Here is a 57,671-nt window from a genome sequence, read left to right on the forward strand (position 1 = left end):
ATGAATAATTATATTAAAATTTGGGATGTAATTTTAAATGAACTATCAAAAATTTACAGTGATGAAGTTTTTAAAGAAACATTTTCAAATATTAAAAAAATAAAACAAATTGAAGAAAAAATTATAATTTCAGTAGAAACTGAATTTATTAAAAATAAAATATATAAAATGTATTTTGAAAAAATTAAAGAAATAAATAAATTAAAGTTTGAAGAAAAAATTATAATAGAATTCGTTTCAGAAAATAATAAAAAAAATTGTAATTTTGATAATGAAAAAAAACATTTTGAAAATATTAAAAAAGAATTAAAAAATGAAACTGAAATTTTTTTTTGCAAAATTGAAAATAATGATGAATTTAAAAATAATAAACATTTTAGAAAAAATGAAATAAAACAAATTGAAAATGGATATAATGATAACATAAATGTTGAAATTGAAAATCGAAAAATAAGTTTTAACAAATACAATTATGGAAATACTAATCCAAAATATAGTTTTGATAATTTTGTTGTGGGAAAAAGTAATAATTTTGCCTTTAAAATTTCCAAAAAAATTGCTGAAGAAAAAAAGGTAACCACAAATCCACTCTACATTTTTGGAAAATCAGGAATTGGAAAAACTCATCTAATTCAGGCAATAGGAAATCATATTTTGAAAAACACACATTCATCCAAAAAAGTTCTATATGTAAAAGCTGACGGTTTTATTGAAGAGTTTACAAATCAATTAAGAAAAGCCAAAATGGAAGATTTTAACGAAAAATACCGTGATATTGATCTTTTATTAGTTGATGATATTCAAATTATGGCAGGCGCTACAAGAACTCAAATGGAGTTTTTTAAATTATTTGATTATCTTTATTTAAATCAAAAACAAATTGTAATAACAAGTGATAAACAAGCCTCAGAACTAAAAAATATTATGAGTAGATTAACTTCGCGTTTTGAAGCTGGTCTTATGGTCGATATTCAAAGTCCTGATTTTAATCATCGCCTCAATATTTTGAAAAAGAAAATATTAGAATTTGAACCACAAAATACTTTGAAAATAAAAAAAGATGTACTTGATTTGATTGCTTCTTCTTTTGTTAATAATGTTCGCGAAATGGAAGGAGCTTTATTAAGATTATTGAATTATGCCCAAACTTTTGGCTATGATATTGATATTAATATTGCCAATGAAGCCTTAGAACTTTTGATTAAAAGCAAAAAAAGTGTTTCTTATGATGAAGATGTTTTGGAAAAAATTAAATTAGTTGTTAGTAATTTTTTCAATATTTCAGTTCGTGATTTAATGAGTAAAAAAAGACAACAAAAATATACTTTTCCACGTCATATTGCTATTTATTTAATCAAAGAATTAAAAGATATTCCTTATAATATTGTTGGTAGTTTTTTCAAAAGAAACCATTCTGCAGTTTTTAAAGCTTATCAAAAAATTAAAAAAAATTCTCAAAGTGATTATGAATTAAAAAAATCATTAGAACTTATTTTGAAAAAAATTAATTCTTAATAAAATATCTATATTTTTAAAAAAGCATCTTTTAAATATTTGAAGATTTTTAACTTATTTTATTCTGTTTTTTAAAATATTAATAATAAAAAAATAAAAGTTAAATGCAAAATATTAAAATAAATATATAAAACAAATAATAACAAACAATTTAAAAAATTATTACAACAAAAAGATAAATGAGGTTTAATAAATGTATTTAGAAATTAATAAAGATATTTTTTTGGAACAACTTTTAAAAATACAAAAAATTTTACCCCAAAAAACTTTTTTTCCTATTTTTAATGCTCTCAAAATCCAAACACAAGAAAATAAATTAATTTTAGAAGCTAATAATGGTAATATTGCAATTAAAATAGAAATTAAAGATAAAAGTTTAAAAATTAAAAAACAAGGTAAAATTGCTTGTTTAGGAAGATATTTTATTGAAATAATTAAAAAAATTAATGATTCTTTAATTAAAATTACTGTAATGGAAAATAATTTTTTAGTAATTAAAACTATTTTTTGTGAATATAAATTAAAATTAATGGATGTTTGTAATTTTTTAGAACTTGATTTTTCTTTCCAAAAATTAGATTTTTTTCAAATCGAAACTCATTTTTTTAAAAATATAATTAAAGAAGTAAATATTTCTACTTCTAAAAATGAAAAAAGACCTATTTTAATGGGACTTAACTTGATTTATCAAAACAATCTTTTAAAAGCTTGTGCTACTGATTTTTTTCGAATGAGTCAAAAAAAAATTAATCTAGATATTAAATATCACAATTTTAATATTGTCATTCCTAATAAAAGTTTAGAAGAATTAAGCAAAATATTAGAACATTGCCAAAGTAAACATTTAAAAATTTATTCTGATGCTCAAAAAATCTTTTTAGAAATTGATAATTTATGGTTTCAAACTTCACTTTTAGAAGGGAATTATCCCCAAATTCAAGAAATTAAACTTACAAATTTTCCTTTTTCCATTCATTTAAATAAAGATGATTTAATGAAAGCCTTAGAAAGAGTTTCATTGTTGTTTTACAAAGAACAAATAAATACCAATGTTATTAAATTTATTTTAACTGAACGAAATTCAATTGAAATTTCGTCTTCTAGTGAAAGTTTGGGAACTGCTTTGGAAAAAATTATTCCTTTAAAAGTTAGTGCAAATAGTTTTCAAATTGCTTTTAATGCTAAATATTTAGAAGATGTTTTAAAAGTTTTATCAGTTAAAGAAGTAGTTTTTTATTTTGATAATCCCTTAAAACCATTTATTATTACTACTTTAGAAAAAGATAGTTCTATTCATTTGATTTTGCCTATTCCTTTGGAGAATGATTGATATTTTTTATATTTTATATTTTTTTTACATTGCACCTAATTAAGGTTTTAACTTTTCATTATCATTTTTTTATAAGCACAAACATTATTGCAAAATAAATTTAAAGGTAAATAACTAAAAACTTTTTTAAAAAAACATTTCTTGCTTTTCTGTTTGTATTTGTATCTAAATTATTTTTTAGAAAAATAATATTTTGATTAATTTAGAATATTTTTTTACTTTCATTTTTTGTTTTATGTTAGAATTTTTTTTATCGAAACAAATAAATCACAATTAATAAATATCAATAAATTTTTATTTCTTGATAAAAAAATAATATCTTTAACTAAAAAAACCTATAAATATTACAGTTTTGTCATCTAATTAACTAAAAAAAATATTTTTTTGTTATAATATTAATGTCTTATAAATTAGAAAATAAAATGCTTATTCCTTGTCTTTACAATTTAGAGATAAAGACCGCGTAGGCCATAAGGAGAGAAAAAATGAAAAAATACGAAATAATGTATATTTTACGCCCCAATTTAGACAACAAATACGTTAAAAAAATTAATGATACTTTGCAAAATGTTTTTTTACAAGCCCCAAACCAAATTTTGGAACAAAAAGAAATAGGATTAAAAGACCTAACTTATTTTATTGATAATCATAAAAAAGGATATTACAATTGGTTAATGGTAAAAGCAGATAATGATGCTGTTTTAGAATTTAATCGTATTGTCAAAATTACTGAAGAAATTATTAGATTCATCGTTATTAAAGATAAAGAATAAGAAATTTAATTCATATGATTAATAAAGTTATTTTGATAGGTCGTATTACCAAAGACCCAGAATTAAAAAAAACTAATAGTGGTACTTATGTTGTTAAATTTACTTTGGCAGTTAATAAAATTGTAAGTTCTTCTAGCGAAAAAAAACTAATTTTATCAATTGTACTGTTTTTGGTAAACAAGCTGAAAATTTGAAAAATATATTTCTAAAGGTGCTTTAATAGGTGTTGAAGGAAGTATTAGAGTATAAACTTGGGAAAAAGACGGTGTAACTAATTGGCAAACTAGTGTTTTTTGTAACAATGTCCAATTCTTAGAATCTAAAAAAAACTTATAACGATTATGAATAATATTCCAATTAAAAATAATTCCTAAATTAACTGATATAAAATAATAAAAACAATAACATAACCAAATCTAAAAACAAAAATAATAAATATTTTCAATTTCAAAAGGAGTTAAAAATGAAATTTAATAACAAAAAAAATACTTTTAAAAAACGTCGCAAAGTTTGTTTTTTTACTGAAAACAAAGTAACTAAAATTGATTTTAAAGACATAGAACTTTTACAAAGATTTATTACTGACCGTGGAAGAATTCTTTCTAGAAGAGTAACAAATACTTCTGCTAGATGGCAACGTCAATTGGCAATTGCTATTAAAAGAGCTCGCCATATGGCTTTAATTCCTTTTATTCAACAATAAAAACAGGGGTTGCATCCTGTTTTTTTTATTAATTACAAATATTTAAAATAAATTTTATCTAATTATTCAAATGCAAATGAGGGCAAAAAAATTATGTTTTCTAAAAATAAACATAACACCAAATTTATTGTAATTGCTTGTGTAATTGTTGTTTTGATTTTAATTCTTTTTTGTTTTGATTTCCAAAATATTCAAGAAATTATTGAAACAATTAATCAATTAACCAACAATCAAAATCCAAGCAAAAATACTGCCAGCGAAATGAGCGGTATGCGTCGTAAAATCATTTTTTTCATTTTTAACTTTTTTGGAAAAATAATTTTAGCATCCTTTATTATCAGTTTTTTGCTTCACATTAAAAAAAACGCCCAAATTAAAAGATTAAAAAACAAACTTTCTTTATGGTCTAAATTATCTTTTCACGTAAGTCAAATTGGAGAAGAAGTGCTCAACGAACTTCCTATTGGTATTGTTTTAATTGATATTTCTAGTCAAGAAATTCAGTGGCTCAATCCTTATGCCAGTTTTATTTTAAAAAATCCTGAAATTAATTCTCCCTTAACTCAAATTAATGAAAATATGGCACAACTAATAAGCACTTCTGATACAATTCCCAAAACCATCATCACTTTAAAAAACCAAAAATTTGAATGTTTTTATAAAAAAGATTTAAGTGTTTTTTATTTGTTTGATGCTACCGAAAAAGAACAAATCAAACATTTATTTTTACAAAAAACCTTAGCTATTGCTATGATTGCTTTTGATAATTTAGCAGAATCCTTAATTCGTTATGATCTTTCAGAACAATCTCAAATACAAGGTGAATATTTAAGTGCTTTATCTGATTATATTGAACCTTATGAAAGTTATTTAAAACAATTGATAGACGACCGTTTTTTGCTTCTTCTTAACCGCCAAAATTTAGATAAAATGTTAGAAAATAAATTTAGCATTTTAGATACTATCCGCAACATTTCTCACAAATATCAATTAAAAGTTACTCTTTCTATGGGAATTGCTTGTTGGAATTTGTCATATGAAAAACTCGCTACCTACAGTCAAAATGCAATTGAATTAGCCCAAAAAAGGGGTGGTGATCAAGTGGTTGTTAATATTGAAAATGAAAAAATTAAATATTTTGGTGCTAAAATTGCTTCTTTAAGCAAACAATCCAAAGTGCATGCCCGTATTAATGCCCAAAATTTGGTCGATATTTTGAAAAAAAATCCTCATTGTTTTATCATGGGACACACCCACACCGATCTTGATGCTTTGGGTTCTGTAATTGCTTTTTACAAAATTGCAGCCACTATCCATCCCGAAAACAACAATTATATTATCCTTGATGAAGAAAAATTAGACAAAAGCCTCATCCCCGTTTATCATCAATTAATTAAAACTGAGTCAAAAAAAACTCTAAATATTATTACAACCCAACAAGCATCCAAAATGATTAAAGACAATTCCTTAATTGCAGTTTTGGATACCCAAACTAAAGATATGTTAAATAGTCCCGAACTTTTATCGCTAACGCCCAATATTGTAGTTGTTGATCACCACCGCGCTACCGAAGAAATTATTCCTTCTATTTTTTCTTATGTCGAATCATCTGCTTCTTCAACTGTTGAATTGCTTGTTGAAGTTATGGGATTTTTGGAAAAAGAAGTCCACATTACTGCTTTTGAAGCAAGCATTATGTATGCAGGTATTTTAATTGATACTAACGCTTTTATTTACCGTACAAGTTCTAGAACTTTTGAAGTAGCTTCTAAATTAAAAGATTTAGGCGCTGATGCAATTGAGGTTAAAAGTTGGTTACGCAAAGACTTTGATAAAGTTTTAGAAATTAATAAACTGATTTCTGAAATGGAAATTTTTATGGATAGATTTGCTATTATTCAAAGTTCTGAAATTTATGAAAATCGTTCTTTTTTAGCTCAAGTGGCAGAAAGTGTTCTAAACATTCAAAACGTTGATGCTGCTTTTATGATAGCGAAAATAGCAGATAATAAAATAGCAATTAGTGCTCGTTCTTACAATGAAATTAATGTTCAAACTATCATGGAACAAATGGAAGGTGGAGGACATCTTAATAGCGCCGCTACTCAATTAGAAGGAACTAATATCAAAACAGTTACAGACACTTTAAAACATTTTTTAAAATTAGAATATGAAAAAGGTGAAAAGAATATGGAAATTATTTTGTTAACTGATATTTCTAACAAAGGAAAAAAACACGAAATTATTAAAGTTAATAATGGTTATGGCAATTTTTTAATCCAAAATAAAAAAGCTCTTTTAGCAGACAAAGCTAATTTAGCTGTAATTAAACAAACCCAAATTTTAGAACAAGAACAAAAACGTAATCACGAACTTTTAATGCAAAAATTAAAACAAGAAATTGATGACAAAAAAATTACTCTAGATATTCAATTAGGACCTAAAGGAAAAATTTATGGAAAAATTACTCTCAAACAAATTTCTGAAGAATTTTTAAAAGTTCATAATATCACTCTTGACCGTAAAAAAATATCTTTAGAAAGTGAAATTATCGCCATTGGTATTTATCCTGTTGATGTTTTTCTAACTGATCAAATTAAGGCTACTTTTTTCCTTAATGTGACTGAAAGAAAAAGCAAATGACAAATTATTCTAAAAATACTCCTTCAAGTCCTGAAGCAGAACGTGCTTTGTTAGGAGTTTTACTTTTAAACCCTGAAAAAATAACTTTTACCTTAGATATGATTGAAGAAACTGACTTTTACAGCCCTCATCACCAACATATTTTTAGAGCAATGAAAACTTTGCATGAAACTAACAAACAAATTGATTATTCTTCAGTAAGTGCTATTTTAGATAATGAAAAATTATTAAAAAAAATAGGAAATATTGATTATTTAAAAGAATTATCTGATTTGATGCCTTCTATTCAACATATAGGAACATACATTGATTTAATTAAGGAAACTGCTTTAAAAAGAGAAATTATCGAAACTGTAACTTCATTAGCACAAAAAGGATACGAAAACATTGATGTTCAAGAATATTTGGATTTGTCGGAAGAAAAAATCTTTAATTTAACTAAAAACAAAAAAACCAACGAATTATTAAAATTAAAAATTTTGTTAAAAGAAATTAAAGAAAAAAATATTCTTGCCAAAAGTCATAAAGATTTAGTAGGTCTTTCAACTGGATATGAAAATCTCAATAACATTACTTTAGGATTTAAACCCGAAGAATTTATTATTTTAGCTGCTCGTCCTTCTATGGGGAAAAGTACTTTTATGCTTAATTTAGCTCTCAGAATTGCTAACCCTAAACACAATTCTCATTCCCCTCATATTGCTATTTTTAGTTTAGAAATGTCAAATGAACAATTAGCTATGCGAATGTTAAGCACCCAATCAAAAATACAACACAAAAAAATTCAATTGGGCAACACCAACAGAGAAGAAAAATTTTTGTTAGAAATATCAATGGAAAAAATGCATGATTTAAATATTTATTTTGATGATTCAGCTACGGTAAATATTTTAGATATTAAAGCTAAATGTCGTAAACTTAAAAGTCAAAACAAACTTGATATTATAATGATAGACTATTTGCAACTTATCCGTAAAACTAACAAACACAACCGCCAAGAAGAAGTAGCAGAAATTTCTCAAAACTTAAAACAAATAGCACGTGAATTAAAAATCCCTGTCATTGCCCTTTCACAACTATCAAGGGATGTAGAAAAAAGAGAAGATAAACGTCCCATTTTGGCTGATCTCAGAGATTCAGGATCAATTGAACAAGACGCTGATATTGTAATGTTTTTGTACCGTGAAGGCTATTATGAAAAAGACAAAAAACCTGATTCTTCTGGGCACACTCAAGTTATTATTGCCAAAAATCGTCAAGGATCAATTGGCATTAGAGAATTTAAGCTTAATTTTGATTATATGTTTTTTTCAGAAATCGAACCTAATAAAAACGAATAAAAAAAGAATTTTGCTTGATTAAAATATTTTTTTACCCCAATTCTTTTTTTTAAAAAAGAGGTAAATATGCTTGACAGATTAAAAAAAATAAAACAAAAATATCAAGATTTACAAAAACTTTTGTTAAATGAACAAAATATAACTCAAAAAATTGACATTTTTAAAAATTTATCAAAATTAGAACCAACAGTAGAACTTTTTAACCGATACTTAAATTTAGAAACCGAATTTATTCAAGTTCAAACTATTTTAGAAACCGAACAAGACCAAGAATTATTACTTTTAGCACGACAAGAAAAAGATACTATTTTATCAAAAAAAAAAATTACCTTAGAAAAATTAAAAATTTTGCTTTTACCCCAAGATCCTTTTGATAAAAAAAATGTTGTCTTAGAAATTAAAGGTGCAGCTGGTGGCAACGAAGCGAATCTTTTTGCAGCTGATTTGTTACGAACCTATGTTAAATACGCCGAAAGCAAAAAATGGAAAGTCGAAATCCTCAATCTAAATCCAAGTATCAAAGGCGGTCTTTCTTCCGTAGAACTTTTAATTTCTGGGAAAAATATTTATTCTTTTTTAAAGTATGAATCAGGTGTTCACCGAGTCCAACGTGTTCCTACTACCGAAGCCCAAGGGCGAATTCATACTTCTACTGCTGTTGTTTTGGTATTTCCTGAAGCAGAAGAATTAGAATTAAAAATTGATTGGCATGACATTCGCACCGACACTTTTAATTCTAGCGGACCTGGCGGACAATCAGTAAACACTACTAAATCAGCTGTTAGACTTACTCATGTACCTTCAGGAATTAGTGTTGCTTGTCAAGAAGGCAAAAGCCAGCACGAAAACAAAGACAAAGCATTTACCCTTTTAAAAACACGCATTTATAACCAAATGTTAAATATTAAACAAGAAGAAGAAAAAACACACAGAAAAAAATTAGTAGGAACTGGCGAAAGAAGCGAAAAAATAAGAACATATAATTACCCCCAAAATCGTATAACAGATCACAGAATTGGACTTACTTTACAAAAATTAGATATCATTATGGAAGGTAAACTCGATTTAGTTATTGAACCTTTGATTCATGAAGCCCAAAAAGAACAACTTGCCCAAAGTTAGTTTTTACGAAATTTATTTTACAAAACCAAAACCTTTCAATTTTAAAACCTGTTTAAGAAAAAAAAGATAAATAAAGGAATCACCGTGAAACCAAAAGATATTATTATTTTTCCAACTGATACAGTTTATGGTATGGGCGCTAAATTATATGATAAAAAAGGACTCAACTACATTTATCAAATTAAAAAAAGACCCTTAAACAAAAGTATTGTTGTTTTGTGTTCATCTTTACAACAAGCAAAAAAATTGGTCCAATTTAGTCCTCAAAACCTTAAATTAGCTCTGCATTTTTGGCCAGGGCCTTTAACTTTTGTTCTGCCTACCACTTCCAAATATTTTTCTAAAACAAAGGAAAAAACTTTAGGAGTAAGAATCCCCAACCATCCTTTAACTTTGGAAATTTTAAAAAAAAATGGTCCTTTAAAAACCACTTCTGTTAACCAAAGCAATCATCCTCCACTAAATGATTACCAAACTATTTTTAATATTTATCACAATAAAGTGGCTTTGATTTATAAAAACTATCATCCAATTTTAAAAATATCTTCCACTATTGTTGATCTAACCACTTTTCAACCAGTTATTTTAAGGCAAGGAACAATTACTCAAGAAGAAATTTCATCACAAATCCTAAAATCTTTATTACCATCAAAAAATTGCAAGTTATGTGCCTAGTTTTAAAATTACAAAAAAACCTTTTGCTTACCCAATAAAAAAATTTCCAAACCAATATCTTTATTTATGGTACCTTCTTTAATTTTATATTCTAATTCTATTAAATCTAAAAACAGTGTATTTAATTTTGTTGTTTCAATCAATTTTGCTTCTTTTATTAAAAAAAATACTTTTCCTTGTGAAACTGCCAAAACTTTTTGCAATTCTTCTGGGTTGTTTTTTTGTTGCAATAATTCTTTTACCAATAACAATTCTTTAATTTTATGAGTTAATCGATTTATAACATTAAAAGCATTGATTTTTTGCATTTTCAAGGTTTTATAAATTTGATAAGCATCAATATAATTTTGTTTTAAAAAAAGATTAATTAATCCAAAAATATTGTCATTTTTCTTAAAAGCATTGATTTTTTGTACCATTTGCCAAGTTATATTTTTATCATTTGTTTGACATAATTTGATTTTTGTTATTTCTTGATGCAAAAAATAAAGATTATAGTTAGTTTTACTCGCTAATTCTTGGATAGTTTTTGTATCAATTTTAAAACCATCTTTTTGAAAAACATCCATGATATATTTAAAAAAATCTTTTTTTTCTAAACTATTTGTTGTTTTACAAATACAATGTTTTTCCCAAATTTTTTGAACTTCAGATGTTTTAGTTGTTTTTTCTGCAAAAAAATATAAATCTAAATTTTTGTAAGGATTTTGTAAATAAGAAATTAAAAAAGCAATTTCTTGAGTTTTTTTTTGAAATAAAATTTCACTGTGATCCACCAAAATTACTTTTTTCCATGTGTTTTCAATTAAAGAAGTGTTTTGCAGTTCTTTTTTAAGTTCTGTTACAATATCTTTTTGCATACAATAATAAACTACATCTAATTTTTTTTGTTTGCAAACATTAATTATTTTTTTTATTTTTTTTTCTAGAAAAAACCTTTGTTTTCCCCAAATTAAATGTATGTTATTTGTTTTTTCCAAATTTAAAACCTCATTTTGCCTTTTTTATTATTAATTAATAATTTGTTTTTTTAATTTTTTTGCAAAATATCAATTCAACATTATTATAAATATCACTATTTTTATTTTATCAAAAAAAAATTATTACAAAACGATATCACAAAATATAAATCAACAAAAATAATAATTTGTTATAATAATATTTGTAAAACACCTTCAAAAATCACCAATCGCAAACAATTATAGGTAAAAGCAAAAAGAAAAGGAAAAACTAAAATGATTAAAAAATCAACTTTTGTGAGTAGTATTGTCAATTTTAAATATATTCCTTTGAAAAAACAACCCGAAATTGTTTTGGTGGGCAGAAGCAACGTTGGCAAAAGTACTTTCATCAATGCTTTAACTCAAAAAAAAAAATTAGCTAAAATTTCTAAAACTCCTGGCAAAACAATCACCCTAAACTACTATGACATTAATGAATCTTTTTATTTGATCGATACTCCTGGCTACGGTTATGCTAAAAAAAGTAAAGAAATTAAAAAGCAGTTATTACCGATGATTATTGCTTTTTTGGAACAAACTTCTAATCTCAAAGCAATCTTTCAGCTAATTGATTTTAAAGTAGGTGCTACTCAAGAAGACGACAGAATCCATCAAGTTCTTTTGCAAGCGGGTTTTGAGGTGGTCTTGTTATTCGTTAAAAAAGATAAAGTTAAAAAAAGTCTTGTACCCAAACAATTAAAAATGCTTGTTAATCACTTTTCCCAAATTAAATATTTCTTTTTGATTTCGTCAAAACAACAAGAAGGGCTGGAAGAATTAAAACTTTTTTTAAGTCAATTAATGGATTCAAATGCCAATGATTAAAAAAAGGATTTCCTTATTTTTTGTACTTTTTTGTTTTTTCAACTTTTTCACTTTGCAAAAAAATAAATTTTTTTACTCCAAACCGCTTAAACATTTTCAAAATTTCCAAAATCCAAAAAACTTTTAAAACTTAAAAACTTCAACCATAAAAAAAGAAAATAGAAAGAAGCTAATTTTATGCAATCTAAATATGATTTTAAAAAAGTAGAACATCAAAGATACCAAAAATGGTTAGAAAAAAAATATTTTTGTTCTAATCTAAACACCACCAAAAAAACTTTTACTGTTGTAATTCCACCTCCTAATGTAACAGGAAAACTTCATTTGGGACACGCTTGGAATAACACTATTCAAGACATTATTATAAGATTTAAAAAAATGCAAGGCTTTGACGTGCTCTTTTTGCCTGGGATGGATCATGCAGGAATTGCCACTCAAAATAAAGTTAAAGAACAATTAAAACAAGAAGGTCTTTTGAACAAAACTTTAAACAAAGAAATTTTTTTAAAATACGCATGGCAGTGGAAAGAAAAACATGCCCAAAATATTAGGCAACAATGGCAAGTTTTAGGTCTTCATCTCGATTATAATTTTGAAAAATTTACTCTTGATCCTGATTTGAGTCAAACAGTTCAAGAAGTTTTTATCAAATTATACCAACAAAAATTAATTTACAGAGATTATAAAATTATTAATTGGGACCCCAAAACTAAAACAGCCCTTTCTAATGTAGAAGTAAATTACCATGAAACCAAAGGAAAATTATATTATATTAAATATTTTTTGGTTGATTTTACAACTAATTCCAATTTGTCTAATGGCTCTTTTGCTTCTTCTTTTTTAGAAATTGCAACCACTCGCCCTGAAACCATGTTTGCCGACCAAGCTTTAATGGTAAATCCTAACGACCCTAGATATCAATCTTTTATTGGCAAAAAAGTCTTTATTCCTGATACTAACATCCAAATTTCTGTTATTAGTGATAATTACGTAGATATTAATTTTGGTACGGGAGTTGTAAAGGTGACACCTGGACACGATATTAATGATTTCGAAGTAGCTAAAAGACACCAATTAAAAGTTTTATTATGTATGAATGAAGATGGCACTATGAACGATCTAGCTTTGCAATATCAAGGATTAGACCGTTTTGTCTGCCGTCAAAAGTTAGTGCAAACTCTTAAAAAAAAAGGATTTTTCACAAAAACCGAAATCCACCTTTATAAAGTAGGATATTCGAGTATTTCTGATTCTATCATTGAACCACGCCTTTCTTTACAATGGTTTTTAAAAACCAAAGCCATCGCCCAAAATGCTTTAAAAACAAATAAAATCAATTTTTTTCCGCTTCGTTTTAAAAATATTTTTAATAATTGGCTCCAAAATATCGAAGACTGGTGTATTTCGCGTCAATTATGGTGGGGTCATCAAATTCCTGCTTGGCACAAAGGAAAAGAAATTAAGGTTCAAATAGAAAGTCCTGGTCCAGAATGGAACCTTGATTGTGATGTTTTGGATACTTGGTTTTCTTCTGCTTTGTGGCCTTTTAGTACTTTGGGATGGCCTAATTGTAACACTCCTTTATTTCAAAACCACTTTCCTACTGATGTTTTGGTAACGGGCTATGACATTTTAACTTTTTGGGTATCAAAAATGGTTTTTCAAAGTATTTTATTAACCCAAAAAGACCCTTTTAAAGATGTTTTATTACATGGTTTAGTAAGAGATAACAAAGGAAAAAAAATGTCTAAATCAAAAGGTAACGGTGTTGATCCTTTAGAAGTTGTTGCCAAATATGGTACTGATGCTCTTAGATGGTTTTTAACTACTAACGCTGCTCCTGGATTTGATTTATTCTATGATGAGACTAAAGTTGCTTCATCTTGGAATTTCATTAATAAATTATGGAATATTAGTCGTTTTATAAAATTAAAAACCAACACCCTAGACACCGATTTTGATATCAATCTTTTGTCTTTACCCCAAAAAGCTCTTTTAACACAATTGCATTTAACAACTCAAAAAGTAACAACTTTATATCAAAAATATGAATTAAAAGAAATTGGAAAAATTTTATATCACTTTGTTTGGGAATATTTTGCTAATTGGCATTTAGAATTTGCCAAACACGATTTAGATCAGAACAACTCCAATTTAACAAACCTGTACAACAGTCAAAAATTTTTAGTTTATATGATAAAATACATTTTGCAACTTTTACATCCTTTTATACCTTTTGTAACTGATGTTCTTTATGAAAATTTTGACAAAAAAACTAACATTACTCAAACTATTTTGCAAAAAACTTCTTATTGTAATTTAGATGCCTTAACTGATTTTGAAAATCTTAAAAACTTAATTATTAAAACACGTCATTTAAGACAAGAATCCAATATCAATTTTAAATTAAATTTAGAATTAGAAATTGTATCTCAATCTTCAACACCCCTCCAAGATTTTGTAAGTTTGCAACAAGCTTTAGAAAAATTTTTCAAAACTTTTCAAATTAAAATTACTAACAAAGTTACTAATTCAAAAAAAACTATTTGGTTAATTGAAAAAAATTTAAGTCTTTATATTGACCGCAAAACTCTCGACAAACTTAATGAAACCAAATTTGAAAGTAATTTTTTACAACAAAAAAATACCCTTCTTAAAGAAATTAAAAGAAGTGAGACCATTTTAAACAATCCATCCTTCTTACAAAAAGCTGCAAGTTCCAAAATTGAAATTGAAAAAAAGAAATACGAAAGTTATTGCAAGCAATATAAAAAATTGTTAGAAAAAACAACAATTAAAAACCGCTAAATCCAAACAAAAAATAAAAAATTTAAATAAAACTATAAATAAATAATTTAAGTTTTGAAATTAAAAAAACATCGCAAACAAAATCCCAAAAAAACTAACCAACTAATATTTTTCAAATTAAAACTACTTATTAAGGGAACTAACCAATGTCAAAAGACGATTCTATTAAAAAAACTGTTACTATAGGGCTGAGCACTACTATTTTTTTTGTTTTAAGTTGTTTTGCCTCTATTCCTGTAGGTTTTAACGTAAGTATTGAGACTTCAGCAGCTTTTTTAGCTTTCATTGCTGTTGCTTTTGGTCCTTCGGTTGGTTTTTATGTGGGACTTATAGGACACATCATTAAAGATTTTTTTTTGTTTGGAAATGTTTCTTGGAATTGGGTTTTATGCTCTGCTCTTATTGGTTTTATTTACGGGTTACCATATAAAATAATTGATCTTAAATATCAAGTGTTTACTAAGAAAAAAATTGTTTATTTTTGGCTTTACCAGGTTGCTTGTAATTTTATAATTTGGGGTTTTTTTGCTCCTCAAAGTGATTTATTGATTTACGGGCAACCACCTAAACTAGTTTATTTACAAAGCTTTTTGATAGTAATTTCTAATATTTTAGCTTATAGTGTGGTGGGAATTAAATTAATGACTATATATTCTTGTCATTACACTAAACAAGCTACTTTAATGAAAATTAATAATTCTTAAACATTTTTTAAACATCATTAATCATATTCCTTTTGCTTCTAAAACCACAACAAAATACTAATTCATTTATTAGATTTTTTCATTTTATAACTTCAAAGAGGAACTTTATGCCAAAACCATTAATCATTTTTAAAGATTTTAGTTTTCAATATTATAGCCAACAAACTCCTACTATAAATCAAATCAATTTAACTATTTATGAAGGACAAAAAGTTTTGATTGTTGGCAAAAATGGTAGCGGTAAATCTACTTTTTTAAAATGTATTAATGGTTTGATTCCTCATAGTTATCAAGGAAAAATTACAGGAACTGCTATTATTAAGGACAAAGTTTTGACACAAACCAATATTTTTGATCTATCTTTGGATGTGGGCACCATTATGCAAGATACAGATAAACAATTTGTAGGTTTAACAGTAGCAGAAGATATAGCTTTTGCCTTGGAAAATGACGCTTTGCCTCAAAGTAAAATATATCAAAAAGTAAATATGTGGGCACAAGATTTAGGATTGCAATCCTTTTTAGATTACAAACCACAAGAACTTTCCGAAGGTCACAAGCAATTAGCGTCGATGGCAGGAGTTTTAATTTATAATCCTTCTATTTTGTTATTTGACGAATCTCTATCCAATCTTGATCCTGTTTCAAGAGCCAAAATGACTGCCTTAATAAAAACTATTCATCAAAAATACCATTCAACTATTTTAGTTATTGAACATTATTTAGAAGATATTTTAGATGATTCTTTTGATAGGATAATAGTATTTGAAGATGGAAAAATTATTTATGACAATTCTCCCCAAAAATTAATTTTAGAAAATGTTTTAATTAAACAAAGTATTCAAGAACCAACTTATATTAGTGCTTTGAAAAAGGTTGGTGTTAATTTGGAACACCTTCCCCATTTATTAAATTTGCCTTATTTGAAATTCTCAGATTTTTCTCAATATTTTTTTCATCAATTAAAAAATTTAAAAAAATGTTCCATTTCTCAAAATTCTCCAACTCAATTATTACCTTCCTTTTACAAACATTTTGCACCTTTTTCCCCAATTTTACAATTACAAAACATTTCTTATCACTATGAACCCAGACAACCCAATATTTTAAATAACATTTCTTTGGATTTATTTCCAGGAGAAATGATTAGTATTTTTGGTAAAAATGGTAGTGGTAAATCTACTTTAGCCAAAGTTATTTGTGGTTTTTGTACTCCTCAAACAGGAACTATTTTATTAAATAATCAAAATATTTCATGTTTATCTTTACAACAAAAATCAGAAAAAATTGGTTTTGTCATGCAAAATCCCCATCATATGATTTCCCAAAAAACTGTTTTTAAAGAAGTAGCATTGGGGTTTTTAAGTAAACAACTTTCATTAACTGAAATCAAAACCAAAGTGCATGCCATTTTGAAAACTTGTAATTTAGAATATTTTGTTAACTGGCCTATTTCTGCTCTTAGTTTCGGACAAAAAAAAAGACTTACTATTGCTTCTATTTTAGTAATGCAACCTCAAATTCTTATTTTGGATGAACCTACCATAGGACAAGATTTAAAACATCGCACACAAATTATGACTTTTTTACAAAAGTTAAATAATAAAGGCATTACCATTGTAATTATTACTCATGATATGTCTTTAATGCTTAATTATACTCAAAGAACTTTGGTTTTAGAACAAGGAGGAATTATTGCAAACACTAATACTTTAAAAATTTTTACAGATATTTCTTTAATGCAAAAAACTTCTCTCAACCCTATTAGTTTGATTGTTCTTTTTAATAAATTGCCATTTACATCAGAAGAAAAAAATGTTTTGTTAACTCAAATGTTGGCTTTTTTAAGGGAGGATTATTGTTATGGAAAATAGTATGTTGCAATATTTACCAGGTAATACTTTCATTTATAAAATCCAAGGAGCAACTAAGTTATTGTTTTTGATTTCGGTTTCAATTGCTTGTATGATGGTCTATCATGTGTGGTTTTTATTGGGGCTTTCCCTTTTGTCTTTGTTTTTTTTTTGGTGTGCTAAAATTAAATGGCAGCAAGTGGTTTTTGTGGTTAAAGGAATTTTCTTTTTTTTGTTTGTAAACAATATTATTATTATTATTATTTTTAGAAATCACGGTACTCAAATATATAACTCCAAAACCCCCATTCCTTTATTTTATAATCTTTTAACCCAAGAACAATTGTTTTATCAATTTAATGTTTTGTTAAAGTATTGTTGTATCATTCCTTTGTTTTTAATCTTTATTATAACTACTAATCCAAGTCAATTAGCTGCTAGTTTAAATAAATTAGGGGTTAGTTATAAAATTAGTTATGCTTTTTCTCTTACTATTCGCTATATTCCTGAAATTCAAAAAGATTTTAAAAATATTTATTTCAATCAACAAATACGAGGTATTAAAGTTGTTAAAAAAACTCATTTTGTAGCTCGCATTATTGCAGATATTAAAAAAATTGCCCTTATTATTCCTCCTTTGATTTTCTTTAATTTAGATAAAATTGATGTAATTACTAATGCTATGCAATTGAGGCGTTTTGGTAAATATAAAACAAGAACTTGGTATTATGAAAAATCTTTTAGTATTCTTGATTTGTTTACTTTTTTATTAGGGTTGGCACTCCTTTTGCTTGGTGTGTGGCTTTTGTGCCGTTATGATAGGTTTTATTATCCTTTTGCCAAAAACCCTTTTTGATAATAGTATTGTAAAAATATCAAAATTAAAGAATTAAATATTTTTTAAAAATATTTTATAATTTATATACAATAATGTATTTATCTTTAAAACTTTTAATATCTATTATTATAAAAACCATAATGCAAATGAAAGTCCATATTAAAAATATTGCTATTTTGGCATTGGTAATGTTTATCATTTTATTTAGTAAAAAATTATTTTTGGGAAATGTAATAAAAGGAAATTGACTCTTGTGTAGGTGATAAATATCTTGTTGAGAGCAAATATTAATTAGATTTCCTTGAGAATCAAAAGCAAACCAATTATTATAATAAAGGTTTTCTTCTGAGTTAAAATAATTTTCTAAAAAAGTACTATCTATTGTAATTGATTGGCTGCTTTGGTTATCTAGTAATGCTAAATGGCTTTGAAAAATATGAGGTGCTAATGCTTTATCAGAAATGTTATTATAATTGCTAATTAAATATATTTTTTCTCCTAACAAAAGTTTTTTATCAGGAGTAAAGGCACAAACAGGATAATTTGTTCTAGATTCAAAAGTTATGTAGCTAAAAGGATTATTTTGGGTGGCTATGTTTTGATATTTTCCTTTTTCATTTTGTAAGCCAAAAGGTGTTTGGATAGTTATTTTAACGTTTTCATTGCAAATATTTTGGAAAGTATCTAAGAGATAAGAAGTATTTAAATTTATTACATTTTTTTCCAAAATGATAGTATATATAAAAGTATTATCGGAATTATTTACAACTTTTTGGTTAATGATAACCCCTAAGTTGATATTTTGGGCATTGTAATAATCTTGGCATAAAACTATAGTTTTTAACATATCTTCTTTAATTATTTGTTCTTTATTATCAAAAAGATTATAAAAAGTATTTGGCTTTATTTGGTTTTTGGAGGTAGTTTTGGTTGATTTGATATTGGTTTCTAAAATCTTTTTTTGTTTTTCTAAAATGCTGTGATAAGAAAAAGTTTGTTTAGTAAATGATAAAAACATTTTATCTATGTCAATTTTAGGTATTTGAATTGTTTCTTCATAACTTTTTTTATTGTTATAATCAAACATTTGAATTTGTAAATAAATACTAAATTGATTAGCACTTGCTAAACTAATTTCTAGTTTCTTGTATTTATGAGTATCAAAATTAACTAATTGTATTGTTTCTAACCCATAAAAATTTATTGTAATCAGATTTTCTTGGTTGTTTTTATTTTGAAAAATTATTTTTTGTTTGGGTTGTTCTTTTATATAAACATAGAGGTCTTCTAAAAAGATTTGTGTTTGGATGTAAGGCTTTTGTTCGTTTAGTTTTTCATTTTCCAATTTGTTAAGTTCGTGTGCAATATGGTTTTTATTAGTTTTAGTTGTTTGGAATGCAATATCATTTGGATTGTGATTTGCTTTGTTTTCTTTTTTGGATTTGAGTAAATTATAAAATTGTTGTTTGATGTAATTAATGTTAATTGATTGAGAAATGCGCAAAATTTTATGGTAACTCCTATTTATGCCTATTAATTTTCCTTCAGCATTAAAAAGAGGTCCTCCGCTATTGCCTGAATCTAGAGTCATATCAGAGTTAATTTCTTTTTCATTAAAAAAAGCAACAACTCCTATTTTAAATAAATTTTGTTTAAATTGAGGTCTTTGATGAGGCATTAAATCAAAATACCACTGTTTCCATTTTATTTTTGTTGGTTTTTGGAATTGTTTAGTTTGTAAGCCTTTTTGGCAACCCAATACCCAAACTTGTTCTCCTTGATGAATAGGTATTTGTATGTCTTTTTCAAAATTAATGTATTTTTCAAGGACTTCATTTAATTTTTGAGTAGTATTTGAGCTGGGAATAGTAAAAGTTATGATAGCTATATCATCGTATTCACGATTGTTATTAATAAAAGCATATAGTTTCGCTTGACTTTTTAAACCTTGATTGTTTTTGATTGTTATTTGTTTTTGGGGATTTGATGTATGATAAAAACTTTCAATTACATGACGATTAGTTAGTGTATAATATGTAGTATTGTTATTTATTTGTTCTTTGTAAACAATTATTCCTGTTCCCAGACTATAACCAGTATCAATAAATAAAGTAATTAAATTGAGGTCTTGGAGTATTTGATTGTTGGGTGGTTCTTTTTCTTTTGTCTTTGTTTCTATATCTACTATATTATTGGGGTTGTTAATTGTGTTGATAAGTTTTATTATTGGGGATTTTTCGTTATTTATTATAGGTTTATTAAAATTTATGGAAGGAATTGCTTTAATATATTTAATTCCTTTTTCTTTTTTCATTTCATTAGGTATTAAAAAACCAATTAAATCACCTTTTTCAGTCCAAAAAATAGTTTGTTGGTTGTTGGAATTGCAACGACTAGAAATAGCAATAAATATTTCATCTAATTCATTGTTAACTTCAACGTCTTCGCTTATATGACTTTGTTGAAAGGTAATTGTTTGTGGTATAGTTGTAGAAAAAGAATGAATTGGTTGTCCTTGGCAATATTTATTGGGTCTTTGTAAAGGAGTAATTTTATATTGTTTGTGTGATTTAAAAGTTATAATATCCAAATCTTTTAATAAAGGAGTAAAAATGCTATATTGAGTTAATAGTTGATTTTGAATAGTGCCCCATTCTTCTCCTTGGGGATTTGATAATTTTATAATGTCGTTTTTTTGTGTGATATTTTTAGGAGTAAGAACAAAATATATTTTTTGTTCTGAATTTTTAATCGATGGTGCTTTTTCATTTTCTTTTTCGTTGTGGTTGTCATTATTGTTTGTGATTTTTAAACTATAAAAAATAATTCCTAAAGCAATTTTATCATCTGTATTTATTTGCCAAATTTGGTCTTTGTTGATTTGTATTTGATTAGTATTTTTAATTTGTTCTTCCTTAATATCTTTTTTAATGTTTTCTTTTAAAATATCTTTTTCTTTTTCTAAAACTTTAATAGTTTGTTTAATAGTTTTAGTTTGGCTATTTTCATTTAGTTTATCAAAAGATAAGGAATTATTCATAAATTGACTAGTATAAGAGTAATTTTGTAATTGAATAAAACTTAACCAAAAAAGAATAGATATGCTAAAAAATAAGATAAATTTACGATAAAAATTAATTCTTTTCATAAAACTCTTTTCTAATTATGAGCGATGTTTAATAAATTATAAATAGAAGTATTTTTTTCTTTTGGGATTTATTTCAAAAATATAAAACGCCCTTCATTATTATTTTACCCTAAAATTTATTTATTAGTTTGTAAAAAAAATAGCACTAATGTATTGACAGTGCCAAAAATTTTTGTTAAAATAAAATTGAGCTTAAAGAATTTAATGTTTTATACATATTATAAAAAATAAAATAAATATAAGAGATTATCAAAAAAAGACAATAAAGATTTATATTTTCATCTAAAGTTGCTTTAAGTTCAAATTAACAAATTATAGAAAATCGTTTTTTTGTTTTTTTAAGTTAGAAAAGAAGAAAAAAGGAGTGATAAAAATGCTATTTAGTTTAATTAATCAAAATCAAGATTTATTAGAAAATTTATTTGAAGATTTTAAAACAAATTCTTTAACTAATAATAATAATATTATGAAAACTGATATTCAAGAACAAGATAATCAATACCTCATTACTATTGAATTGCCAGGTTTCAAAAAAGAAGATGTTAAAGTTGCTTTGGAAGAAGGTTATTTAGTGGTTGAGGCTAAAAATTCTAAAAAAACTCAAATTAAAGAAGCTAATTTTATACGTAAAGAAAGATTTCAAGGATTTTTGAGACGTAGTTTTTATTTAGGTGATGATTTTATTTTAGAAGAAATTAAAGGTTCTTTAGAACAAGGTTTATTAAAATTAAGCGTTCCTAAAAAAGAAGTTAAACCCAAAGAAAAACATTATATACAATTAAATTAAGATATAATAAAAACAAGTTAATTAATTAACTTGTTTTTATTATATATATGATTATTATTTTTATTGGATAATAAAAATGATTAAGTTGTGAATTAATATTTAATGAATGTTAATATTGATTTTAATGGTTGTCCGCAAATAACTTCAAAAGATTTTTATAAATCTTCAATTCTTGTTTTGGCCTCTTCAATTGCGTTTTGAATATTTTTAATATTTGTTTCAATAGTTTTTTTTTAAAAAAGGTTTATTTCTAAATCATAAAGTTACCCTTCGAATTCGTATTGTTTTGAGTTTGTGATTGTGGTTGGGGGTGTTGGTGTAAATTTTGTATAAGATGAGTAAGGATTTGTGTTGCCTTTGATGTTTTTTCTACATTTCCTTTATAAGCTCTTTTTTGGATGTTGATAATTGTTGTGCAGGGGGTTCGTTATTTTCTTTTTATTTGGTATTTTACTTTTTTTTGTAAAAACACTCAATAAAAGTTAAAAAAGTAGTTTTATGAAATTTAAAGAGACTTAATAATTGATATTAACAAAAAAAGACCTCTAAAAAAAAGAGATCTTTATTTTATAAATTATTTAATTGTAAGTTATATTAGTTTATTTTTGATTTTTTTGGTTTAAATGCAAATACTTTTTTCTTCCATATGGTATCAAATAATAACATAATTAAAGGACATAATAATAACCATAAATAATGAGATATATTAATATCCTTAGTATGAAATATATCACTTAAAAAACTAAATTTAGTAATTAATGCAAAGAATAATACTTCAATTATAATACCGTAGTACAATATTTTATTAGGTTTTTTGATAGTTTGCCAAAAGAAAAGTTTGTTAGAGCGACAAGCAAATGCGTTTCCTACTTGAGCAAATATAACAGCTCCAAATGCCATAGTAGAAGCTAGGTAGAAATTGTCTTTTGTGTCAAAATTGTAAACTGCACAAAAAAATGCTAAAGACATTAAGCCTTCAACCATTCCTAAAAAGCCATAACTACGTTTTAATACTTTAGCGTCCATTAGATGATCGTTTTTAGTGCGAGGTTTTTGGACTAATAAACTTGGGTCAGTTTCTTCGGCTCCTAAAGCAATAGCAGGAATTAAGTCAGTTAAAAGATCAATTGCTAAAATTTGTAAAACATATAAGTAAGGTTCTTTAACTCCTAAAAAAGCAATAGCGATGAAAGGAAATATTTGAGGGATATTAGAAGCAAAGACATAAGTCATGAATTTTTTGATGTTTTCATAAATACAACGTCCTTCTAAAACAGCTTTCGAAATAGTTGCAAAATTATCATCTAATAAAATCATATCAGCAGCATTACGAGCAACATCAGTGCCTGCTTTTCCCATAGCAATTCCTATGTGAGCTGCTTTAAGAGCTAAAATGTCGTTAACTCCGTCGCCAGTAACACCCACTATTTCTCCATTTTTTCGGTATGCTTGAACAATTTTTAATTTGTGTTTGGGAGTGGTGCGTGAAAAGACAACTGGATGAGGACTTTTGAGGACTTCTTGTAATTTTTCTAAAGACATTTTGTCAAGGTCACAGCCGTCCAAACCAACGAATTCTTCTTTTACGATACCTACTTTTTTTCCAATGGCAGCAGCAGTAAGACTGTAATCTCCTGTAATGATAGTAATTTTAAGTCCTGCTTGAGTTAATTTTTTAACTGCTTCTTTAACTTCTTCTCTTGGTGGGTCATAATTAACTGCAAACCCTAAAAAAACCATATCTTCTTCTAGGGGAGGATTTTGTTCAATTTTTTTGTAAGCAAGAGCAAGAATGCGGTATCCTTGGCTTGCAAATTGGTCGTTTTGTTTAAGGAATGATTCTTTTTCGTGATGGCTAAAGGGAATTACTTGAGAGCCTTTGTATTGCATTTGACATTGTTCAAGGACAATATTAGGAGCCCCTTTAATAAATAGATATTGTGAATTGGTGTCATATGCAGGTTCTTGGTGGTTTTTAACTAAGACACTCATTTTTTTTCTTTCTGAAGTAAAAGGATTTAATTGGAGTATTTCTAAGTTGTTTTTTACTTCTTCAATGTTATAACCGTATTTTTTAGCAGCAATCAATAAAGCTCCTTCAGTAGGATTGCCGATTAATTCAAATTGGTGGGGTTTAGTTGGCATATGAATTAATTTAGCCTCAGAACATAGAACTGATGCAATTAAGAATTTTTCAATTCCTTTTTTGTAATCAGCATTGTTTGGGTCAACAATAAATTTTTGTTCGTCGTTATAACCAGAACCCTTTAATTTGATAGCGCCATCAGGAGTTACAATTTTTCTTACTGTAAGTTGGTTTTGAGTTAAAGTTCCTGTTTTATCAGTACAAATAACAGTGGTAGAACTTAGGGTTTCTAGGGAAGAGATTTTTTTAACTAAAGCGTTTTGTTTAGCCATTCTTTGAGAACCAATAGCTAAACTTAAATTAACGGTAGGAAGCAAGCCTTCAGGAATGTTTGCAACTAACATACCAACTGCACAAACAATTGCTGTTTTAAAAGCTGTCATATTATATTGTTCTGCTTTAAAAAAACAAATCAGAAAGACAAATAAAGCTGCACAAGAAGCAATGATACTTACTTTTTTAACGATGTGGTGCATTTCTTGGTCTAGAAGGTTTTTGCCTTTTTCAATGCTTTGAGCAATGCTTGAAACTTCTCCAATTTGGGTGTTATTTCCAATAGCATAAACAACCGCAAAACAACTACCTTGAGTAACTGTAGTACCTGCATAAACTAAATTAGGTATTTCAGCAATAGAATTATTGTCTTCGAGGTTTGGCATTTCAGTACGGTTTAAAGGAATAGTTTCGCCTGATAACATTGAATTGTCAACAAAAAAACTATTAGATTGAATAATGCGCGCATCCACTGGAACTTGGGTTCCTGTTTCTAAAAAGATGACATCTCCAATGGTAAGTTCAATAACGTCCATTAATTCTATTTTTTTGTTGCGGTAAACTTGAACTTTTTTAGGAATCATTTTACCTAAAGAAGACAACATTTTATCAGTTTTGTATTCTTGGGAAAAAGAAAATAAGCCGTTTACAATGATAACTAAAATAATAGAAATACCGATGGCTGCTTCTTTGGGATTAATTACAAAAATCATTAATGCTGCTATCCATAACAAAATAGCCATTACCGAGGTAAATTGTTTGATGAATTGTTGCCAAAACGGAAAAGATTCGCCTTTTTTGATAATATTTTTACCGTAGAGAGCTTGTCTTTCTTGGGCTTGTTTATTAGTAAGTCCGTAAGCATCAGTGTTTAGATGTTTGACAACAGCATCTTTATCAAAACGACTGATTTGCAAAATTTCTTCTTTTTTATTCATATAAAGTTTTTTCCTTTGACTAAATTTTATATTTTAGTATTTTGTTAACTGATATATAAAAAATATTTGCAAGGCTATAATGGTGTATAAAATTAAATGGAATAAAGGAATTCAAAATAATAAGGATGCTAATTAAGTAAGATAATTTTTTTTGGTGGGGGAGTTTGGTTAAGTTTTTTTGGTTTATATGTGGTTGGTTAGTCTTGTTTTATACAAATCCATTTGTATGTTTTTTCTTGCCTTCTTGTTTTGTATTTACAAGTTTAATAAATTAGTTATATTGTTTTTATAAATAATAAAAATAAATCAGAAAAGTGCCACAACCAAATTTATAAAGTATTATCTTGGGTCAATTTTACAAAATTAAATTATTTTTTAGTTCGTTTATTCTAGTCATCTTTCTTTTGATGATTAATTATTTTTTTATAAGCCTGACTAAATTATAACAAAACAAAAAATAAAAGCTAATAATAAATTTTAAAAAAATGTATTATTTTCATAATTGGGAACTAAAAACCCTTATTTTGGGAATTATTTGGGTGGAATTGAGTTATAAAATTTCTTGAAAGTAGTTTTTTAAATATATAAATCATTCAAATTTATAATTCTTAAATCTATATTATAAAATATAATAATATATGTATGAAAAATTTTAATATTCGTTTATTTATAAAATATCATTTTAATAACTAATTATCAAGTATAAAAATTTATCATATATTAATAAAGCACATTTTTCATTATCAATTATTTTTTCATGTTAAATTTTTAAGGAAATAAAAACTAAATATGATTTCTAAAACCCCAAAATTATTTTGGATAAATATTGCTATTATTATTTTTATAGTAATTATGATAAAAGAATTTATAAACTTGCCAAAAAAAAAGCCAATTAATTTAAATACCAACAAAACCCATATTATTTATGATGTTGTTCCTGTAGGGGCTTATTTTACAAAACCTTCTATAAATATGTCATTAAAAAAGTACCATTTATCTTCTGCAAGATCTAATTATAATATTTATACTGATGAAAAATACATTCCTTTAATGCCTGAACTTGTGGAAAGTCAGTTAACAAAAGAAGGGAAAAAACACCGCGATAATGAAGTTATGCAAATTGCTAAACAAGCCAAAGAGCACCAAAATAAAAAGTTTAGTTTTTCCATTTTCCAAGAAGAAAAAAATATTTTAAGAGAAATTCAACCAAATGGAATAATTATTGAAGGTTTTTTAGACTCTCGTTTGCTTACGCAAGTAATTTTACCAAGTGGATCTGTTTTTAAATATTATATACCAACACAAGACAACAATATAAAAACTATTAAAGAAATTTTGTGTGCTAACGGACAAATCCTAAAACCTGATTTTTCTTATATTTTGGATTTTTCTATAATGCAAACAACACCACTTACTCCCAGTCAATTAACAGCTTATCACGAAGCGGGACATGCATTAATAGTTTTGCAATTTCCTTTTGCATTATGTTCGGTGACCAAAATTTACATTCAAGAAACAACCACCGATTCGATGTTTTTTTTTGGACAAACAGCTGTTAGGCATCCAAAATTAAATCAAGGTGGTTGGCAAAGATTAGTTTTACAAGCTTTTGGAGGTGTAGCTGCGCAACAGTATTTAGCTAATCAAGGCAAAATTCCAAAAGAAAAAATATTTTTAGGAATTGATGATGATTTTCAATTTATAGAAAAACTTTTAATGGAAAATAATCAATTGCATAAAGTAGATTTAAATAAATTATTTCAACAAGCTTATAATATTGTTGTAAATAATAAAGATTTATTAGATATTATCGCCAAAGAAATAGACCAAAAGAAAATTTTACAACAAATAGATATAGAAAGAATTATCAAAGATAATCATATGTTAGTTACTAAATTAAGAATTTGATAAATATATTTTCATTTATTTTTGTTTTTGTTATCGATTTAGAATTAAAATTATTAAATAATTAAAATATTTTGCCAAAATAAACTTTTTTTTAAAAAAAGACTTTAAAAAAACTCTTTTTTATTTATAAAATTTCAAGAAAAAGCTCAAGATATAAAAATTAGTTAGCAAATTTGATCGTTTTTTTGTGATAAAATGACATTAATAGCAAATATTTTATCTCTATTATAGTTTTTTAAATTAATAATAAATAATTCTTTATTTTTTCTCATAAGTTAAATAATTACAAAATTAAAAAAACCTCTTTTTATTAATTATTGTTGTATGGTGTTGATTGGATTTTTGAAAGTAATTATAAAAACGATGTTTTTAATAACAAAATAAATTATAATTCCCCAAATCTTTAAACCTGCTTTATTGCTTCCAGGACGTTTTTCGCTGTTCTGTTTTTTTAGGCAACTTTTGTCTCTAAAATTGTTCTTTAAAACTAAAAATTAAGTAGATAATTTCATATCTTTTCAAACTAAGAAAATATTTTTTAAATTTCAAAAATTTTCTAAACCTTTTAATAATTCATTAGTTTCAAAAGATATTTTTTTTAAAATATTTTATTCTTACACTCTATAGTTAAGCAAAAAAGTTAAAAACTCGTCTTCAAAATTAAATTATAATTATTTTTTTACGCAATTTTGTTCTTTTGGTGAAAAAATTTGCAAAAAGAAAACCTTTTTCAAGGTTTTAATGAGGTGTTCCAAAAGTTTAGGCTATTAAAAACAAATCTTTTATTTGAAAAAATTGAAATTAGTAAATGTAAAGTTTTTTATAAAGGCACTTTTGATAAAAAAAGATTATGTTAATAAAGTTGTTTCATATGTTAGTAAATATGTCTCTAAAAATGATAAACAAATTGAAACAAATTCTAATAAAGGAATTGATTTTTATAGTCGTCATTTGTTTGGATTTTCTCGTACATGTTTTTCTTGTCCTCAAGAATCTTTTTTGGTATTATTTCCTTATGATATAATTAAATAAATAGAATTAAGTTCATTGCCAATGGTTAATTTTAATTTTTCTAATATATCTGAATGGAATATTAAACAAATAATTAATGGAAGAAATATTAACATTCCACATAATTTAATTTTATTGTTTAAATCTTATATGACTCCAAAACAAGCTCAAAATTCTAATTATTTTAGTTAGTTTAAATTAAATATTTTTAATTAATTTTGCTGTCTAATTATTGGACGGCTTTTGTTTTTGGAAAAAAATAAATAAAATTATTTATAAATTACAAAAACTTAAAAAAACTTTAAATTATTGAAATTATTAATGCTAAAATATAAGTAATAAGAAAAAGTTTTTTTAAAAGAAACAATATTTTGAAAAAACTCAGCAATAAAGGAAATAATCAAAACTTTAGAAAACGACTCTTGCAAATATTTCTAAGAAAACGCCGAATTCCCTTATAAAATAGAAACTCTAAAAAGAAACTTTCAAGCTGAATTAAAAAGAACAATAATCCCTGGTTGGGAATAAAAAATTAAAGGAGATTTTATTAATGTTTAAAGTAAAAAAACAATTTAAAATAATAAGTGTTTATTTGTTTATTTTTTTAGGATTATTATTTATTAATAATAATCATCAAGTAATGGCGATGGAAAAAGCAAATAATCATATTGATAAAAAAGCAATTAATACAAGCATACAGTTATTTGATCTTTTAAGAGATCAAAAACAAATTGTAGAAAAAATACATTATTTTAGGAATAAAGAAAAAAAAAGATTAAATTTCTATGAAGTACAACAAATTATAAAATTAGAACAAAAAAATATTGAATTAAAACAAAAAATATCAGAAATTAAAAAAATATTTCAAAAAAACAATAAAAAAGTAACTTTTAATTTAAAACCATTAATTAAAATTATAGAAGATTAATTTTAATTATTTTTATTAATATAAAAAAATAATATATTTATTAATTCTCATTAAAGACCCTTTTCAGGGCCTTTTTTATTTTAAAAGAAAGGAAACGATAAAACTATGTCCATTAAAAAAATCTTACCATCTTTACCGAGTAACATCATTTTTTTTTAATCATTATTTTTTATCTTATTAATCTCTTTAATTTTTATTAATTATATTTAATCAAATTATATCTTTTTACTTATCCATTAAGCACCCAAAGACTAAAACAGGGAATAGTAGCACAATTTTACCATTATTTAAAGACTACTAAAAAAAATCATCATGTGAAATCTTATTAATACTTGGTTAACGAAGTTAAATAATTGGTTTGCCGATATCAGCAATCATTTCTTTAATCACCAAAACAAGTGACTTAACTTAACCTTATTAACCATTATTTTATTATTCCTACCTCATCTTTTATATTTAATTGATTTTCTTTTTAAATGTCTTTATCATATAATCAAATTTATTTGTTATTTATTCCAATATATTATCTCTTTTTTTAGAAAAGGTAAATAAAAATACGAATCAAATTATCTCAACGCACTAAATTATGGTGCCAACATCGAAAAAAATATATTAACGCTTCAGAAATTGGTAGTATCACAGGTAATGATAAATTTAGAAACTTAGAATAATTAGTCCATGATAAACTCTTTGGCGCCACATTTACTTCCAACAAATACACCGAACACAGGAATAAAACTGAACCTTTGGCCAGAACTTTTTCCGAAAACATAGCTAAACTCACTTATCCTGATACCATTTTTATCGATGATGAAGTCAAAATATTTTCTTCATCACTTGAATATTTTAGGTGATTAAAGAACCATTAAAAAAATACCAACTTTTAAGTTGGTTTCCTTATTTTTTCTAAATACTAAAAAATATTTTTCTTATTAAATAATAAAAAAGGAGATTAAAATGGCGAGAAATTACAAGACGTTCTTATTTCAGTAAAAAATCTTTTAGAAGAAATAAATTAACTTTAGGCAGTTTTTTACATATTGGATTTTACCTACATTAGGCATTATTTTTCCTTTGATTGTTTATTTTGCTTCAAAAGGTTATTTATCAATAGCTAAATAATAAAAAGGAGGATAAAAAATGACTTTAAGACAAATATTAATTTTAATTGCTCTTGGTTGTATTTTTATATTTGCAGCTTATAAACTTGGTTTTATTGTTCCTGATGCAACTAAAATTACATGGATTAAATAATGAGTTTTTTTAAAAAAAACACTCATTAAGGGATAATATATGAATAAATTAAGTTAAAATTAAGGATTTTTTTAAAATGGATAAGCAACAAAAAATAAAAAAAGAATTTTACGAACATTGTCAATGTTGCGGAAGCGATTTGGGAATGAATATAAATGATATTGATTTGAATTTATTTGGTGCAATAATGACTTTAATGATTTTAATTAGTTTTGGATTTTTTTGTATTATTTGGTTTTTTGAGTTTATTTTCATTAGAAATAACTTTATTTATGTTATTAATCATGACAGGATTCAAACCAATCTTTGAATTTTTATCAAACAGCATTATCTTTATCAAAAATATGTTCCTTGGTCTATTTTTCCCTAAAAGAAAAATAAGAAATTTAGAAATTAAATTAACCAAACAAGAACACCAAGAACATTTATTATTTGAAAAATTAGACCAAGTAATAATCGCAAATGAAAAATTATTATCTAAATTAGAACAACAAAAACATAAAGTAGCCATTTGGCAATCCAAAAAAGAAAGAAAAAAGATTGTTAAAATTTCAAAAAAACCACACACCAATCGGAAAGGACTAACTGTTCCAAAACTTTAGACAATTAAATATTTTTAAATAATATAAAGGCCAGCTTTTAAGTTGATCTTTTTTTAAAAGATTTTTCTTGCATTTCTAAAAGGCCATTTGCATTTTTTGCTGCCTCCTAAATTCATGTTACCCGTCATTTATGTTTGGTAGCTAAAATATTTATTCTATAATAGAACGAATTATTTTGACGAATGATTTTTTGTCCAAAATATTTTTTCAAGCTATTTAATGCCACTATATTTTTTTCTTTTGATATAATATTAATATAAAATACATATTATCAGATTAATAATATAATCCACGCAAATTTAATTTATTATTTTAAATGCGTAATATATTTGACAGCAAGCTAACTTATTTCAAATAATTTCAATTTTTTGATGTATTAAAATTATTAAAACGTAAATATTAGTTAAATTAAACTATAAAAAATCAAAAAAGCCAAAGAAGCAAAAGGAGTTTTAATGCCAGCCTTATTTCCCAAAAAAATTAAAGTTATTTATGATGGTCTCTTGCAAGGTCAAGTTTATGAAATGGCTCAAAGTTTAGGTTTTTCCTTTCAACACATCCAAGATGTCCCTTCCAAATTAACCGACGAAAACGTTTTTTTACTTACTCGCAGTGTGAAATTTGGACAAGTATCTGATGATGCAAAAACTTTTTTAGAAAAAAACGCTACCAAAGTAATAGGTGTTGCTGTGTCTGGCAACAAAAATTGGGGCAAAAACTATGGTAAAGCAGGCGATACTATCGCTTCTAATTATAATGTGCCTTTGGTTCTTAAATTCGAAGGTTCAGGAATGCCAGAAGAAAGAGTTTTTTTAAAAAAATGGCTTGCTTGCTATTGTAACAACCAAAAATTGCCTTCTTATCAATTCAAAACCCAACCACAAATGCCCACCTCCAAAAAAACCGTCTTGCCACCTTGGATTATACTCAACAATCAAATTATTGATGAACAAGGAAAAATCAAAGACCTAAATAAAGACAAAGAAGCTTTACAAAGTTTTTTGCAAGAAGGAGTTGCCCCCAAACTAAAACGCTTTGCCACTTTACAAGACAAATTAACTTTTTTACAAGAAAACGAATATTATGAAAGCACTTTTTTGCAAAAATACAACTATTCGCAAATCAAAGAAATCTACCAAATTGCTTACCAAAAAAACTTAACTTTCCCAACTTTTATGGGAGCTTTCAAATTTTACCACGATTATGCTCTTAAAACTCGCGACAAACAACACTATTTAGAAACCTACGAAGACCGATTGTCAATAAACGCACTTTATCATGCCAAAGGTGATTTTGCAATTGCCAAACGCCTCATTGTATCTTTAATAAACCAAGACTTTACTCCTGCAACTCCCACTTTGCTCAACACAGGCAAAAAACATCGTGGCGAATTTGTCTCTTGTTTTTTGTTAGAAGCTGGCGACTCTTTAAACGATATTGCCCGTATTAATGAATTTTCGATGCAACTTTCTAAAATTGGCGGTGGGGTTTCGATTAACATCACTAATTTGCGTGCTAAAGGTGAATCTATCAAAGGCATTAAAGGTGTGTGCAAAGGTGTTGTAGGTGTGTGCAAATTATTAGACCACAGTTTCCGTTATGCCGATCAAATGGGACAACGTACAGGCGCTGGTGCTGTTTATTTGAACGTTTTTCACGCCGATATCATTGATTTTTTAAGTACGAAAAAATTAAGTGCTGATGAAGATGTTCGCGTCAAAACTTTATCTTTGGGCGTTGTAGTACCTAACAAAATGATTGAACTTGCCCGCAAAAATGAAGTTATGTATACCTTTTTCCCGCACACTGTTTTCCTAGAATACGGTAAAAATTTTGCTGATATTGCAGTTGATATGAGCTATTGGTACGACATTTTAATTGTCAATCCCAAAGTGCAAAAAAAAGCCATCAATCCGCGCCAACTCTTAGAACTTATTGCCCAAATGCAAGGCGAATCAGGCTATCCTTATTTAATGTTTTGCGATAACACCAATCAAGCAAATACTTCAGATCTGAAAGTCAAGTTTTCTAATTTATGCACTGAAATCCTTCAACCCACCATCACTTCACATTACAAAGATTACCATCAAACCCAACAAGACGAAATTGGTATGGACGTTTCATGCAATCTAGCATCAGGACATATGGGGAACATGATTACTAACAATACCATTCAAGAAACTGTTTTTATGGCAATGGAAGTAATGAACTGTGTTTCTGAAAATACAAACATTAGTTATGTTCCAGCTGTTGCAAAAGCCAATTTTCTTAACCGCAGTGTAGGTTTTGGAATCATGGGTCATCACGGCTTTTTAGCTCAAAACTACATTGCTTTTGGAAGTGAAGAAAACAAAGATTTAATTGATGTTTTTTTTAACGCTATTAATTTTTACAGCCTCCTTCATTCTTGCAATAAAGCAAAAACCACAGGCAAAAAGTTTTATCGTTTTAAAAAATCCAAATACGCTGATGGTAGTTATTTTAACAATCGTGGTGAAATTTTACCTAAAACTAACAAAATCAAAAAAATGTTCCAAAATATCACCCTTCCCACCCAAAGCGATTGGAACCAACTCAAACAAGATGTCATGAAATTTGGACTCTACAATTCTCATCGTCTTGCAATAGCTCCAAACGGATCAATTGGATATATTATGGGAGCAACTCCTTCCTTGACTCCTGTAAAACAATTAGTAGAGGAACGCACCTATGGTAACTCTAAAACTTACTGTCCAATGCCTGCATTAAAGCAAGCTTCCTTTATGTACACCACTGCTTATAAAATAAACAAATACGATCTCATTGATGTTATTGCTATTGCCCAAAAGCACGTTGATCAAGGTATTTCTTTTGAACTTGGTATTACATCTGATATTACTACGCGTGAATTACAAAAATACTATCTTTACGCTCATCACAAAAAGATAAAAACCCTTTATTACACACGAACCCAAAAGCTAAAAATTGATGAATGTGAGGCTTGTGGTGTTTAAAAACACCTTATAAAGCTGAATAAAAAATAATTAATGGAATAAAACTTTGATTAATAAATTATATTTATAATTCTCAGTCAAGTTTGACTGCTTCTCGTACTTAGTTTTTTGTGATTTTGTTTTTTTGTTAAAATAAGGCTATCACATGGATAGTCTTTTTTTATTCTTAAAAATAATTATTTTTCTCTTAACTCCTTTTATATTAAAATAAATATTCCTATTATTTTCCCAAAATACAAATCTTACCCAAATAAATTGTTCATTATTTTTCAAATTATAATCCCACAAAATAACCCTTTCAATCTTATCCCAATTAATTTATACTAAAAAAACAAAATCCCAAAAAGAAAAAGGAGTAAATCAATGAAAACCAAAAACCCCCAACCCCAAACAAATTCCAAAATCCATTTTCAAGGAGCTAACTGGAATGTATTAGAAGACAAATATACCCATTTTTTTTATGAACAAAATTTAAGTCAATTTTGGCGTCCTGAAGATATTAGTTTGCAAGGCGATCTTGCTGCTTGGAGCGAACTTACCATAGAAGAAAAAACTGCTTATTCACGCAATCTTTTAGTTCTTACTTTTTTAGATACTTATCAAGGTGATTTGGGTATGCCCATTATTGCTCGTTCTTTAGAAGAACATGAACACCAAAAAAAAGCTACCCTTAATTTTATGGGAGCTATGGAAAATGCAGTACATGCTAAAAGTTATTCTAATATTTTTATGAGCTATTTAACTAACAAAGAAATTAATCAACTTTTTTTGTGGGGTAACCAACAAAAAAGTCTTCAAACCATGATGCAAGTAATTGTAAAAGTTTATGAGGCTTTGGAAGACCAGATTTATTTAAAAAAACAAACTTCCTTGCAATTTATTGAATTGGAATTTAAAAAAACTCAGTGGAAAGCTATGGCAGTATCAGTTTTTTTAGAAACTTGGCTGTTTTACAGTGGTTTTTACTATCCTTTATATTTTTATGGTCAAGGGAAATTGATGCAATCAGGAGAAATTATTAATTTAATTATTCGTGATGAAAGTATTCATGGTGTTTATGTGGGGCGTCTTGCAACTGAACTTTATCAACTGTTTGATAAACCCACCAAACAAACTTTAAAAACATGGTTAGATGATTTGATGCAACAACTCTATCAAACAAAAACATCCTTAGTCAATGCCATTTATCATAAATTAAATTTAGAAGATGATGTTAATAAATTTGTGCGTTATAATGCCAATAAAGCTTTAATGAATTTGGGTTTTGATGCTTTTTTTCCATCCGAAAATGTAAACCCTGTTATCATTAATGGACTTAATACTGAGACTAAAACTATGGATAACTTTTCTATGAAAGGAAATGGTTATCAAAAAATGCGCTCTGAGGCGTTGCAAGATGAAGATTTTTATTTTTAAAGCCATAATCAATAATCAATAATATTTAGTTTTATAATAATTCCTTTATTTTTTATGCTAAAATAAGTATTTTTGTTTTGCAAACTAGATAATTATTTAATTAATTTATATATTTTTATAATTTTAAATCAAATGAAAAATTGTTTTGTTAATCATTTATAAGAATTAAATAATTTAGATGGGGCGTAAATACAATATGAATATATATATATATATATATATATATATAACTATTGAAATTATGATATAATTTTTATTATTTAATTATTATTTGTATTCCTTTTTTTATTAGAAAAGAAAATTGATAATTTAAAAATTACTTACCCCAATAATTTAAAATATAAAATCATTATAAAAATTTTAGAATTTATATTAATGTTTTCTTTTTTATTTATTTTTAAGATATTTAAAAATATTAAATACTCCGATTAATTTGATTTTTTTAGTATTATGCTTTTTTTAGCTTTCATCCAAGAAAAAAAGAAAAAACATTAATTTAAATTCAAATTTTTGAATGTTCTAGATTATTTGGTAGTATTTTTTATTTGTTTTACTCTCTTTTTATTTTTTTATGGTGGTTTTAAGTAATTAGGAATTGAGTTTAGAATATTTAATATTGTGTGTTTGATTCTTTTATTAATTGATTATAGATGTTTTAATATTTTTTCTAATATGTTATTTAAATTTATTTATAATAAATAAAAAGAACAAAAGAAAAAAATTATAAGGTACATAAAAAATGATTTTTTTTAGATTTTATATTTGATAATCCTGATTATTTTAATAAATTTTTAAGAAAAAATCATAATCATAAAAATCAAAAAACTAATAAATTAATTGAAAAACATATTTTTGTTAAAACTAAAAAAACTATTTTCTTATCATTTTTTTCCTTAATTTATTTCATTTTCTGTTGGGATTATTTTTATTGATTTTTAAATAAATATCATAGCGAATTATATTCCTTTTTACAAACTAAAATTACAAATTACCAAGGAATTAATTTTATTTATAGTAGGGCTTAAATTAATCATTATTTTGATATGTTGTTTTTATAAACTAAGTCTTTATTTTTGGCATCAATTCTTACCAATATCCCTTTATTTGATTACTTTATTAGTTATATTTTTATGCTATTTTATTTTTCTCCTTTCATTAATACATTTAATCCTATTATTGCCTTTAATATCTTTGCTAATTAATATTTTGATTTTAGTTTTTATTATTAGTTTTATTAGTAAAATTATTTTTTTTATATTATTATTATTTCTTAAATATCTTTTTTCTCATTAGTAATTTTTATTATACGAATACTAAGATGAATTTATGTTTTATATCAATTAGATAATTTTTTAAAAAATAAAGTTATTACCAAAGAATGCTAATAGATTTTATTTAATTTTTTATGGCTTTATAGTGTGGAAGTGTTTTGTAGTATTTTTTAACTTTTTATATATGTTGTTATTTATTTAGGTAATTTAAAAAAATGATAAAAAATGAAATTGAATATTTACATTAAAATAAAATTAAAAGAAGTTTTTATATGGGCTTTTTTGGATCTTTAATTAAACCTTCCAAAAGATTTAAACTTTTAATAAATCAACACAATAAAAAAATAACTTATCTTTATTTGCTAATATATTTTTAGGATTTTTGTATTATGGTATAAATTTGAATTTTATAAGAATTGTTTTATCTTTAATATTTAGTAATTTTTACCTTAATTATGGGCACTTTAATGTGGGTTATAACTTTGGAAAATTTAGATCTTTTTTTATTAAAGAGAGGATTCCTAAAAAATATGAATGGATAATTATAATTATTTTTCGTTTATCTAATTATAAAAAAATATAGTATTATAATTGTAATCCAACTAATACTAACTTAGAAAAGTTAGTTTTTTAAAAATAAATTCATTTTGTAAAATTGCTATTTTCATTTTTTTGTTCCTCTTTTTTATAAACAAGATATAAAATTTATAAAGAAAAATTACAATTAAATATTTTTTTTAGATATTTTAATATTTTTATAATTAAAAAATGTTATAATACAAATGTAAAAATCCCTTTTATTTAAAGTGTTAAAAGTTGGTTTTTTATTGGTTTTTCTTTTGACTTGAAAGTATTTGTTTTGAAAGTATTGTTTTGCGTTTTTTTAATTTTTTATTAAAAAAAGGAGTTTTAAAATGATAGAAAATTATAATTTTACCTCTAAATCTTTGGAATTTGCTAAAGGTTTTAAAGCTTTTATTGCTCGTGGTAATGTTATTAATTTAGCTGTTGCAGTTGTAATAGGACAACTTTTTGCCAAAATTGTAAGTTCTTTGGTAGCAGATATTATTATGCCTCTTTTTTCTTTGTTATTTAATTATACTGGGGCTTTAAAAGATTTGAAATTTACAATTAAAGCTAATACTTATCTTTGTTATGGTAATTTTTTGCAAACTATTTTAGAGTTTTTGTTGCTTTCTTTTATTATTTATACTATTTTAACTTTAATGTCTTGGAAAAATCCTTTGCAAAAGGAAAAAACCGATAAAAATATGTTGCTTTTACAACAAAGTCTTAATAAAGAAATTGCTTTATTAGAAGAAATTAAAAATATTTTGAAATCAAATAAGTAATTGCAAATTAGTATTAACAATAAATGTTATTTAGTTGTTATTCAAACAATTATAAGGGACTATTTTTAATAGTCTTTTTTTATTAAGTTTTATTATTTTAATTATATTTATTATTCTTTTTGCCCTTATTATTGTTTGGAAAGAAATTGCAACAAAAAAATAACCATATAAACAAAAGAATTGTGAGTTTAGACTAATGAAAATTATTTGGAAATATTTATTCAAATACAAAATGTTACTGTTGTTAAATTTAATTGCTGTTTTGTTTGTTTGTTGTAGTGAATTGGGAATCCCTTTTATAATTGGTAAGTTTATTATTGATTATAATAAAAACAAACTTGATCCTTTCGCACTTTTAGGGCTTTTAACTTTATGTGCTTGTTGTGGCTTTATAGGAAATCTAATTCTTAATTATTGTGCTTCCAAAGTATCATCCTTGCTTTTTCAAGATTTAAGTGGTGATATTTTTCAAAAAGTACAAACTTTTTCACCCACTGAGATGAAACAATTAGGGATTTCATCTATCCTTAACTATACTACTTTGGATGTTTTTCAAGTAATGAATTTCATTTCTGTTTTTTACCGTACTGCTGTTGTTTCTCCTATTATGCTTGTAGTTAGTGTTATTACTATTTTTTATGTAGCTTCTTTTTTGCTTTTAGGAATTCTTTTTGTTGCTCCTTTTTTAGTTTTAACACTATTTATTATTCTTAAAAAATCCTATATTTTATCACAACAACAACAAAAAAAATTAGATGAATTAAATGTTATTACTCGTGAAAATTTAATTGGGATAAAATCTATTCGTGCTTTTCGTCAAAGTCAATATGAAACTTCTCGTTTTTCTAAAGTAAATCATAAATATAGTTTTTTTTCTATTAAATTATTTAATTTTATGGTTTCTATTGATCCTATCTTTTATTTTTTTTTAAATTGCTCTATTTTGATTAATGTTGGGGTAGGAGTGCATTTTTTAACTCAAGACAATCCTGGTTTTACTACAGGCAAACTTCTTTCATGTATTGATTATCAATTTCATGTTTTATTTGCTATTTTGGATTTTTTATTACTCTTTATGATGTTTCCTAAAACTTTGGTATCTGTTAGAAGAATTGAAAATGTTTTAAATGTTACCCCCAAAATAAAAAATGTTTGCAAACCTTTAAAACCACAAATGCCTTTTCAAACTTTGTCTTTTGAAAATGTTACTTTTACTTATCCTGATGCTACACAACCCACGTTAGAAAAGATTAATTTTAGTATGAAAAAAGGACAAATTGTAGCTTTTGTAGGTGCTACTGGTTCAGGAAAATCCACCTTAATAGGTCTTATCCCCCGCCTTTATGATGTGTGCGAAGGCGCTATTAAAATTAATGATATTGATATTAAAGAATATGATCTTAATTATTTGCGTAATAAAATTAGTTTTATTTCTCAAAAAAATGTTTTATTTAAAGGAACTATTAGAAGTAATTTAGCTTTCGGTAAACAAAATCCTCAAGAAAATCAAATGAAAGAAGCATTGCAACTTGCTCAAGCTTATCAAATTATACAAAATAAAAATCATAAATTTAATGAAATAGTAAGTGAATTGGGTACTAATTTTTCAGGGGGACAAAAACAAAGACTTTCTATGGCAAGAGGATTTCTTAAAAAACCTGATATCTATATTTTTGATGATTCTTTTTCAGCTCTTGATTATAAAACTGAATATGAAATTAGAAAAACTTTTTTTGAAATGAAAGGCCAAAACTTAGTGTTAATTGTTGCTCAAAGACTTACTTCTGTTATTAATGCCGATAAAATTATTGTCTTAGAAGAAGGAAAAATGAAAGCTATAGGGACTCATCAAGAATTAATGAAAAATTGTCTTCTTTATCAAGAAATTGCCAAATCCCAAAATTTAGAGGTTGTTTTATGAAAAGAATTTTGAGATATTTAAAGCCTTTTAAAAAACAAATTAATTTAGGACTTTTCTTAATTTTTCTAGCCTCCCTTTTTAATGTTTTTTTGTTTTATTTTGAAGGTAGATTTATTACTGATGAAATTCAAAAATATTATAAAGATCGTAGTTCCTTTTCTGTTCCTTTTTTTGGCAAAAACATTATGCATTACATTATCTTTATTTTATGTATTAATCTATTTTTATATTTGTTTGTTGTTATGTGTCGTGTTTTTTTTAATAAAATGTTAATTTCATCTATTCATCAAGGTATGAGAGATTTGCGCCAAGATTTGCAAAAAAAAAATCATCGTTTACCTATTAAATACTTTGATTCTAATACTTTAGGAAATATTATGAGTCGGATGACAAATGATATTGAAGTTATTTCTAATGCCTTACAACAATCTTTTTCTATTATGTTAGCTTCTTTTTTAATGATTGTAATGATTATTTGTTTTATGTTTGTTTTACATCTTTTTTTAGGTATTATTGTCTTTATGATGATTCCTTTTTCCTTTTATGCTATTTATAAAGTTTTTGCTAAATCACAGAAAATCTTTATTCAAAGGTTTGATGAATCAGGGAATTATCATGGTTTTTTACAAGAAAAATATACTGGATATAAAGAAATTATTTTATATAATCAACAAAATACAGTTATTGAAGAGTTTAGTTATCAAAGCAAGTGTTTAGAAAAGTTAGTTTTTAAATCTAATTTTTTGTCTGGATTAACTTCACCCATTGTATGTTTGTTTACTCATTTTACTTTAATTGCAGTTAGTATGGTGGGTTTTTTTTTGATTGAAGGCCATAATACATCTCCTTTTTTAGCTAAATTAGGAGTAGGAGTTATTGGAATAGGACTTTTTAGATGTTTTTTACAATTTGTTTGGCGTTTAGGCAATCCCATTATTGAAATAGGTCATATGTCAGTTTTATTACAATCTGCTAATGCTGCTTCTAGAAGAGTATTTGCTTTTTTAAATGAAATTGAAGAAGCTCCTGAAGTGCTTAAACCTCAAGTTATTGCTAATCCTCAAGGAGAAGTTGTTTTTGAAAATGTTTTTTTTGGTTATAATAAAAGAGATATGTTATTAAGGAATATTAATTTTGTTGCCAAACCAGGACAAACCATAGCTATTGTGGGCCCTACAGGTTCTGGTAAATCTACTTTAATTAATCTTTTAATGCGTTTTTATGATATTAATGCAGGGACTATTAAAGTTGATGGAGTTGATATTCGTGAATTAAAAAAAGATAATTTAAGAACTATTTTTGGAATGGTATTACAAGATACTTGGTTTTTTAAAGATACTATTTGGCAAAATATTAAATATGGCAAACAAGATGCAACTGATGAAGAAGTAATACAAGCAGCCAAACAAGCTCAAGTGAATTATTTTATTAATACTAAACCTAATGGTTATCAGATGCAAATTAATGAAGAAGCAGATAATTTGTCTCAAGGAGAAAAACAATTAATTACTATTGCAAGGACTATTTTAAGTGATCCTAAAATATTAATTTTGGATGAGGCTACTTCTAATGTAGATACTAGAATTGAAATTTTGTTACAACAAGCTATTCAAAAGTTAATTCAAAACAAAACTGCTTTTGTTATTGCTCATAGATTATCTACTATTGTTAATGCTGATAAGATATTAGTGCTTAATAGAGGGGCTATTATTGAACAAGGAACACATCAAGAATTATTAAATTATAAAGGATTTTATTATAAACTATATCAAAGCCAATTTCAAAAATAATATATAATATTAATATTAAATATAAAGACCAAATATTTATATAGTTGGTCTTTCTTTTCTAAAAATATTCTTAGAAAAGAATTGAGCGTTAAGACAAAAATTATTTAAATATTTTTTAAAAAAATAAAAAGAATTTAGAAATTCGTAATCAATTAATTGAACTTCATTGATCATTAGTAAAAAAAATAGTTTAAAATTCAAATATTACCCTAAATTGTTAACTAGAGAGGTTTTGTACCAAGAAGGAATCTTAGTATTAATCAAATACCTCAATTCACCTTAAATCCAACAAAAACCACCAAATCAAATAATATCATTTTTAAAGAAAAAAAATATGAGCCTGATAGAATAAGAAACCTCAACCCAAATCGATTATGGTTAAAACAAATAAATCATGAATTACTGCTTAAAAAATTAAAAACCAAATTTTTAAGTTTTGTTATAACCCTAGACAACATAAAAGAATCTCACCAACTAACTTTTGCCGTGTTCCGTTTTATTAGACAACTTTTATCTTTAAAATTGTTCTTTAAAACTTAAAATTAAGTGATAATTTCATATCTTTTCAAACCAACAAAAAATTTAAATTATATAAAAAAGTGTCTAATTTTTTTATAATTTGTTAGTTTCAAAAGATATTTTTTTAAATATTTTACCCCTTCATATATATAATTGCTTAAAAAAAGTTAAAAACACTCCTACAAAATGAAAAGAAAATATTTTTTTTACGTAATTATATTATTTTATTTTAAAAAAGGGCGCAAAAAGTAACCTTTTTCAAGGTTAACATTTAAACAATTAATCAATTTTTTTTATATCAAGTTTTGAGAATATTGAATTGGTGAATTATAGTTTAATTTAGTTAATAGCCATTTTTGATTCCAAAAAGCAGGAAATTGTTTAATGATAGTTTTTATTTTGGCCATTGGGTTTTGGAAATAAAAAAGGATGGCGGTGTTCTAAAATGCTTTTCATTTGACCGAAAAAGTTTTAAATGACAGCGTTATCACGGGTAGTGGTTTTTCTGGACATGCTGATTAAAAAACCTTTAACATGAGAAGCGACAATTTGATTGTTAAAAGAGTCGATAATACAATAAAAATATAAAAAACCTTGTTGAGTTTTAAAATAAGTGATGCCTGTGAAGAGTTTTTGCATCGGTTCATAGGTTTTAAAATCTTGGTTAATTAAATTAAGAACTATTTTTAATTGAGATTTTAACTGTTGGTAATGATATTTATTTTTTTGATTCTTAAACGACAACAAATACTCTTTTCTTTCATGATGTGATAAACTTTTTTCTTAGTGATGGTTTCATTAAAATTTTTTTGATATAAATTAGTGATTTTACTATGGCCAAATAAATATTCATGAATTCTGCATAAAGATTCAATACGTTTTTGTTGTAAAAGATATTTTTCTTGTTTTAGTTTAATTTTATGGTTAACTTTTAACCAATAATAATAAGTACTCCTTTTAGTTTGAATCGTTTTTAAAATAGTGGTTATATTTAAATCATTTTGAAACTTTCCCACTAAATTAAATATATTTTTTTTCTATCTTTTCTATTTTTTTAATAATTTGTTGTAATAATTTTATTTTTTGTTTTAATTTTTGCATCTTAACACCAATGTATCTTATATTTTTTTCATTATATCAACAATTATAACTCTTTAAATGTTTTTTAACGCCATTAAATAATTTATTAATGTTATTTTTTGTCTAATATATGAATCACCCCCCTTCCATATTTTTTTTTATTTATAAAACACATACCTATAACTGGTATGGCAGTTAATTTAAAAATTAAAGTTTATTTAATGATTGAAATAAATTAAAAAAATAAAATTGTTTTTCAAAAAAGAAGTTTTATTATATCGATTAATAATAATGATATTAAAAATGATAATTCGATAATATCAAATATCGAGTATCATTATATATATAATGATATAAAATATTCCTAGTTAAATATGTTTGTCTTTATATAGAATATTTGAAGAGACAAATTGTTAAAAAACTGTTAGTCGTTTGGAAATATATTTATACATAGGATGTATCTTTTTCACCCGATAACCTTGTTTTGTTTTGATTAAGAAGAATTGAATATATTTTAAATCTTCTTGACGATAATAAACAACATTTAAACCTTTCTTATAGTTTGTTTTGATAGGATTATTATATTTATATAGTTTATTGGGGTCTAATTGGTATAATTTTAAGTTTTCTATTTTATGGATATTGATTTTGCCAATTAATTCTTTAATGATATTTTTAGAATCATTTTTATAATTGATTTGAAAGATATCATGATGGGTTTTAAGGGGTTTTAAAATTAAAGTTTTTACTTTATCTTTGATAGTTTGGAAATTTTAAAAAGAGATAACAGTTTTTGTGGGGATTTTTAGTTTTTTGCCTGTCTTAGGGTTTCTACTAGTGTAGGTTTTTTCTTGGTTTTAAGATAAATTTACCGATTTTAGAGGATAAAATTACTTCTTCGTTTGTGATGTAATTAATTCAATTAGGTCATTTTCGAATGAGTTATAAAATTCTTCTGTTTTAATGATTGAGGTTTTGTTGGCCTCAACTATTTTTTTAATTAATTCTTTCTTTGTCATTTTTGGGTTTCTCCTTTTTGTTGGTTTTTATTTTTCTCCTTTTGTTTTTGTTTTAATAAGTTAAGAATTTAAATGCGAAAAATAAGTACTTTTTGAAAAGTTTCAATTTGAGATTACTTTCAAAAGATGTAATTTACCTGAAAGAATGTTATTTCACATGATTAAAATAAAAATAATGGTACAAAAAGTACCATTATAATAGAAATAGAACCTTCGCCCGAGTTTTAAAAAAAAGTTAAATGGTCTTCTTTTGGTTTGGAATCTAAGAAAATGACATTGTGAATAATTATTTTTGTTGAGGTTTTGTTTTGTCCTTCGTTGTTAGTGTATTTTCGACATATATTTTCGAACTTTTGTGTAAATATGTACTCATGTTTTCGGCTTGGTTTCTAAAAACTAGACAAGGAATATATTGAACTTTGTCCTTTCCTTAGTTAACCACTAATTGGAAATCGATTTTGGGAATTTGTTCTTTATTACTATTGATATATTCTAGGTCATGAGAAATATTACCAATTAATTAAACTTTGTTTAACATTTTTGGTTTCTCCTTATTTTTTATTCTTTGGGCTTATTTTTCTAATTGCATCTTTTTTTAGATTTATGATTTGTGAGAGTTTGAAATTTAGTTTTTGGTCTATTTCTTATTTGGTGAAAGTTGGGTGTTAAGATTTATTTATGTTGTCTAGGGTGGTGCCGAAACTTTAAAAAATAAATAACACCGATTTTCTTTTGGCTTAGTTTGGTTTTTAATTTTTTAAGCAGTAATTCGTGATTTGCTTGTTTTAAACATAATTGATTTGGGTTGAGGTTTTTTATTCTATCAGGCTCATATTTTTTTCTTTAAAAATGATATTATTTGATTTGGTGGTTTTTGTTGGATTGAAGGTGAGTGGCTTTTTTATTAGTTCATTGATTGTTGATTTTATGGTTCGGAGTTGTGTAAACAATGAAATCATAACCTAAATTTTGGTAATTATTTAGGGCTTGAAGTAATCCTAAGATTACTTCTTGGTTTAAAAAATGGTTTTAATTAAAATAAAAAAACCAAATGTGTTAAAATGGTGGTGTATTAAAAAATACAAAAGAGGAAAGAAACCTATGATCAAAATTAAAAAAATAATCAAATATTTATTTATTATTTTAGAGATGTTTCTTTTTTTATTATCAGTTGGATCGTTTTAACTTAAACAGGAATCATTAAATTGCCAAAAGAAGAAGTTCCTATTTTAAAAGAAACCAAAGCTAATATAAAAGACGAATAGGAAGAAACTAATTATAAAGTAAGAACTCAACCAATAATTAAAATTCATTACATATTTGATGGCTTTAATGGCATCGGTTATTATCAACAACAAACTCAAACCAAAAAAAACAGTTTTAATGATATTTTAACCATTCAACACAGACTCCAAACCCAAAGTTGGAATAAAGATTGTGATACTTATAACCATACCACTTTTAACGGATTTGATGTTGATTCTTTCGATGCTTAAGATGATATTTTTATTTAGATAAATATGTAAAATTCGAAAAATAACAACAATGACGATTAAAGACTATTGCCTTGGCGGTTGTTTCGTTGAAAATGATAACTTCGCATTAACCTTTTTCCATCTCCATTTTAACCCTATCCGTCAAATTTTTTCTCTTTGCCAAGATAAACATAACTATGATAAAATCTAAGAAGCCAAAAAAAATAAAAGAACCAACTCTAACTGGTGATAAAATTTTAACAACTTTCAATATTTTAAAATGTAAAGAAATCAAAATTAAAGGAGATTTAATTAATGTTTAAAATCAAAAATAATTTATTAAAATCAAAAATATTTGTATTTATTTTATTAGGATTATTTGTAATTATCAATAATCATCAAGCAATGGCTGCCCCTAATGAAGAGTTTGTTGGCGACATGAGAATAGTTAATGTAAATTTATCAAATATTGATATTCTTAAAAAACATGAAACATTTAAAAAATATTTTGATTTTACACTAACTGGTCCTCGTTATAATGGAAACATAGCAGAATTTGCAATGATATGGAAAATTAAAAATCCGCCTCTTAATTTATTAGGTGTTTTTTTTGATGATGGCACCAGAGATGATGAAGATGATAAATATATTTTAGAAGAATTAAAACAAATAGGCAATGGAGCCAAAAATATGTATATTTTTTGGCAATATGAACAAAAATAATTTTTCTGCATTAAAAAAGGAGTTAAAATAATGTTTAAATTAAAAAATCAATTTAAAAAAAAAATTATTTTTTTGTTTGTTTTCTTAGGTTTATTATTTATTAATAATAAAAGTATTTATGCTTTTCCTGGAATAGATTTAGATGTAAGAAGACATCAATTAGAAGAAGAATTAAACAATTTATTGTTAGAATTAAACAATGTTTTTAATAATATGAGTTTAGATTCTTCAACGCGTTTTAACATGATGGTTGCAATTTCAAACACAATAGACACAACAAACAATCAACTCTCGACGATAAATCAACAAATTATCGAACGTGATCGATGCAACCAACAAAGACGAAACTACCAAAATAAACCTAACAGTCCTAGAAGAATTTAAATAATTTAAAGCATAATTTTTTATTTTCGAATATTTTTCTATTTATAGTTTTAGTAATATTCTTAATGACTAATAATATTTATCAAGTAATGGCAATGAATAATTTAAATGATGAAATTAATAAACTTTATTTAGAACGAAATCAATTAGTGATCAAAATTAATTCGTTCTTATCAAGACCCACAATACAAGAACTTAATGCAAATTATCAAAAATTAAAAATATTAAACAAAAATATATTAATTTAAAATATAAATTAAATGAATTTAATTAAATTCATTAATCAAAAACCAAGAACCTGATGAGGTTCTTTTTTTTATTTAATAACATATGCAACAATAGAAAGAAAAAAACTATTTTAATTAAAAAAATCTTTCAATCTTTACCTATAGTAATCTCATCTTTTTAATCATCACTTTATAATTGTTTATTATGTCATTAAATTCTATCTTTTTTCTGTCAAACCAAATATTCACTAATATAAAACAAGTAATAGTGGTTCAATTTTATCAAAATTTCATCACTAAGCAACCAAATCATAATTTGGAATTTAATTAATACTTGGTTAATAAAGATAAATAATAACCTTAATACTATCAATCGTTATTTCTTTATTTATTAAAATCAATGGTTTAATTTATGTTTATTAATAATTTATGTTTATTAATAATTTATTTTATTATTTATTCCTTCATTTATTGTATTTCATTGATTTTCTTTTTAAATGTATTTATTACCTTTTTTGTTTCTTTTGTTATTTAGGCAAATATCTTTTATTATTATTAAAGAAAATTTTTAAGAAAGAATGATTATTATTATTATGAGAATCAAAAAGTTAAATCAAAGGACCAAATTATGGCATCAACACCTCACTTCTTGCATGTATATACATGGTGGAGCTGGTTCTGGCAAAACTACCATTTTAATTGAAAAATTAAGACAAAAAGAAAAAACCTTTAATTTTGGTAGCTAATAATGCTACTAAAAATATTATTTATGATAAATTATTTTCATCATTAAAAGAAGATTATCCTTCTTATAATGATGATGAATTAGAAAAATATTTAAAAGATAATTATGAAATTAGAACATTTCATAGTTTTGCTTATTCTTGTTATTTAAAATATAATATTTTTAATGAAACAGCAAAACAACGAAAATTTATTGATGATGAAACTAAATTAAATATTTTAAAACTGATTTTAAAAGAAAATCAGGATTTAAAATTGTATTTTAAAGAACAAAGAAAATATTCATTTAGAAAGTTTTTACAGGAATTAAATAATTTAATACGTTTAACTTTTCAAAAAGAAAACTGTTATTCATCTATTAAAATTTGATGATAAAGTTTTAAAAAAATCTTTTGAATTGTTGTTAAATTTGTATTATGAAAAATTAAATTATTATAATTTAATAACCTTTTGATGGTTTATTAATTGAAACTAGTGATTTTATTGAATTTGTTGAAAGGAATAATGGTTTAATTTATAATCGTCCTGTTTTTATTGATGAATTTCAAGATTTAAATTATTTTTATTATTTTATTATAAAAGAACTTTTATTTAATAAACCAAATTCTTTATATTGTTTTGGTGATTATACTCAAAATATTTATAGTTCTTTTGGTTCTAGTGAACGTATTTTGGAACTTTTTGTAAAAGATTTTATACCTCAAAAACATTTTTAAAATGTTAATTATCGTTCTAAAGTCATTAATATCGTTAAAGCAGCTAATGAATTAATTGATAATAAGGAATATTTACAATTATCTTTTAGTGAAAAAAAATATAGAGATTTTATAAATTTTTCTTTTTTTGATAATTTTTATCAACAAGTTAATTATTTGTGCGAAAAAATTAAAAATTCTTTAATTTATTCTATAACTGTTCTTTGTCGTAGTAATGGTGAATTACAAAAACTTAAAGATGAGTTTGAAAAAACCAAATTCCTTTTACTATATCTGATAATAAAAGTAAAGAAAATGAAATTGTTTTGTCAACGATACATGGATATAAAGGATATGAAAATGAATGTGTTTATTTAATTGGTTGGCAAAATCGAAATGAATCACAAGATAAAGTTTTAGAAAAAAAATTAATTTATACTGCAATAACTCGCGCTAAACATGATATTGAAATTTTAACTTTAAATGATTCTTCTATTTTTATAGATTATTTTTATTCTTTAATAAAAAAAAAATTAATTTCTGATAATTTTACAAAAGGATTAAATGATAAAATTTTTGATTTAGATTATTTAAAAATTTGTTTACCTAATTCAAAAGATATAGAAATTTATGATGAATTATCTACTACTATTAAAATTTATAATGAAAAAGTTAACCAATTAGAAAAACAACATAAATTTAATCAAATTACTGAATCTTATTATAAGAAATGTTATTTAAAATTATGTGTTTTATTTAAGGAAATTTCTAAAAATATTTATAAAGTACAAAAAAAGATAATGGCTATGAGACTCGTTTAAAAGGGTTTAATTATTATATGTTTGAACCTTTGGAACGAATTAAATGTTATAAAAAACATTTAAAAGAAAAAAAGAAGAAAGAATTTTGTCATTAAGTGATGATGATTTGAAATTGGATTATTCTTTAAAAAAACAATTAAAAGAAATTAAATTGCAAGAAATTAAACCAAAATCAAAAATTTTAAGGCATTATCGAGATTCTTCACAAAATGCTAAGGATAAACTTTTATATAATTTTAAAGATTCTACTAAAAAAATATCTTTTTATTACTTTGACAGCTCCTTATGATGATTTACAAAGCAAAACTATAAAATATACTTATGAACCTGATATTATGGATCAGGTAAGGAAACGTTTTATTCGTTTAGTGAGAAAAAAATATTTATTAAATTTATTTCAACAATGCTCTCAAAAAGATTTGGTTTATTCCAAAATGCAAGATTTTCGTTATTTTTTGGTCTTTGGAAACTACTAAATTAGGAGTTATTCATTAACATATTATTTTTAATATTGATGTTTTAAATTCTTTTGGTGTATATTCTCGTTATTTGTGTACTGATAAAGATTATGCTTTGGGTTTGAAAAACCGACCTATTAAAGGAAATAAGAGTATTTTTTATGATGATTATTTAATGCATAAAATAGATGAAAAAGGTAATATTAAAATAACTCAAAATTATTATGAGAAAAAGAATGTTAAAGTGTCAAAAATTACTTTGCTTTGGGCTAATGCTTATGCATCTGTTATGAATAAAAATAATATAAAACATTATAAACATTTAAATCCAATTAGTCAAAACGTTCAAATTTTTAGACCATCAAAAACAAATCTTTTATTTGAAAAAATTGAAATTAGTAAATGTAAAGTTTTTTATAAAGGCACTTTTGATAAAAAAAGATTATGTTAATAAAGTTGTTTCATATGTTAGTAAATATGTCTCTAAAAATGATAAACAAATTGAATCAAATTCTAATAAAGGAATTGATTTTTATAGTCGTCATTTGTTTGGATTTTCTCGTACATGTTTTTCTTGTCCTCAAGAATCTTTTTTAGCATTATTCCCTTATGATATAATTAAAGAAATAGAATTAAGTTCATTTCCAATTGTTAATTTTAATTTTTCTAATATATTTGAATGGAATATTAAAAAAATAATTAATGGAAGAAATATTAAAATTCCACATAATTTAACTTTATTGTTTAAATCTTATATGACTCCAAACCCAGTTCAAAATTCTAATTATTTTAGTTTAAATTTATCTAGTATTCAACCAAAAAATTATTTTCTTAATAAGAATTTTAAAAAATATTTTAAATTACAAAAACTTAAATTAAAACTTAAAAAAAGATTATGAAAAAAAAGATATTAAAATATTAAATAAAGTTGAATGTCAATATTGGTATAGATATCTTGAAAATAATTATATTCAAAGTTTTCAACTTTCTCCTTAATTTTATTAAATTAGTTTAAATTAAATATTTTTAATTAATTTTGCTGTCTAATTATTGGACGGCTTTTGTTGTTGGAAAAAAATAAATAAAATTATTTATAAATTACAAAAACTTAAAAAAAAATTATTAACCTCTTTTTAAAACAAAAAATTAGCTAAACATTTGACTGTTTAGCTAATTTTTTTAGTTGTTATTAAGATTTTTCTTTGAGTTTTTTTATTTTATCAATAATATTGTAATTATTTTTGCTTAAATCAATCTTATCAAAAGAATCTTTTATAATGTTTTCCGAAAATAAATTTTTTTTTTTTAATAAAAAAATAAGAGCATGAAAAAAACAATAACCATCTCCTTTGGTGTCTTCGGGTTTTTGAATAAAAAAATGATAATTGTTATTTTTCATTTCTAAATCAATAGGATTATTATCAAAAAGAAAAGAAGATAACAAATGTTTATCATTAATTATTAAATTAAATTTACGTTTTAATTGTTGGCTTAAAAAATCAAGAGTCCCTTGAATTAAAGGAGTGCTTGCAGTTTTTAAAGAACAACTTAAAACATCATTTTCAAAAAAAGATGAATCGCCATTGAAAATAAGTAAATATTGTTCTTTAAATTGATCACTTTCTAATCCGTTTACAAATTGATTTAAACCTAAATATGCTAATTTGCGTGTTAACTGCAAAGAGTTATTTGGATTTTTAAAACAAGTAAAAGGTTTTTCATTTTTTGAATTTTTGCAAAATATGATAAAAAAACAAAAGACCAACAAAGTAAAACAAATAAAAATGATAATATTTTTCTTTATTGTTTTTTTCATTATTAATTTGAATATAAATTCCTTATCTTTTCTTAAATTATTTATTATTTAAATTTTTTTTTGATATAATTTTAAAGATTGTAATTCATAGTTATTATAACATTTATATTGCAAAAAATTTGTCAAAATTATATTTTTTTTGTAATTTGTTCTTTTTAAAAAAGAATAAAATCTTTAACTTTCATTTCAGTTTGAGCAGTTTTGCCATATGTTCTAAAAGTAAAATCATTTTTTTCATTTCGTTATCACCAATAACTACTTAATAAGGAATTTTTAATTTTTGAGCTTCTCTAATTTTATATCATAAAGTTGTTTCTTTTGAATTAATTTCTACTCTGAAACCTTCAGATAAAAAAAGATCTTTTATTTTTTGAGTATATTTTCTAAATTTAAAGAATAAGCAAAAGGAATTAAAATTACTTTTAAAGGAGCAAGCACATTTCTTCAATTAAATGAGATAAAAAACGTTCCAAAGTTGAAACAACAGAACGATGAATCACAACTTGGACGACAATGTTTATTATTACAGTCAATAAAAGTTAAATTAAATTTTTGTGGTAATAAAAAATCTAATTGAATAGTTGACAAAGTTTCTTCATTTCCTAAAGCAGTAAACACTTGATGGTTTTTTAAAATGTTTTTTTGCATTTAATCACATTTCATCATCTAAAAAATATTTTTCTTTATCTTTAGGATCACAATAACTTAAATTAATTATTTTTTAATTTTAAAATCACGATAAATTCAAAAAATAATTAATTTAATTTTAGAAATTTATCGATAGCTTTTTCTTTAATTTTTTCTACTTTTTTAAAGATAAATTAATTTTTTAAGCGATTTCTTCGTTGATATAATATCTTTGATAATCTTCGTTTATATTTTCTAAAGGAATACCAAAACTTAAATAGATAATTTTAAATTCGTTTTTACTTAGTTTTTTGCTTATTAATTTTAATAATAATTCATGGTTTGCTTGTTTTAGCCATAATTGATGGGTTGTGTGGTTTTTTATCGGGTTCATATTTTTCTTCTTAAAAAGGAAGATTATTAGTTTTTTTTGGGTTTTGGGGGTTTTAAGGTGAGTTGCTTTTTCTTATTAGTTCTTTTATTTCCGATTTTATGGTTGGTGTTGTATAGGTGATAAAGTCATAATCTAAATTTTCGTAATTATTTAGTGCTTTGATTAATCCTAAAAACCCTTCTTGATATAAATCTTCTTTAGTTAAAACTAGCAGATAATATTTAAATTGCTTCACTATTTTTTTAACTAATGGTAAATGAAATTCAATTAATTGATCTCTTATTTCTAAATTCTTTTTATTTTTATGAAATGACCTTAATTATCCCCACCAAACTCAAATTCCCTTAGATGTTATTTTAGATAAAAATTTGGAAGACTTAAGCATCACACCACTCAAATACAAAGAAATGATTAAAATAGAAAAACAATTTTTTGTCAACATAAATTTATCATTTAGTTATGATAAAAGCAAAAAAAATTGATTATGCAATTAATTTAGTTTATCACTTTAATTAGAAAAACAAGCAGAAATTATCGTTATTTACCACATTTAAATAACTAAAAACACAAACCCACTTAGAAAATTACCGTCTAGCCATTGATGGAATTATGACTAAATTAAAAAAACTAGCCATTTAATTAAACATTGTTATTATCATTTTATCTCAATTTTCAAGAGATACATACAGCAATTATCAAGGTAAATCAACAGAAATAACAGCTTTAAAAGGAAGTGGTGGAATTGAAACTAATTCAGATATCGTCTTAATGATGTCTGAATTCAAACCCAAACTATCCAAAGAAAAAGAAAAACCCATAAATATATATAATTCAACCTTAGAAGAACTATATTCAGACTATAATGACAATGAAAATCAAAAAATAATCGAAGTATGTATCAAAAAAAATAGAAGTGGTACCAAAAAAACCTTAATTTATCACTTTGAAATGACCACTCAAACCTTCCAAGAAATCGGTTATGTTTTACCTTATCAAATGGAAACTTATTATTAATCAAAAAAACTAGGAGTTAAAATAAATGAATTTTCAAGAAAAAATAAAAAATATTCAAATCAACTTTCCTATGTCAGTTTTATTAAAAAAATTAAATATAATACCACCAAAATTCAATCCCAAATATCGTTTTCCTTGTCCCATTCATCAAGGACAAAACCCAACTTGTTGCCATTTAACTTCAGATAATAAAATTCATTGTTGGAAATGTTGTAAAGATTACGATATTATTGATGTTTATATGGAAATAAGAGAAATTAAAACCTTCAATAACGCTCTTGAAAAAATCAATAACTTTATGAAAACTCAAGAATTTAAAAACTTAATCCAACAACAAACTTCAACCCCTAATATTTCTTACGAACCTTTTAAATATCAATACCACCACAATAAAATCAACAACCCAATTGATGAAAAAGAAATTAACGCTACAAAAACACAATTATTTAAAGAAATATCGCCTTTATTCAACCAAATTAGAGATTATTATCATTGATTTATTAACCACTAACCGAAATAATGAATCTCACCTAGGATTAGAATATTTAACCCAAAAAAAGAAAATTAACTATAGAAACTATTAAAGAATTTAAACTAGGTTATGCCCCATTATCTGATAAGCCTTTATCCTTTCGTCTATTAAATTATTGTAAAAAGCAAAATATCGATACAATAAAATTAATTGAATATGGTTTTATTAAAGATAAAACCAATCAACAAAATAAAACATATTATCACGATACTTTTCATGGTTCTATCATTATCCCCATTGAAAATGGATATAATAAAACATTTCATTTTTATCAAAATAACTTTCGCGAAGTTTCTTATTTCCAACCTAAATATAAATCCCTCAATATTTTTAGTCAAACACCTACTTTTCATTTCAGTTATCGTTTTTTTGAAGCGTTACCTTATATTAAACAAATGAAAACCATTATTATTCATGAAGGTTTTTTCGATGTCATTAGTTGTTGGCAAAACAATATTAAAAACGTTGTCGGTCTCATTTGTGTCACTCAACTACTTTCTAAATCACAAATAGAAATTCTAAAAAAAGAAAATATCAAAGTAATTATTGCCTTAGATAATGATGAAACAGGTCAAAAACGAAGTGAAGCCTTAGGAGAACAACTTAAAGAAGAAAATATTATTTACGAAATTAGACGCATTTTACCACCTTATGATAAAACTTGTAAAGATGTTGATGATTTATTGCGATAATTCAGAAAAGAAGCATATCAAAAATGTTTTTTAGACCCATACATTACTTATGAAGAGGCCAAAAAAAATCATAGTCGATTTAGCTATTTATTTTTTTGGAAAAGACAAAGTAGAAATAATTGATTAAAATTATTGCTTTTTTTAACTAATATATTAAACCTTACATGTATAATAACATTAACATACCTCCAAACACGCGCATATACCCCTAAATTTTGCGATTTTATTTTTCACAAATTCGGGGATTTTTATTTTTATAACAAAAAACCAAACAAAAGGAGAAAAATATGAAAAAAGAAACAAATCAAGGAATCATTAGGGGCGGTTGGGAAACAAAATCAACCCCCAACGACTTAGTTCAAATCAAAAACTTTTTACAAACATTAAAAGGAGAATTATTAAATATTACAATTGTTTCTCATTCTAAAAAGAAAAATTCCTATCAACAAACAAACTACCGCCCTAAAAACCAAACTCTATTTGTAGACCCTCAAATCTTAGATGAAATGAAAAAGTATAGAATAGAAATAATCAAAAATCACTCTTCCGAAAACGATAATAATCTAACCCTTACCAACCCAATAACACCCCCCAAAACACCAAAATAATACCCTTAAAACACATTTCCCTATCTTCCAAATTAATTATCTTAACGAACAAAAAGATTATATTAAAGAATTAATAAGTAAGATAATCATAGACAAACTAGAAACTTTAAAATTATATAAATTAGATGATAAAAAAGTAGATAAATATAACAATCCTATAAAAACAAATTATAAAAAAGGATTAAATGTTATTTATTATCAATCGGAAGATTTAAAACACATCAAATTATTTTTAACCAAAAATAAACAGGGCTATCGGGTTAAAAAAATACATCCCATGTATAAATATATATCTAAAATCAAATAAAAACTTAACTAACAGTTTTATAACACTTTCAATATTTAAAATTCTTTGACAAAACCAAACATTTTTAAGGAGTGATATTTTATATATTATATCGATAATGATAATGATACTCGATATTTGATATTATCGTTGTATCTTTTATCTATCATTATTATTTTTCGATATATAAATAACTCCCTATTTTTCCTTTCCATTATTAAAAAGAGTCGTTTAAAATTATCCAAACACAATACCCTAACGCGCTGAAGCGCTAATAACAATCATAAGTACACATAAATAAAAGAAGAAGAAAAATAAAAATCCCCCAGTTGCGCGCTACCCCCTTTTTTAAATAAATATAATCATTCAGAGTTATAATGGTTATGTATATGATATAAAAAAAGGAAACAATATTTAAATCATGAAAAAAATAGCTAAAATAATAAGAAAAAGAGAAACAAAAAAATAAATTATTACAAACTCTAATGAAAAAAACCAAAAAACTGATAAAAAAACTGTTTTCGAATTAGTTAAACAATTTAATCAAAAACTAAATTTAACAACCATTTTAAAAACTATCAAAACCAAAAGAAGCACTTATTATTATTGGTTGAAAGTCGAAAATAAAATAAAAACCAAAAAAGAAAAATACTTATTACAACAAAATCGCATTAAAGCTTTATGTTTACAAGAAAAATATTTTTGCGGTCATCGTAAAATCACTGATTTATACCAAAAAACTTTTAACGAAAACATTACCAAGAAAAAAATTTATACTATTATGAAAGAAAACGGTATTTTTTGTCGTTTAAGAATTAAAAAAAATAAATATTATTATAAAAATAATTTAAAAGCTAAATTAAAAGTGGTAGACAATTTAATTAATCAAGACTTTATATCAACTAAACCCATGAAAAAACTATTTACCGACATCACTTATTTTAAAACCCCCCAAGGATTTTTATATTTTTCTTGTATTATTGATTCTTTCAACAACCAAATTATCGCTTCCCACACTTCCAAACATCAAAATAAAGAATTAGTTTCAAACACTATTAAAAAAATTCCCAAATTAAAATAACCTTGTATTATTCATTCCGACCAAGGAACAGTTTATCAATCACTAAAAATTCAACAAACTTTAACGAAAAAAGTTTTTTTAATCAGTATATCAAGAAAAGCTAATTCACGTGATAACGACGTAATTGAAAACTTTTTAGGCAAAATAAAAAATATCTTACAACATCAACATCATTTTTTATTTCAAAAATCTCCTGAAAAAATAAAAAAATTAATCAATTATTTCCCTAAATTTTGGAACAATCAATGGATTTTAGCTAAATTATTCATCGCCAAATCAATATTCCCCAAAGTTTTATATAAATTATTTTTTTAATTTAATTTTAATTTTTAGTCTTGAAAAAAAATGCTATCTTTTTGTATGCTTTTTTGACCAAAATAACATAATTACGTAAAAAAAATAATTATAATTTAATCTTATATGGGGTGGTTTAAGTTTTTTTGCCTAACTAGATAGCGTAAATAGAAAAAAATATAAAAAATATCTTTTCAAACTAAAGAATTATCAAAAAAATATTTCTTTAGTTTGAAAAGATATGAAATTATCAACTTATTTTTTTAGTCTTTTGGAAGTTTAGTTAGAAGGTTTGAGAGTGCTGTTTTTTTAAT

Annotated in this window: 42 protein-coding genes and 9 pseudogenes; 42 read left to right on the forward strand and 9 right to left on the reverse strand. The window is 24.8% G+C overall.

Going from position 1 to position 57,671, the window contains the following annotated elements; genetic code table 11:
• The 9 genes from dnaA (at position 1) to AYWB_RS00045 (ending at position 10,101) form a co-directional block, all read left to right on the forward strand.
• Positions 1-1,515 (forward strand): chromosomal replication initiator protein DnaA, encoded by a 1,515-nt coding sequence (gene dnaA, locus AYWB_RS00005; RefSeq protein WP_011412285.1) that lies wholly within the window; start codon positions 1-3, stop codon positions 1,513-1,515.
• 193 nt (positions 1,516-1,708) lie between these two features.
• Positions 1,709-2,845, forward strand: coding sequence for a DNA polymerase III subunit beta (gene dnaN, locus AYWB_RS00010; RefSeq protein WP_011412286.1), 1,137 nt, complete (start codon positions 1,709-1,711; stop codon positions 2,843-2,845).
• Between the two features lie 485 nt (positions 2,846-3,330).
• Positions 3,331-3,618 (forward strand): 30S ribosomal protein S6, encoded by a 288-nt coding sequence (rpsF, locus tag AYWB_RS00015; protein ID WP_011412287.1) that lies wholly within the window; start codon positions 3,331-3,333, stop codon positions 3,616-3,618.
• 14 nt (positions 3,619-3,632) lie between these two features.
• The gene (locus tag AYWB_RS04095; protein WP_011412288.1) at positions 3,633-3,812 is read left to right on the forward strand and encodes a single-stranded DNA-binding protein; all 180 of its coding nucleotides are present in this window, start codon (positions 3,633-3,635) and stop codon (positions 3,810-3,812) included.
• 269 nt (positions 3,813-4,081) lie between these two features.
• Positions 4,082-4,321 (forward strand): 30S ribosomal protein S18, encoded by a 240-nt coding sequence (gene rpsR / locus AYWB_RS00025; protein WP_011412289.1) that lies wholly within the window; start codon positions 4,082-4,084, stop codon positions 4,319-4,321.
• A 93-nt stretch (positions 4,322-4,414) separates the two neighbouring features.
• Positions 4,415-6,964 (forward strand): 50S ribosomal protein L9, encoded by a 2,550-nt coding sequence (gene rplI, locus AYWB_RS00030; RefSeq protein WP_011412290.1) that lies wholly within the window; start codon positions 4,415-4,417, stop codon positions 6,962-6,964.
• Positions 6,961-8,304 (forward strand): replicative DNA helicase, encoded by a 1,344-nt coding sequence (gene dnaB, locus AYWB_RS00035; protein WP_011412291.1) that lies wholly within the window; start codon positions 6,961-6,963, stop codon positions 8,302-8,304. The genes rplI and dnaB overlap by 4 nt, the downstream gene beginning before the upstream one ends.
• Before the next feature lie 66 nt (positions 8,305-8,370).
• On the forward strand, positions 8,371-9,426 hold the full coding sequence (gene prfA, locus AYWB_RS00040; RefSeq protein WP_011412292.1) for a peptide chain release factor 1: 1,056 nt from the start codon (positions 8,371-8,373) through the stop codon (positions 9,424-9,426).
• 84 nt (positions 9,427-9,510) lie between these two features.
• A complete protein-coding gene (locus AYWB_RS00045) occupies positions 9,511-10,101 on the forward strand; it encodes an L-threonylcarbamoyladenylate synthase (protein WP_011412293.1) in 591 nt (196 codons plus the stop codon).
• Between the two features lie 8 nt (positions 10,102-10,109).
• On the opposite strand, the gene holA is transcribed toward AYWB_RS00045, so the two are convergent.
• Positions 10,110-11,081, reverse strand: coding sequence for a DNA polymerase III subunit delta (gene holA / locus AYWB_RS00050; RefSeq protein ID WP_011412294.1), 972 nt, complete (start codon positions 11,079-11,081; stop codon positions 10,110-10,112).
• A gap of 255 nt (positions 11,082-11,336) precedes the next feature.
• Between holA and yihA the strand changes: the two genes are divergently transcribed.
• From yihA to AYWB_RS00075, 5 genes are all read left to right on the forward strand, one after another.
• Complete coding sequence (yihA, locus tag AYWB_RS00055; protein WP_011412295.1) at positions 11,337-11,927, forward strand: ribosome biogenesis GTP-binding protein YihA/YsxC; 591 nt, start codon at positions 11,337-11,339, stop codon at positions 11,925-11,927.
• A gap of 177 nt (positions 11,928-12,104) precedes the next feature.
• Positions 12,105-14,735: a valine--tRNA ligase gene (locus AYWB_RS00060; RefSeq protein ID WP_011412296.1), complete on the forward strand. Its 2,631-nt coding sequence runs from the start codon at positions 12,105-12,107 to the stop codon at positions 14,733-14,735.
• Between the two features lie 146 nt (positions 14,736-14,881).
• A complete protein-coding gene (locus AYWB_RS00065) occupies positions 14,882-15,439 on the forward strand; it encodes an ECF-type riboflavin transporter substrate-binding protein (protein WP_011412297.1) in 558 nt (185 codons plus the stop codon).
• A 107-nt stretch (positions 15,440-15,546) separates the two neighbouring features.
• Positions 15,547-17,313: an ABC transporter ATP-binding protein gene (locus tag AYWB_RS00070; RefSeq protein ID WP_041639768.1), complete on the forward strand. Its 1,767-nt coding sequence runs from the start codon at positions 15,547-15,549 to the stop codon at positions 17,311-17,313.
• The gene (locus AYWB_RS00075; protein ID WP_011412299.1) at positions 17,303-18,148 is read left to right on the forward strand and encodes an energy-coupling factor transporter transmembrane component T family protein; all 846 of its coding nucleotides are present in this window, start codon (positions 17,303-17,305) and stop codon (positions 18,146-18,148) included. Before AYWB_RS00070 ends, AYWB_RS00075 begins: the two co-directional genes overlap by 11 nt.
• Positions 18,149-18,203: 55 nt before the next feature.
• Here AYWB_RS00075 and AYWB_RS00080 read toward each other — a convergent pair whose 3' ends face one another.
• Positions 18,204-21,170 (reverse strand): S1 family peptidase, encoded by a 2,967-nt coding sequence (locus AYWB_RS00080; protein WP_238374407.1) that lies wholly within the window; start codon positions 21,168-21,170, stop codon positions 18,204-18,206.
• Between the two features lie 481 nt (positions 21,171-21,651).
• Between AYWB_RS00080 and AYWB_RS00085 the strand changes: the two genes are divergently transcribed.
• Positions 21,652-22,065: an Hsp20/alpha crystallin family protein gene (locus AYWB_RS00085; protein WP_041639771.1), complete on the forward strand. Its 414-nt coding sequence runs from the start codon at positions 21,652-21,654 to the stop codon at positions 22,063-22,065.
• Positions 22,066-22,659: 594 nt separating this feature from the next.
• Here the strand turns inward: AYWB_RS00085 and AYWB_RS00090 are convergent.
• Positions 22,660-25,422: a cation-translocating P-type ATPase gene (locus tag AYWB_RS00090; protein WP_011412302.1), complete on the reverse strand. Its 2,763-nt coding sequence runs from the start codon at positions 25,420-25,422 to the stop codon at positions 22,660-22,662.
• A gap of 789 nt (positions 25,423-26,211) precedes the next feature.
• Here AYWB_RS00090 and AYWB_RS00095 point away from each other — a divergent pair.
• The 11 genes and pseudogenes from AYWB_RS00095 (at position 26,212) to AYWB_RS00140 (ending at position 41,868) form a co-directional block, all read left to right on the forward strand.
• Entirely contained in the window at positions 26,212-27,330 is a 1,119-nt protein-coding gene (locus tag AYWB_RS00095; RefSeq protein WP_011412303.1) for a hypothetical protein, read from the forward strand.
• An 834-nt stretch (positions 27,331-28,164) separates the two neighbouring features.
• Positions 28,165-28,362: a hypothetical protein gene (locus AYWB_RS04100; protein ID WP_011412304.1), complete on the forward strand. Its 198-nt coding sequence runs from the start codon at positions 28,165-28,167 to the stop codon at positions 28,360-28,362.
• A 15-nt stretch (positions 28,363-28,377) separates the two neighbouring features.
• Positions 28,378-28,533 (forward strand): hypothetical protein, encoded by a 156-nt coding sequence (locus AYWB_RS04105; protein ID WP_011412305.1) that lies wholly within the window; start codon positions 28,378-28,380, stop codon positions 28,531-28,533.
• Positions 28,534-28,891: 358 nt separating this feature from the next.
• Positions 28,892-29,269: an SVM family protein gene (locus AYWB_RS00105; RefSeq protein WP_011412306.1), complete on the forward strand. Its 378-nt coding sequence runs from the start codon at positions 28,892-28,894 to the stop codon at positions 29,267-29,269.
• Between the two features lie 554 nt (positions 29,270-29,823).
• Positions 29,824-30,111: pseudogene (locus tag AYWB_RS04110) on the forward strand (endonuclease); the annotation flags it as partial.
• A gap of 684 nt (positions 30,112-30,795) precedes the next feature.
• Positions 30,796-31,125, forward strand: coding sequence for a hypothetical protein (locus AYWB_RS00115; protein WP_049749265.1), 330 nt, complete (start codon positions 30,796-30,798; stop codon positions 31,123-31,125).
• 455 nt (positions 31,126-31,580) lie between these two features.
• Positions 31,581-34,118 (forward strand): class 1b ribonucleoside-diphosphate reductase subunit alpha, encoded by a 2,538-nt coding sequence (nrdE, locus tag AYWB_RS00120; RefSeq protein ID WP_011412309.1) that lies wholly within the window; start codon positions 31,581-31,583, stop codon positions 34,116-34,118.
• A gap of 363 nt (positions 34,119-34,481) precedes the next feature.
• Positions 34,482-35,534 carry a class 1b ribonucleoside-diphosphate reductase subunit beta gene (nrdF, locus tag AYWB_RS00125; RefSeq protein WP_011412310.1) on the forward strand — a complete coding sequence of 351 codons (1,053 nt, stop codon included), beginning with the start codon at positions 34,482-34,484 and terminating at the stop codon, positions 35,532-35,534.
• A gap of 2,185 nt (positions 35,535-37,719) precedes the next feature.
• Positions 37,720-38,157 carry a large conductance mechanosensitive channel protein MscL gene (gene mscL, locus AYWB_RS00130; RefSeq protein ID WP_011412311.1) on the forward strand — a complete coding sequence of 146 codons (438 nt, stop codon included), beginning with the start codon at positions 37,720-37,722 and terminating at the stop codon, positions 38,155-38,157.
• Between the two features lie 232 nt (positions 38,158-38,389).
• Entirely contained in the window at positions 38,390-40,078 is a 1,689-nt protein-coding gene (locus tag AYWB_RS00135) for an ABC transporter ATP-binding protein (RefSeq protein ID WP_238374432.1), read from the forward strand.
• Entirely contained in the window at positions 40,075-41,868 is a 1,794-nt protein-coding gene (locus AYWB_RS00140; RefSeq protein ID WP_041639775.1) for an ABC transporter ATP-binding protein, read from the forward strand. The genes AYWB_RS00135 and AYWB_RS00140 overlap by 4 nt, the downstream gene beginning before the upstream one ends.
• An 812-nt stretch (positions 41,869-42,680) precedes the next feature.
• On the opposite strand, the pseudogene AYWB_RS03490 reads toward AYWB_RS00140, so the two are convergent.
• The 3 pseudogenes from AYWB_RS03490 to AYWB_RS03500 all read right to left on the reverse strand — a co-directional run bounded on the left by AYWB_RS03490 (position 42,681) and on the right by AYWB_RS03500 (position 45,003).
• Positions 42,681-43,488, reverse strand: a pseudogene (locus tag AYWB_RS03490) (IS3 family transposase).
• A gap of 752 nt (positions 43,489-44,240) precedes the next feature.
• Positions 44,241-44,486, reverse strand: a pseudogene (locus AYWB_RS00155) (HU family DNA-binding protein).
• A gap of 224 nt (positions 44,487-44,710) precedes the next feature.
• A pseudogene (locus AYWB_RS03500) lies at positions 44,711-45,003 on the reverse strand (single-stranded DNA-binding protein).
• A 1,273-nt stretch (positions 45,004-46,276) separates the two neighbouring features.
• Here AYWB_RS03500 and AYWB_RS00160 point away from each other — a divergent pair.
• From AYWB_RS00160 to AYWB_RS04135, 12 genes are all read left to right on the forward strand, one after another.
• Positions 46,277-46,684: an SVM family protein gene (locus AYWB_RS00160; RefSeq protein WP_011412316.1), complete on the forward strand. Its 408-nt coding sequence runs from the start codon at positions 46,277-46,279 to the stop codon at positions 46,682-46,684.
• Between the two features lie 30 nt (positions 46,685-46,714).
• Positions 46,715-47,068, forward strand: coding sequence for an SVM family protein (locus AYWB_RS00165; RefSeq protein ID WP_011412317.1), 354 nt, complete (start codon positions 46,715-46,717; stop codon positions 47,066-47,068).
• A gap of 65 nt (positions 47,069-47,133) precedes the next feature.
• Entirely contained in the window at positions 47,134-47,316 is a 183-nt protein-coding gene (locus AYWB_RS00170) for a hypothetical protein (RefSeq protein ID WP_011412318.1), read from the forward strand.
• 557 nt (positions 47,317-47,873) lie between these two features.
• On the forward strand, positions 47,874-48,041 hold the full coding sequence (locus AYWB_RS03825; protein WP_011412319.1) for a hypothetical protein: 168 nt from the start codon (positions 47,874-47,876) through the stop codon (positions 48,039-48,041).
• Entirely contained in the window at positions 48,031-48,408 is a 378-nt protein-coding gene (locus AYWB_RS03515; RefSeq protein WP_011412320.1) for a hypothetical protein, read from the forward strand. The genes AYWB_RS03825 and AYWB_RS03515 overlap by 11 nt, the downstream gene beginning before the upstream one ends.
• Before the next feature lie 206 nt (positions 48,409-48,614).
• Positions 48,615-48,755 (forward strand): hypothetical protein, encoded by a 141-nt coding sequence (locus tag AYWB_RS04470; protein WP_334199039.1) that lies wholly within the window; start codon positions 48,615-48,617, stop codon positions 48,753-48,755.
• A 54-nt stretch (positions 48,756-48,809) separates the two neighbouring features.
• A complete protein-coding gene (locus AYWB_RS04475; RefSeq protein WP_334199040.1) occupies positions 48,810-49,112 on the forward strand; it encodes a hypothetical protein in 303 nt (100 codons plus the stop codon).
• Positions 49,061-49,555, forward strand: coding sequence for an ATP-binding domain-containing protein (locus AYWB_RS04115; protein ID WP_011412321.1), 495 nt, complete (start codon positions 49,061-49,063; stop codon positions 49,553-49,555). The genes AYWB_RS04475 and AYWB_RS04115 overlap by 52 nt, the downstream gene beginning before the upstream one ends.
• A gap of 85 nt (positions 49,556-49,640) precedes the next feature.
• The gene (locus AYWB_RS04120) at positions 49,641-49,844 is read left to right on the forward strand and encodes a hypothetical protein (protein ID WP_011412322.1); all 204 of its coding nucleotides are present in this window, start codon (positions 49,641-49,643) and stop codon (positions 49,842-49,844) included.
• Positions 49,828-50,031 carry a hypothetical protein gene (locus AYWB_RS04125; RefSeq protein WP_238374408.1) on the forward strand — a complete coding sequence of 68 codons (204 nt, stop codon included), beginning with the start codon at positions 49,828-49,830 and terminating at the stop codon, positions 50,029-50,031. Before AYWB_RS04120 ends, AYWB_RS04125 begins: the two co-directional genes overlap by 17 nt.
• A 73-nt stretch (positions 50,032-50,104) precedes the next feature.
• Positions 50,105-50,464, forward strand: coding sequence for a hypothetical protein (locus tag AYWB_RS04130; protein ID WP_011412324.1), 360 nt, complete (start codon positions 50,105-50,107; stop codon positions 50,462-50,464).
• Positions 50,442-50,912, forward strand: coding sequence for a hypothetical protein (locus tag AYWB_RS04135; protein WP_238374409.1), 471 nt, complete (start codon positions 50,442-50,444; stop codon positions 50,910-50,912). Before AYWB_RS04130 ends, AYWB_RS04135 begins: the two co-directional genes overlap by 23 nt.
• A 290-nt stretch (positions 50,913-51,202) precedes the next feature.
• Here the strand turns inward: AYWB_RS04135 and AYWB_RS00185 are convergent, their stop codons facing one another.
• From AYWB_RS00185 to AYWB_RS03405, 3 genes and pseudogenes are all read right to left on the reverse strand, one after another.
• On the reverse strand, positions 51,203-51,829 hold the full coding sequence (locus tag AYWB_RS00185; RefSeq protein ID WP_011412326.1) for a hypothetical protein: 627 nt from the start codon (positions 51,827-51,829) through the stop codon (positions 51,203-51,205).
• 444 nt (positions 51,830-52,273) lie between these two features.
• On the reverse strand, positions 52,274-52,477 hold the full coding sequence (locus AYWB_RS00190) for a hypothetical protein (protein WP_011412327.1): 204 nt from the start codon (positions 52,475-52,477) through the stop codon (positions 52,274-52,276).
• A gap of 107 nt (positions 52,478-52,584) precedes the next feature.
• Positions 52,585-53,133 (reverse strand): annotated as a pseudogene (locus AYWB_RS03405) (sigma-70 family RNA polymerase sigma factor).
• Positions 53,134-53,176: 43 nt separating this feature from the next.
• Here AYWB_RS03405 and AYWB_RS04410 point away from each other — a divergent pair.
• The 4 pseudogenes from AYWB_RS04410 to AYWB_RS04480 all read left to right on the forward strand — a co-directional run.
• Positions 53,177-53,864: pseudogene (locus AYWB_RS04410) on the forward strand (DnaB-like helicase C-terminal domain-containing protein); the annotation flags it as partial.
• Between the two features lie 25 nt (positions 53,865-53,889).
• Positions 53,890-55,215: pseudogene (locus AYWB_RS00205) on the forward strand (toprim domain-containing protein).
• A 160-nt stretch (positions 55,216-55,375) separates the two neighbouring features.
• A pseudogene (locus AYWB_RS00210) lies at positions 55,376-56,003 on the forward strand (hypothetical protein).
• A 400-nt stretch (positions 56,004-56,403) separates the two neighbouring features.
• Positions 56,404-57,378 (forward strand): annotated as a pseudogene (locus tag AYWB_RS04480) (IS3 family transposase).
• Positions 57,379-57,671 lie beyond the last annotated feature (293 nt).

This window comes from Aster yellows witches'-broom phytoplasma AYWB (genome assembly GCF_000012225.1).
Taxonomy (GTDB): Bacteria; Bacillota_I; Bacilli_A; order Acholeplasmatales; family Acholeplasmataceae; genus Phytoplasma.

Bases quoted from the DNA above. Each gene is read 5' to 3' on its own strand.
- dnaA (WP_011412285.1), top strand. From the start codon at position 1: ATGAATAATTATATTAAAATTTGGGATGTAATTTTAAATGAACTATCA.
- dnaN (WP_011412286.1), top strand. From the start codon at position 1,709: ATGTATTTAGAAATTAATAAAGATATTTTTTTGGAACAACTTTTAAAA.
- rpsF (WP_011412287.1), top strand. From the start codon at position 3,331: ATGAAAAAATACGAAATAATGTATATTTTACGCCCCAATTTAGACAAC.
- AYWB_RS04095 (WP_011412288.1), top strand. From the start codon at position 3,633: ATGATTAATAAAGTTATTTTGATAGGTCGTATTACCAAAGACCCAGAA.
- rpsR (WP_011412289.1), top strand. From the start codon at position 4,082: ATGAAATTTAATAACAAAAAAAATACTTTTAAAAAACGTCGCAAAGTT.
- rplI (WP_011412290.1), top strand. From the start codon at position 4,415: ATGTTTTCTAAAAATAAACATAACACCAAATTTATTGTAATTGCTTGT.
- dnaB (WP_011412291.1), top strand. From the start codon at position 6,961: ATGACAAATTATTCTAAAAATACTCCTTCAAGTCCTGAAGCAGAACGT.
- prfA (WP_011412292.1), top strand. From the start codon at position 8,371: ATGCTTGACAGATTAAAAAAAATAAAACAAAAATATCAAGATTTACAA.
- yihA (WP_011412295.1), top strand. From the start codon at position 11,337: ATGATTAAAAAATCAACTTTTGTGAGTAGTATTGTCAATTTTAAATAT.
- AYWB_RS00060 (WP_011412296.1), top strand. From the start codon at position 12,105: ATGCAATCTAAATATGATTTTAAAAAAGTAGAACATCAAAGATACCAA.
- AYWB_RS00065 (WP_011412297.1), top strand. From the start codon at position 14,882: ATGTCAAAAGACGATTCTATTAAAAAAACTGTTACTATAGGGCTGAGC.
- AYWB_RS00070 (WP_041639768.1), top strand. From the start codon at position 15,547: ATGCCAAAACCATTAATCATTTTTAAAGATTTTAGTTTTCAATATTAT.
- AYWB_RS00075 (WP_011412299.1), top strand. From the start codon at position 17,303: ATGGAAAATAGTATGTTGCAATATTTACCAGGTAATACTTTCATTTAT.
- AYWB_RS00080 (WP_238374407.1), bottom strand. From the start codon at position 21,170: ATGAATAATTCCTTATCTTTTGATAAACTAAATGAAAATAGCCAAACT.
- AYWB_RS00085 (WP_041639771.1), top strand. From the start codon at position 21,652: ATGCTATTTAGTTTAATTAATCAAAATCAAGATTTATTAGAAAATTTA.
- AYWB_RS00090 (WP_011412302.1), bottom strand. From the start codon at position 25,422: ATGAATAAAAAAGAAGAAATTTTGCAAATCAGTCGTTTTGATAAAGAT.
- AYWB_RS00095 (WP_011412303.1), top strand. From the start codon at position 26,212: ATGATTTCTAAAACCCCAAAATTATTTTGGATAAATATTGCTATTATT.
- AYWB_RS00105 (WP_011412306.1), top strand. From the start codon at position 28,892: ATGTTTAAAGTAAAAAAACAATTTAAAATAATAAGTGTTTATTTGTTT.
- AYWB_RS00115 (WP_049749265.1), top strand. From the start codon at position 30,796: ATGTTATTAATCATGACAGGATTCAAACCAATCTTTGAATTTTTATCA.
- nrdE (WP_011412309.1), top strand. From the start codon at position 31,581: ATGCCAGCCTTATTTCCCAAAAAAATTAAAGTTATTTATGATGGTCTC.
- nrdF (WP_011412310.1), top strand. From the start codon at position 34,482: ATGAAAACCAAAAACCCCCAACCCCAAACAAATTCCAAAATCCATTTT.
- mscL (WP_011412311.1), top strand. From the start codon at position 37,720: ATGATAGAAAATTATAATTTTACCTCTAAATCTTTGGAATTTGCTAAA.
- AYWB_RS00135 (WP_238374432.1), top strand. From the start codon at position 38,390: ATGTTACTGTTGTTAAATTTAATTGCTGTTTTGTTTGTTTGTTGTAGT.
- AYWB_RS00140 (WP_041639775.1), top strand. From the start codon at position 40,075: ATGAAAAGAATTTTGAGATATTTAAAGCCTTTTAAAAAACAAATTAAT.
- AYWB_RS00160 (WP_011412316.1), top strand. From the start codon at position 46,277: ATGTTTAAAATCAAAAATAATTTATTAAAATCAAAAATATTTGTATTT.
- AYWB_RS00165 (WP_011412317.1), top strand. From the start codon at position 46,715: ATGTTTAAATTAAAAAATCAATTTAAAAAAAAAATTATTTTTTTGTTT.
- AYWB_RS00170 (WP_011412318.1), top strand. From the start codon at position 47,134: ATGACTAATAATATTTATCAAGTAATGGCAATGAATAATTTAAATGAT.
- AYWB_RS03825 (WP_011412319.1), top strand. From the start codon at position 47,874: ATGATTATTATTATTATGAGAATCAAAAAGTTAAATCAAAGGACCAAA.
- AYWB_RS00185 (WP_011412326.1), bottom strand. From the start codon at position 51,829: ATGAAAAAAACAATAAAGAAAAATATTATCATTTTTATTTGTTTTACT.
- AYWB_RS00190 (WP_011412327.1), bottom strand. From the start codon at position 52,477: ATGCAAAAAAACATTTTAAAAAACCATCAAGTGTTTACTGCTTTAGGA.